The organism is Nocardia altamirensis NBRC 108246 (assembly GCF_001612685.1).
Classification (GTDB): domain Bacteria; phylum Actinomycetota; class Actinomycetes; order Mycobacteriales; family Mycobacteriaceae; genus Nocardia; species Nocardia altamirensis.
Genome location: NZ_BDAY01000090.1, coordinates 1 through 48,218, shown reverse-complemented (window position 1 = coordinate 48,218; position 48,218 = coordinate 1). Strand labels below are relative to the sequence as shown.

Annotated in this window: 40 protein-coding genes and 1 pseudogene; 12 read left to right on the top strand and 29 right to left on the bottom strand. The window is 67.2% G+C overall.

What is annotated here, in order from left to right:
• Positions 1-417: 417 nt before the first annotated feature.
• From NA11_RS36275 to NA11_RS36260, 4 genes are read right to left on the bottom strand one after another with little or no spacing between them, the layout of a single operon-like run.
• Positions 418-1,890: a GntP family permease gene (locus tag NA11_RS36275; RefSeq protein ID WP_069166593.1), complete on the bottom strand. Its 1,473-nt coding sequence runs from the start codon at positions 1,888-1,890 to the stop codon at positions 418-420.
• Between the two features lie 8 nt (positions 1,891-1,898).
• Positions 1,899-2,519, bottom strand: a complete 621-nt coding sequence (locus NA11_RS36270; protein ID WP_069166592.1) for a bifunctional 4-hydroxy-2-oxoglutarate aldolase/2-dehydro-3-deoxy-phosphogluconate aldolase — start codon at positions 2,517-2,519, stop codon at positions 1,899-1,901.
• Positions 2,519-4,132 (bottom strand): N-acyl-D-amino-acid deacylase family protein, encoded by a 1,614-nt coding sequence (locus NA11_RS36265; RefSeq protein ID WP_069166604.1) that lies wholly within the window; start codon positions 4,130-4,132, stop codon positions 2,519-2,521. The genes NA11_RS36270 and NA11_RS36265 overlap by 1 nt, the downstream gene beginning before the upstream one ends.
• A gap of 14 nt (positions 4,133-4,146) precedes the next feature.
• Positions 4,147-5,439, bottom strand: coding sequence for a type III PLP-dependent enzyme domain-containing protein (locus NA11_RS36260; protein WP_439957136.1), 1,293 nt, complete (start codon positions 5,437-5,439; stop codon positions 4,147-4,149).
• A gap of 139 nt (positions 5,440-5,578) precedes the next feature.
• On the opposite strand from NA11_RS36260, the gene NA11_RS36255 reads away from it, so the two are divergent.
• Genes NA11_RS36255 through NA11_RS36245 form a run of 3 tightly spaced genes read left to right on the top strand, consistent with a single transcriptional unit; the run spans position 5,579 to position 7,879 of the window.
• Positions 5,579-6,622: a sugar kinase gene (locus NA11_RS36255; RefSeq protein ID WP_069166603.1), complete on the top strand. Its 1,044-nt coding sequence runs from the start codon at positions 5,579-5,581 to the stop codon at positions 6,620-6,622.
• A 40-nt stretch (positions 6,623-6,662) separates the two neighbouring features.
• Complete coding sequence (locus tag NA11_RS36250; protein WP_069166590.1) at positions 6,663-7,418, top strand: IclR family transcriptional regulator; 756 nt, start codon at positions 6,663-6,665, stop codon at positions 7,416-7,418.
• A gap of 53 nt (positions 7,419-7,471) precedes the next feature.
• A complete protein-coding gene (locus tag NA11_RS36245) occupies positions 7,472-7,879 on the top strand; it encodes a RidA family protein (RefSeq protein WP_069166589.1) in 408 nt (135 codons plus the stop codon).
• Between the two features lie 1,320 nt (positions 7,880-9,199).
• Here NA11_RS36245 and NA11_RS46435 read toward each other — a convergent pair.
• The 6 genes and pseudogenes from NA11_RS46435 to NA11_RS36215 all read right to left on the bottom strand — a co-directional run.
• Positions 9,200-10,810 (bottom strand): annotated as a pseudogene (locus NA11_RS46435) (dipeptide ABC transporter ATP-binding protein); the annotation flags it as partial.
• Between the two features lie 14 nt (positions 10,811-10,824).
• Positions 10,825-11,709 carry an ABC transporter permease gene (locus NA11_RS36235; protein ID WP_069166588.1) on the bottom strand — a complete coding sequence of 295 codons (885 nt, stop codon included), beginning with the start codon at positions 11,707-11,709 and terminating at the stop codon, positions 10,825-10,827.
• Positions 11,706-12,662 (bottom strand): ABC transporter permease, encoded by a 957-nt coding sequence (locus NA11_RS36230; RefSeq protein ID WP_069166587.1) that lies wholly within the window; start codon positions 12,660-12,662, stop codon positions 11,706-11,708. The genes NA11_RS36235 and NA11_RS36230 overlap by 4 nt, the downstream gene beginning before the upstream one ends.
• Before the next feature lie 9 nt (positions 12,663-12,671).
• Positions 12,672-14,303 carry an ABC transporter substrate-binding protein gene (locus NA11_RS36225; protein ID WP_069166602.1) on the bottom strand — a complete coding sequence of 544 codons (1,632 nt, stop codon included), beginning with the start codon at positions 14,301-14,303 and terminating at the stop codon, positions 12,672-12,674.
• 211 nt (positions 14,304-14,514) lie between these two features.
• Positions 14,515-16,146, bottom strand: a complete 1,632-nt coding sequence (locus tag NA11_RS36220; RefSeq protein WP_069166586.1) for an ABC transporter substrate-binding protein — start codon at positions 16,144-16,146, stop codon at positions 14,515-14,517.
• Positions 16,147-16,344: 198 nt separating this feature from the next.
• Positions 16,345-18,126 (bottom strand): gamma-glutamyltransferase family protein, encoded by a 1,782-nt coding sequence (locus NA11_RS36215; protein ID WP_069166585.1) that lies wholly within the window; start codon positions 18,124-18,126, stop codon positions 16,345-16,347.
• Between the two features lie 71 nt (positions 18,127-18,197).
• Here NA11_RS36215 and NA11_RS36210 point away from each other — a divergent pair, with 71 nt between their 5' ends.
• A complete protein-coding gene (locus NA11_RS36210) occupies positions 18,198-19,100 on the top strand; it encodes a LysR family transcriptional regulator (protein ID WP_069166584.1) in 903 nt (300 codons plus the stop codon).
• 32 nt (positions 19,101-19,132) lie between these two features.
• Here the strand turns inward: NA11_RS36210 and ppc are convergent, their stop codons facing one another.
• Positions 19,133-21,904 carry a phosphoenolpyruvate carboxylase gene (gene ppc / locus NA11_RS36205; RefSeq protein WP_069166583.1) on the bottom strand — a complete coding sequence of 924 codons (2,772 nt, stop codon included), beginning with the start codon at positions 21,902-21,904 and terminating at the stop codon, positions 19,133-19,135.
• Between the two features lie 120 nt (positions 21,905-22,024).
• Between ppc and NA11_RS36200 the strand changes: the two genes are divergently transcribed.
• The gene (locus NA11_RS36200) at positions 22,025-22,525 is read left to right on the top strand and encodes a nitroreductase family deazaflavin-dependent oxidoreductase (protein WP_167837803.1); all 501 of its coding nucleotides are present in this window, start codon (positions 22,025-22,027) and stop codon (positions 22,523-22,525) included.
• A 97-nt stretch (positions 22,526-22,622) separates the two neighbouring features.
• On the opposite strand, the gene NA11_RS36195 is transcribed toward NA11_RS36200, so the two are convergent.
• The 11 genes from NA11_RS36195 to NA11_RS36145 form a co-directional block, all read right to left on the bottom strand.
• On the bottom strand, positions 22,623-23,216 hold the full coding sequence (locus NA11_RS36195; protein WP_069166582.1) for a sugar O-acetyltransferase: 594 nt from the start codon (positions 23,214-23,216) through the stop codon (positions 22,623-22,625).
• Positions 23,217-23,330: 114 nt separating this feature from the next.
• Complete coding sequence (locus tag NA11_RS36190) at positions 23,331-23,894, bottom strand: GTP-binding protein (RefSeq protein WP_069166600.1); 564 nt, start codon at positions 23,892-23,894, stop codon at positions 23,331-23,333.
• Between the two features lie 31 nt (positions 23,895-23,925).
• Positions 23,926-24,324 (bottom strand): DUF742 domain-containing protein, encoded by a 399-nt coding sequence (locus NA11_RS36185; RefSeq protein ID WP_245746456.1) that lies wholly within the window; start codon positions 24,322-24,324, stop codon positions 23,926-23,928.
• A 44-nt stretch (positions 24,325-24,368) separates the two neighbouring features.
• Positions 24,369-24,752, bottom strand: a complete 384-nt coding sequence (locus NA11_RS36180; RefSeq protein WP_069166598.1) for a roadblock/LC7 domain-containing protein — start codon at positions 24,750-24,752, stop codon at positions 24,369-24,371.
• Between the two features lie 41 nt (positions 24,753-24,793).
• On the bottom strand, positions 24,794-27,529 hold the full coding sequence (locus NA11_RS36175; RefSeq protein WP_245746455.1) for a nitrate- and nitrite sensing domain-containing protein: 2,736 nt from the start codon (positions 27,527-27,529) through the stop codon (positions 24,794-24,796).
• A gap of 476 nt (positions 27,530-28,005) precedes the next feature.
• Positions 28,006-29,028, bottom strand: a complete 1,023-nt coding sequence (locus NA11_RS36170; RefSeq protein WP_069166580.1) for a hypothetical protein — start codon at positions 29,026-29,028, stop codon at positions 28,006-28,008.
• A gap of 45 nt (positions 29,029-29,073) precedes the next feature.
• Entirely contained in the window at positions 29,074-29,592 is a 519-nt protein-coding gene (locus NA11_RS46195) for a PspA/IM30 family protein (protein ID WP_174567783.1), read from the bottom strand.
• Between the two features lie 45 nt (positions 29,593-29,637).
• A complete protein-coding gene (locus NA11_RS36160; RefSeq protein WP_069166596.1) occupies positions 29,638-30,405 on the bottom strand; it encodes an alpha/beta hydrolase in 768 nt (255 codons plus the stop codon).
• A gap of 239 nt (positions 30,406-30,644) precedes the next feature.
• Positions 30,645-33,149: a phenylalanine--tRNA ligase subunit beta gene (gene pheT, locus NA11_RS36155; protein WP_069166579.1), complete on the bottom strand. Its 2,505-nt coding sequence runs from the start codon at positions 33,147-33,149 to the stop codon at positions 30,645-30,647.
• Positions 33,150-33,183: 34 nt separating this feature from the next.
• Positions 33,184-34,245, bottom strand: coding sequence for a phenylalanine--tRNA ligase subunit alpha (gene pheS / locus NA11_RS36150; protein ID WP_069166578.1), 1,062 nt, complete (start codon positions 34,243-34,245; stop codon positions 33,184-33,186).
• A 316-nt stretch (positions 34,246-34,561) separates the two neighbouring features.
• Positions 34,562-35,983, bottom strand: a complete 1,422-nt coding sequence (locus NA11_RS36145; protein ID WP_069166577.1) for an MFS transporter — start codon at positions 35,981-35,983, stop codon at positions 34,562-34,564.
• A gap of 106 nt (positions 35,984-36,089) precedes the next feature.
• Between NA11_RS36145 and NA11_RS36140 the strand changes: the two genes are divergently transcribed.
• Positions 36,090-36,668 carry a TetR/AcrR family transcriptional regulator gene (locus NA11_RS36140; RefSeq protein WP_069166595.1) on the top strand — a complete coding sequence of 193 codons (579 nt, stop codon included), beginning with the start codon at positions 36,090-36,092 and terminating at the stop codon, positions 36,666-36,668.
• Positions 36,669-36,850: 182 nt separating this feature from the next.
• Here NA11_RS36140 and NA11_RS36135 read toward each other — a convergent pair whose 3' ends face one another.
• The gene (locus NA11_RS36135; RefSeq protein ID WP_069166576.1) at positions 36,851-37,675 is read right to left on the bottom strand and encodes a TrmH family RNA methyltransferase; all 825 of its coding nucleotides are present in this window, start codon (positions 37,673-37,675) and stop codon (positions 36,851-36,853) included.
• Between the two features lie 143 nt (positions 37,676-37,818).
• On the opposite strand from NA11_RS36135, the gene NA11_RS36130 reads away from it, so the two are divergent.
• Complete coding sequence (locus tag NA11_RS36130) at positions 37,819-38,442, top strand: hypothetical protein (protein ID WP_069166575.1); 624 nt, start codon at positions 37,819-37,821, stop codon at positions 38,440-38,442.
• Between the two features lie 102 nt (positions 38,443-38,544).
• Here the strand turns inward: NA11_RS36130 and rplT are convergent, their stop codons facing one another.
• The 3 genes from rplT to infC form a co-directional block, all read right to left on the bottom strand.
• Positions 38,545-38,925, bottom strand: coding sequence for a 50S ribosomal protein L20 (gene rplT / locus NA11_RS36125; protein WP_014983432.1), 381 nt, complete (start codon positions 38,923-38,925; stop codon positions 38,545-38,547).
• A 196-nt stretch (positions 38,926-39,121) separates the two neighbouring features.
• Positions 39,122-39,316: a 50S ribosomal protein L35 gene (gene rpmI / locus NA11_RS36120; RefSeq protein WP_014983431.1), complete on the bottom strand. Its 195-nt coding sequence runs from the start codon at positions 39,314-39,316 to the stop codon at positions 39,122-39,124.
• Between the two features lie 59 nt (positions 39,317-39,375).
• Positions 39,376-40,065 carry a translation initiation factor IF-3 gene (gene infC, locus NA11_RS36115; RefSeq protein ID WP_069166574.1) on the bottom strand — a complete coding sequence of 230 codons (690 nt, stop codon included), beginning with the start codon at positions 40,063-40,065 and terminating at the stop codon, positions 39,376-39,378.
• Positions 40,066-40,427: 362 nt separating this feature from the next.
• On the opposite strand from infC, the gene NA11_RS36110 reads away from it, so the two are divergent.
• Positions 40,428-40,955, top strand: coding sequence for a DinB family protein (locus NA11_RS36110; RefSeq protein WP_069166573.1), 528 nt, complete (start codon positions 40,428-40,430; stop codon positions 40,953-40,955).
• Between the two features lie 5 nt (positions 40,956-40,960).
• Positions 40,961-41,302 (top strand): DUF1844 domain-containing protein, encoded by a 342-nt coding sequence (locus tag NA11_RS36105; RefSeq protein ID WP_069166572.1) that lies wholly within the window; start codon positions 40,961-40,963, stop codon positions 41,300-41,302.
• Between the two features lie 36 nt (positions 41,303-41,338).
• Here the strand turns inward: NA11_RS36105 and NA11_RS36100 are convergent, their stop codons facing one another.
• On the bottom strand, positions 41,339-42,253 hold the full coding sequence (locus NA11_RS36100; RefSeq protein ID WP_245746454.1) for an alpha/beta fold hydrolase: 915 nt from the start codon (positions 42,251-42,253) through the stop codon (positions 41,339-41,341).
• Positions 42,250-42,681: a helix-turn-helix domain-containing protein gene (locus tag NA11_RS36095; RefSeq protein WP_069166571.1), complete on the bottom strand. Its 432-nt coding sequence runs from the start codon at positions 42,679-42,681 to the stop codon at positions 42,250-42,252. The genes NA11_RS36100 and NA11_RS36095 overlap by 4 nt, the downstream gene beginning before the upstream one ends.
• Positions 42,682-42,806: 125 nt before the next feature.
• Here NA11_RS36095 and NA11_RS36090 point away from each other — a divergent pair, with 125 nt between their 5' ends.
• A complete protein-coding gene (locus tag NA11_RS36090; protein ID WP_069166570.1) occupies positions 42,807-43,517 on the top strand; it encodes an alpha/beta fold hydrolase in 711 nt (236 codons plus the stop codon).
• 57 nt (positions 43,518-43,574) lie between these two features.
• Here NA11_RS36090 and NA11_RS36085 read toward each other — a convergent pair whose 3' ends face one another.
• Positions 43,575-44,192 carry a lysophospholipid acyltransferase family protein gene (locus NA11_RS36085; protein ID WP_245746453.1) on the bottom strand — a complete coding sequence of 206 codons (618 nt, stop codon included), beginning with the start codon at positions 44,190-44,192 and terminating at the stop codon, positions 43,575-43,577.
• Positions 44,193-45,028: 836 nt separating this feature from the next.
• Here NA11_RS36085 and secY point away from each other — a divergent pair.
• Positions 45,029-46,345, top strand: coding sequence for a preprotein translocase subunit SecY (gene secY / locus NA11_RS36080; protein WP_069166568.1), 1,317 nt, complete (start codon positions 45,029-45,031; stop codon positions 46,343-46,345).
• 84 nt (positions 46,346-46,429) lie between these two features.
• Entirely contained in the window at positions 46,430-47,386 is a 957-nt protein-coding gene (locus tag NA11_RS36075) for a LuxR C-terminal-related transcriptional regulator (RefSeq protein ID WP_245746450.1), read from the top strand.
• Positions 47,387-48,218: the final 832 nt, after the last annotated feature.

The window sequence follows — 48,218 nt, the reverse complement described above, 5'->3', positions numbered from 1 at the left end:
TCCGCTCAACAGGGCAGCAACCATTTCTCTCCGCTCAACAGGTCAACAACCATTTCTCTCCCGTCGATGAAGCTCGGCAACCACTTCTCTCACGCCGATGCGAAGCCCGTGGCCGCAGAGTGGTTTGGGCGCGAGAGTTGGTGCAGCCATGTCCCGTTCGCACGGGTAGAGGGTCACGAGCGGTACATGGTCGAGGCGTTTACGGCGTGTCGCCTCAACCATGTACCACTCGCGAGAGTGCTTCTCGCCGAACGGGCCATGGCGGTGGTTGGGGCCTCTTCGGCGATGACGGCTCGCCGGAAAATCCGATGCGGGGCCGGACGAGGTGGGGCTCCGCGTCGACTCGCTCGACGGATGGTGCTCCACCAGTTGTCCGGCCCCGCATGGGCCTTCGGTATTCGGGGCAGTGAGCGTTGCTCAGCTCACGATGGCGAACAGGACCGCCGCCACCGCGAAACTCACTACGGAGAGGATGGTTTCCAGGACGGTCCAGGTTTGCAGGGTCTGCTTCACCGTGAGGTTGAAGAACTTCGCGATGATCCAGAAGCCGCCGTCGTTGACGTGGCTGAGGATGATCGAGCCTGCCGCGATCGCCATGGCGATCAGGGCGATCGCGATCTGTGAGTAGCCGTGATCGGCGACCAGCGGCGCGACGATTCCGCCGGTGGTGACGATGGCGACGGTCGCCGAGCCCTGTGCGATGCGCAGGCCGCAGCTGATGATGTAGGCGAGCACGATCACCGGCAGTCCGGCGGCCGACATGGTGTCGGCGAGTGCCGTGCCGATTCCGGTGGCGGAGATGACCTTTCCGAAGAAGGCGCCCGCACCGACGACCAGCAGCAGCATGCCGACCGGCCGCAGCGACTCCGCGGTGAGCGTGCTGAGTTCCTGCACGGTCGACCCGCGCCGCACACCGAGCACGTAGAACGCGACGAGCACGGCGATGAGCAGCGCCACCGCGGGTGTGCCGAAGAACGTCAGCACCTGCAGCAGGCGAGAGTCCTTGTCCAACAGCTGAGTACCGAAAGTCGCGCCGAGAATCAGCACCAGCGGGATCGCGATGATCGCGCCGATCAGGCCGACCGACGGCGGGGTCGCCGTGACCGTCTTGGTGGCGACGCCGCCGCCCGAGCCTGTCGCGCCCGCATCGTCGGAAACCCGCTCTCCCCCATCGAGAGCGGCTTCCCCTTCCTTGCGCACCAGGAACTCGTCCGGCACCTCGACGTGAATCCGCTTACCGATGTAGGTGCCCCACACGATGCCTGCCGCGACGAAACCGGGAAGGCCGCAGACGAATCCCATCAGGATCAACCAGCCGAGGCTCACGCCGAGCAGTCCACCGAGGGCAACCGGTCCCGGGTGCGGCGGCAGGAACGCGTGCGTCATGGACAATCCGGCCAGCATCGGCATCGCGTACAGCACCAGCGAACGTCCACCGCGCTTGGCCGCCACATAGATCAGCGGTGCGAGCACGAAGATGCCGATGTCGAAGAACACCGGGATGCCGAAGATGAGCCCGAGCAGGCCCATCGCGAACGGGGCGCCCTTCTCGCCGAACAGATTCAGCAGCTTGCCGGTCAACACATCGGCGCCACCGGATCGTTCGAGGATCGCGCCGAGCACCGTGCCGAGGCCGATGATGACGGCGATATGCCCGAGGATGCCGCCGAACCCGGTCTCCAGCAACGAATCACCGGCTTTGATCGCCGTTCCGACGATCTTCGACACCGGCAGCCCGGCGGCGAGAGCGAGCGCAAGGCCGGTGAGCAGCAGCGCGATGAACGGCTCGAGCTTGACCTTGATGATGGCGAACAGCAATACGGCGATCGCGAGCCCGCAGAGCACGAGCAGCCCTGGGGTGGTGGTGCGCAGCCAATCGACAGCACCCATGGAGTTCCTCAATTCATGGATCGAACGAACGACGCCGCGCGGCTGGCGATCTCGGACCACCGGCCCGCCGCGACATCGGAAGGGGCAACGACATCGGTGCCCGCCGTGACGGCGACTGCGCCCGCGGCAAGGAATTCGGCTGCGTTACCAGCATTGACGCCACCGGAAGGGATGAGCGCCAGGTCAGGGAACGGACCACGCAGGTCCTTCAGATATCCCGGCCCGAGTGCACGAGCGGGGAAGATTTTCACGGCGGCCGCACCGAGGTCGAGCGCGGTGAGCACCTCGCTCGGCGTGAACGCGCCCATCACGACCGGGATGCCGTGCTGCGCAGCCACTTCCGCCACGTCCGCGCGCAACCCCGGGGTGACCAGGAAGCGTGCGCCGCTGTCGATGGCGGCCTTGGCCTGCTCGCCGGTGAGCACGGTGCCGACACCGACGACCGCACCCTCGGCCTGCGCGGCCGCGGCGAGGTAGCCGAGCACGCCTGGCGTGGTGAAGGTGAGTTCCAACGCCCGAATGCCGGACGAGGCAAGCGCTTCCGCCAGCGCGACCGGATCGGGGATCTCCGGCGCACGGACCACGCTGAGCACCCTGTCGGCGCGGATCACCGTCATGGCCGAGGTCATCAGTAGGTCTCCTTTCGCGAGACGTCCATCCGCAACGCGCGCCCGGCAAGCACACCGGTCGGTGCGCCGTTGTCGATGGCGAATTCGCCGTTGACGAGCACGTGGCGGATGCCGTGCGCCTGCTGTTTCGGGTTGTCGAAGGTCGCGGTGTCGGCGACGGTCGCCGGGTCGAACACGACGAGATCGGCGGCGTACCCGGTGAATACGAGGCCGCGGTCGCGCAGCCGCAGCCGGTCGGCGGGCCTGCCGGTCAGGTGATGCACGCAGTCCTCCAGCTCGAGCACGCCGAGCTCGCGGACGTAGTGGCCCAGGTAGCGCGGGAAGGTGCCCCAGGCCCGCGGGTGCGGGCGGGCCGGGGCGAGCAGCGCGTCGCTGCCGCCCATGTGCCCGGGGTGCACCATGATGGCGCGCACGTTCTCCTCGTGCCCGACGTGCTGCAGGATGCTGGTCGCCAGCTGGTCGCGGCGCAGCAGATCGAAGAACACCTCGACCGGCGCCATCGCGCGGTCCGCGGCGATCTCGTCGAGCCGCTTGCCGACGTACTGGTCGAGTTCCGCGTTGGCGACGCCGCTGATTTGAATGGTGTCCCATTCGATGGTGACGCCGTGGCAGCCGTCGGACCCGTGCACCGTCACGTCTTCGGTGATGCGCGACAAGGCCTCGGGGTCGTCGAGACGGGCGAGCGCGGCGTCCGGCCCGCCGGACATCGCCCAGCTGGGTAGCAGCGCCGAAAGGGTCGTCGCCCCTGGCAGATACGGGTAGGTGTCCAGCGTGATATCGCAGCCGTCCGCGCGCGCGGCGTCGATGAGCGCCAGGAATTCCGGTGCGCGACCGCGGTTCACGTGGAAGTTCATGGTGGCGTGTGTGAGATGCAGCGCACATCCGGTGCGGCGAGCCAGCTCGATCATCTCCGCGTACGCCTCGAGCGCACCGGCGCCGTAGGAGCGGGTGTGCGGCGCATAGAACCCGCCGAACTCGGCCACCACCTCACACAACGCCGCCAATTCGCCGGTGTCGGCGTACATTCCGGGCGTGTAGGTGAGCCCACTCGACATGCCGACCGCGCCCTCGCGCAGTCCCTGCGCCAGCAGTTCCCGCATCTGGTCGATCTCGGCGGTGGTCGCCGGACGCTTGTCCGCGCCGACCACGAGCAGCCGCAGCGTGCCCTGCGGCACGAGATAGGCGGCGTTGGGCGTGATCCCGCGATCGAGCCGATCCAGGTACTCCCCCACGGTGCGCCAGGAGAAATCCAGGTCGGTGGGATTGCCGTTCCACCCGGCGATCTGGCGTCGCACCACGGCGAGGGTGGCGTCGTCGATCGGCGCGTAGGAAATCCCGTCCTGCCCGACCACTTCGGTGGTGATCCCCTGGCTGACCTTCGGGAAGTGGCCGGGTTCGGTCAGCAGATGCAGGTCCGAATGGGCGTGCATGTCGATGAAGCCGGGGCACAGCACCGCGCCGGGCCCCGCGTCCACGATCCGCCCGGCCTCGGCGATGCTGCCGGGATCGGTGATCCGGGTGATCCGGCCGCGCTCGACGAGCACGTCGGCGCGGAAGCGGGGCGCGCCCGTCCCGTCGATGACGTCGATGTCACGAAAAAGCAAGTCCGTCATGGCTTTCCGGCTCATCAGAAGAAGGTGTGCAGGAAGTCGACGACCCGCGGCGACGCGGCGTCGGCGTCGTCGATCACCGGGACCAGCCGCCACTTGTCGAAGGCCGTGCATGGATGCGACAGGCCGAGCCGAAGCACGGTGCCGATCGGCAGCTCGGCGCCTGCGGGCAAGCGCAGGAAGGCGTGCTGGTCGTTGAGTGCGGAGACCGTCGCGGCCGGGTCGAGCGATGAAACTTCCGATCCCGCAATGCGTTGCGGGACCGGAAGCCCCTCATCGAACGGCAAGTCACGCTTGCCGGCGTCCAGCAGCGCCAGTTCGGGCTCCGGACGAGATATGGTGCGTGCCCAGCCGTGCATCGCCGAACGCAGCGGCTTCTCGCTGCGCGGCGCGGCCAACGGCGAGATGCCCGCATAGAAGCCGTCGTCGTGAATGATGTACGCCCCGGACCGGAGCACGACCGCCGTCGAAACACCCACCGCGCCTTGCTCATCGGCCAGGCCGGCCAGGCGTTCGACGACCAGGTCCTGGTACGCGCTACCGCCCGCGGTCACGATGGCACTCCCGGAATAGCGTCCGGCAGCGGCGAGTTCGCGGTGCAGGCGGGCCATCTCGTCGAGGAAATGCCGAACCGCATCGACGCCGTCCGCCGAGCGATCGTGGGCGAGCGCGCCCTCGTACCCACCGACACCGGCCAGCGCCAGCCGCTCGGCCGCGCCGATCGCCGCCGCGATGGCGTGCGCCTGCTCCATCGTGCGTGCACCGGTACGCCCATGCGGCCCACCGAGTTCGACGAGCACGCGCACCTTGGCCGCGCCAGGCGCCGAGCGCAGGTGCGCGTCCATCAGCGCGACCGTCTCGACGCTGTCGGCCCAGCAGACGAACTCGAAGGCCGGGTCGTTCGCCAATTCCTCGGCCACCCAGTGCAATCCGACCGGATCGACCAGCGCGTTGGCCAGCAGCACGCGGCCGACGCCGAAGGAGCGCGCCACCTGGACCTGCCAGATGGTCGCCAGCGTGATGCCCCAGCAGCCGGCGGCCAGCTGCTGCGCCCACAACTGGGGCGCCATCGTGGTCTTGCCGTGCGGTGCGAGCTGCACACTGGCCGCGCTCGCCCAGTCGGCCATGACGGCGACGTTCGACTCGACCGCCGACCGGTCGATGGTCAGCAGCGGCGTCTCGAACTGGTCGAGAGTCGGTGCGGTGGCGAGGAATTCACGCGCGGTGCGCCCCCAGGCGGCGGGCGGCAGCCCTTTGTGCTCGGGACCGAGTTTCCGGTCTCCGAGTCCTGCTACGACATCATCGTCGATCGCCACGGCGTTCCTTCCCGCACAGTCATCGCATAGCTTCTCGCTATTGCATAATTTGCAATGCTTGTTGCGCATCGTGTTTCGTGTGGTTATTCTGCACGGGATGGCCGATGGCCGCAAGCACAGGAAGGAGAACGGTGTGACGTGGCCTACGTCGACCCGCCCACGGGCGGTAACTGTCGGCGAGGGACTTGCCGTGCTGGTTGCCCAGCCGGGTCCACTGGAGGAGTCGGAAACCTTCGAGCGAACCGCGGGCGGCGCCGAGGCAAACGTGGCGACCGTGCTGCCCCAGCTCGGGGTCGAGACCGCCTGGCTGTCCAGGGTCGGTGACGACGGATTCGGCCGCTACCTGGTGGCCCACCTGGCCGAACGCGGCGTCGATGTGTCCGCTGTCGTCGTCGATCCCACCAGGCCGACGGCGGTATACGTCAAGGAGCGCGGCGGCGGCTCCGGCCGGGCCACCGATCTCGACGAGCGGGCCAGCCGCATGCTCTACTACCGCACCGGCTCCGCGGCCAGCGCACTGTCGGCCGCCGATCTCGCCGCGCCCGCGGCGGCCGCGCTGCTCGCAGGCTGCGGCCTGGTCCACATCACGGGGATCACCACGGCGCTCTCCGCGTCCACGACCGAACTCACCGAGGCGCTGCTCGCGCTCCCCCGCAACGGCAGGCTGGTGAGCTTCGACCTGAACTTCCGGCCCGCGCTGTGGGCCGGACGGCTCGATTCGGCCGCCGAGATCCTCGCCAGCCACGTCCGCGGCGCCGACGTGGTCTTCCTCGGCGCCGACGAGGCGGCCGTGGTGTTCGGCACCGACGACGCCGACGCGCTGCGCGCGCTGTTCCCCGAACCCGCGCAGCTGATCGTCAAGAACGACGCGCACACGGTCACCGGATTCGCCGGGGACGAGCGCGTCGAGGTGCCTGCCCTCGGGCTCGAGGTCACCGAACGGATCGGCGCAGGCGACGCCTTCGCAGGCGGCTACCTTGCGGCGCTGCTGCACGGCCGTCCGGCGGCCCAGCGGCTGCGGTTCGGGCACCTGTGTGCCGCAGCGGCTTTGACCGGCACCGGCGACGGGGCCGAGCTGCCGCCGCCCGCCGTGTTGGAGCGACTGGCCGGTGTGGACGAAAAAGCCTGGGCCGAAATGCATTACAACGACACCATCATCCAGAATGTGGCTTCATGAGCTCAGCCATGAGTCACCAACGAGTCAGCGAGTCGTCATCATGAGTCAGAGTTTGTCGCGCGCGTTGACCATTCTCGTTGCGCTCGGCGAGGATTCGCGCTCCCTCGACCAGCTGGCCACCCAGCTCGGCGTGCACAAGTCGACGGTGCTCCGGCTGCTGCAGACGATGGAGGCCAAGCGCTTCGTCACGCACGACAGCCAGCACCGCTACATGCTGGGATCGCGGCTGTTCGAGCTGGCCAACCGCACCCTGGAGCAGCGCGACGTGCGCACCCTGGCCCGGCCGCACCTCACCGCGCTGAACGCCGACACCAAGCAGACGATCCACCTCGCCACCTACGAGTCCGGTGAGGTGATCTACATCGACAAGCTCGATGCCACCCAGAGCGTGCGCATGTACTCCAGGGTCGGGCGGCCTGCGCCGCTGCACTGCACCGCTGTCGGCAAGGTGCTCATCTCCGCGCTGCCGCGGTCGGAGTGGCGGATCATCGCCGAGAAGATCGACTTCCACCCGTTCACCGAGCGCACCATCCGCAATCCGGAGCGCTACCTGATCGAGCTGGAAAAGGTTGCGGCCCTTGGCTATGCGGAAGATCATGAGGAGCACGAGAGCTTCGTCAACTGCATCGGCGTCCCGGTGCGCAACGGCACCGGCGCGGTCGTCGCCGCGGTCTCCATGTCGGTGCCGGACATGCTGCTCGACCACGACCAGGTACTGGCCCAACTGCCGCGGGTCCGCGCCGCCGCCGACGCCATCTCCGCCGAACTCGGCTGGATCCCCGCCCGAACCACCTGAACTCACCCACCCCGCCGGCGCCGCCGGCTGCTGTCCCCCACGAAAGGCTGACCATGAGTGACAAGATCGCTGTCCGCACCACCGACGCGCCAGCACCCGCGCACACGTTCTCCCAAGGAGTGCGCAAGGGGCCGTTCGTCCAGGTCTCTGGACAGGGTCCGGTGGACCCGATAACAAACCAGTACCTCTTCCCCGGTGACGTTGCGGCACAGACGATCCGGACGCTGCAGAATGTGAAGGCGATCGTCGACGCGAGCGGGGCGACGTTCGACGATGTGGTGATGCTTCGCGTCTACCTGACCACCCGCGACGACTTCGCGGCAATGAACGAGGCATACGGCGAGTTCGTCAACGCGAACACCACCGGTGACGTATTGCCGAGCCGCACCACGGTATTCACCGGTCTGCCGCGCGCCGAGATGCTGGTGGAGATCGACGCGATCGCGATCGTCACCGAGTAGACCGCGCCGGGCGCCTGCGACAAACAGACCGCCCTTCAGTTCCACTCACCGCGGTGGGTGGAACTGAAGGGCGGTCATGTTGTCTCCGGGGCCGAAACCCTAGACCTCGGCGGCCAATCCGCTGTCGGTCGCCGCGGTCCCCGTCGAACCACCGGCTCCGTTCTCGCCGTCCTTGGCCGTCGCCTGCTTGGGTGCAGTTTTCTTCGCCGCTGCCGTCGTCTTCGCGGCAGTGCCGGTCTCCGCCGCATCCGCAGCCTTGGCCGGGGCCGCCTTCCTGACGCCCTTCTTCGCAGGCACCTTCTTGGCCGCCGTCTTCCGCGGAGTCGCCGCCTTCTTCGCCGCGGTCTTGCGCGGAGCCGCCTTCTTTGCGGGCGCCTTCGCCGGAACAGCCTCGGTGGCAGCAACTGCGACCGCCGTCGAAACCTCTTCCGTCGGAGCGGACTTCACCGGCTCGACCTCAGCAGCGCCCTTGTCAGCAGCAGCGTCGTCGGCAACAACCTTCGCCGAATCCACCTCTGCCGAAGCGGACTTCACCGGCTCGCCCTCGACAGCCGCGTCGTCCGCAGCAACCTCAGGAGCAACGACCTCCGCCGTCACAGCGGCATCCTGCGCCACTGTCTCCGTCTCAGCGAGCTCCGGCGCGGCGGCATCCTGCACCGCAGTTTCCGTCTCAGCGAGCTCCGCCGGAGCGGCCTCCGTCGAGGCGACCTCGGCAGCAACAGTCTCGGTAGCAGCGGCCTTCTCGACAGCGTCGTCGGTATCGACCGCCGCCGTCACCACGTCAGCCGAAACCGGCTCGGACTCCGCCGGAGCAGCTTCCACGAGATCAATGGGCTTGGCCTCATCCGATTCGACCACGACGTCAGTCGCAGCAGCCTCGGCGGGCACAGCCTCCGCCGCAACGGTTTCAGCGACAGCGTCCTCGGCGGAAGCCTCCACGGCCGGCGTCACGGTAACCGGAACGGCGGCGACTTCCTCGATCTCCGCCGCCACAGCGGCGACGTCCTCGGTCGCGGAATCCTTGACTTCGATCTCGCCGAAAGCAGCCTCGACCTTGGCCAACGCCGCCTCGACTGCGGGACCGTTCTCGGTGCCGGCGACGGGCTTCGAGGAAGCCTCCTCGTCGAGTCCGATCTCCTCCGAAACAGCTTCCGCCGGAGCATCTTCCGTCACGGCGACCGCGGCAGCGACGGGCTCCTCCGAAGCCTCCTCGGTCTCCTCGACAACTGCCTTCTCGATGTCGACCGTGCTCGTCTTCGACTCCGCCGCTTCGAAGTCCACCTCGAGCACGTCCGGCACACCGCCACCGAGCACCCCGATGCCGGGGATCGCGGCGAGCAGCTGCCGGGTGTACTGGTCGGTGGGCGCGGTGAGGACCTCGGCGACCGGCCCCTGTTCGACCACCCGACCGTTGCGCATCACCAGCACGTCGTGGGCGATCGCGCGGACGACGGCGAGGTCGTGCGAGATGAACAGGTAGCTGATGCCGAGCTGCTCCTGCAGCGACGACAGCAGCGTCAAGATCTGGTCCTGCACAAGCACATCGAGCGCCGACACCGCTTCGTCGCAGACGACGAGCGGCGGGTCGACGGCCAGTGCGCGGGCGATGGCGACCCGCTGGCGCTGACCACCGGACAACTCGTTCGGGTACCGCTGTGCCAGCGAGGCGGACAGCGCGACCTGGTCGAGCAGTTCGGCCACCCGGGCACGGCGGGATGCGCGGTCGCCGACGCCGAAGGCGCGCAGCGGCTCGGTGATCAGCCGTTCGACGGTCCACATGGGATCCAGCGACGCGTACGGATCCTGGAACACGGGCTGCATCGCCCGCCGGGCCGCGCGCAGCCGCTCGCCTTGCAGGCCGACCATGTCGGCGCCGTCCAGCTTGACGCTGCCGGAGGTGGGGTTGATCAGACCGAGCACGATCCGCGCGGTCGTCGTCTTACCCGAACCCGACTCGCCGACGATCGCCGTGGTGCGTCCGCGACCGATCGTGAACGACACGTCGTCGACGGCCTTGAGCAGGCCGCCGCGGCCGCGGATCTTGTATTCCTTGGTGATGTTCGCGACCTGCAGGATCGGCGTCCGCTCGACGGCCTTGTCCTCGGCCGCCTTGTCTTCGGCTGCCTTGTCGGCCTTGACGTTTCGCCGCGGCGTCACCAACGCCGGTGCGGCGGCGACCAATCGCTGGGTGTACTCCTCCTGCGGATCGGTCAGCACCTGCCGCGCCGGGCCGGTCTCGACGATCCGGCCGTCGGACATCACCACGACCCGGTCGGCCCGCTCGGCGGCGAGGCCGAGATCGTGGGTCACCAGCAGCAGCGCGGTGCCCAGTTCCTGGGTCAGCTTCTCCAGGTGGTCGAGGATCTGCCGCTGCACGGTCACGTCCAGCGCCGAGGTCGGCTCGTCCGCGATCAGCAGGTCCGGCCTGCAGGCCAGGCCGATGGCGATCAGCACGCGCTGGCGCATACCGCCGGAGAACTCGTGCGGGTACTGCCGTGCCCGACGGCCGGGTTCGGGCAGACCGGCTTGGCCGAGCAACTCGACGGCCTGTTCCTTGGCCGCCCGTCGCGTGCAGATCCGGTGCGCCACCAGGGTTTCCGACACCTGCCGACCGACCCGGGACACCGGGTTCAGGTTCGACATCGGATCCTGGGGCACCAGCCCGATTTCCTTGCCGCGCAGGCTGCGCAGCCGCTTCTCGTCGGCGTGCGTGATGTCCTCGCCGCGCCAGCGCACCGCGCCACCCGCCACTCGGCCCGAGCCGGGCAGCAGGCCCATGATCGCATGCGCCAGTGTCGATTTGCCCGACCCGGAGGCGCCGACGATCGCGACCCGTTCGCCAGGCTGGATGGTGAGGTCCGCGCTGTGCACGGCTGTCACGTCGCCGAAGGAGACCCGCAGATCGCTGATCTCCAACAGTGGTTCTGTCATTTGCAGCATTTCCTTCAGCGACTGGTCTTCGGGTCGAGCGCATCCCGAAGGGCGTCGCCGAAGAGGTTGAATCCCAAGCAGATGATCGCCAGCGCGACACCGGGGAAGATGCCGGGCCATGCGGTGCGGAGCAGGTACTGCTGAGCGTCGGACAGCATGATGCCGAGGCTCGGCGCAGGCGGCAGGATGCCGAGCCCGAGGAACGACAGGATGGCTTCACCGATCACTGCGGTCGGCATGATGACCGTGGCCTGCACGATGATCGGCGCCAGCGAGTTCGGCAGGATGTGTTCGCGCAGGATGCGGAACGAGCCGACGTGCATCGCATTGGCGGCGAGCACATAGTCGGATTCCTTGAGCCGCAACGTTTCCGCGCGCACCACGCGCATCATGATCGGCACCTGGGCGATGCCGAGGGCGACCGCGGCATTGCCGAGCCCGCCGCCGTTGATCGCCGCGAGCCCGACCGCGAGCACGATGAACGGGAACGCGAGCAGCAGATCCGACAGCCGCGACAGCAGCACGTCCAGCGCCCGCCAGTACCCGGCGAGCAGGCCGAGCGGCACGCCGACGAACACGGCGAGCAGCACCGACAGCGCGCCGACCTCGAGCGAGGCACGGGTGCCGTAGAGCACCCGCGAGAAGATGTCGCGGCCCAGATCGTCGGTGCCCAAAAGGAATCCGACGGTGCCCGGCTTCTGGAACGGAGTCGCGAAGTGCACTTCGGACGGCGAGTACGGCGCAAGCAGCGGCGCGAAGATGCCGACGAAGAGCACGATCAGGATCAGCACCGCGCCGACCATGCCGAGCGGGTTGCGCAGCAACTGCCGCAACACGCGACCGCGCGCCGCTGCCAGCGGCGGCGTTGCGACGACTGTGGGGTTCTCGATGACTGTCATTGCGCCTTCCCGGACACTCGCACGCGCGGGTCGATCACCGTGTACAGCACGTCGACCAGCAGATTGATCACGATGTAGGACGCGGTGATCACCAGCACGACCGCCTGGATCACCGGGTAGTCGCGGGAGAAGACCGAGTCGAGGGTCAGCTTGCCCATGCCGGGCAGGCTGAAGATGCGCTCGGTGACCACCGCGCCAGCGATGAGCCCGCCCAGCTGCAGGCCGACGATCGTGGTGACCACGATCAGGCTGTTGCGCAACCCGAATCGGAAGATGACCGCGCCGCGGCCGAGCCCCTTCGCCCGCGCGGTGCGCACGAAGTCGGCGGTCAGCGTCTCCACCATCGACGACCTGGTCTGCCGCTGCACCACCGCCGCGTGCGTGATGCCGAGGATGATCGCGGGCAACGTCAGGAAGTACAGGCCACGCAGCGGTTCCTCGAACGGCGAGACATAGCCCGAGGCGGGGAACCAGTTCAGCTGCACCGACAGATAGAGCACGGCGAGGATGCCGAGCCAGAAGGTCGGCACCGACAGCGCGACCAGCGAGAACCCGTTGGCGGCCCACTCGGGCCAGCGACCGCGATACACCGCGGCGATCACGCCGCCGATCACGCCGACCAGCACCGCGACGAGCATCGCGTACACCGAAAGCTGCACGGTCACCGGGAGGGTGGTGCCGATCATGTCGATCACCGGGGTGCCGGTGCGGATCGACTTGCCGAAATCACCGGTGAGCGCGTGCCAGACGAACTCCAGGTACTGAACCGGCAGCGCCTTGTCCAGTCCCAGTTCTTCGCGCACCGCGGCGATGGCCGCCGGGTCGGCCTGCTCACCCGCCATCACGGTCGCGGGATCGCCGGGCAGCGCGCGGACACCGATGAAGACCACGATCGAGGCCAACACCAGCGTGACGGCAGACTGCCACAAGCGGTGGAAAACGTACTGCAGCATGGGGTTCGTTCAGCCCTTTCGATCCGCGACGTAGGCGGCTTTGCCCAACCGCACTGCGCCGTCGGCGTACACCTCGATGCCCGTCACCCAGGTCGAGTGCACGGTCAGGTTACGTAGCCGGTAGGTGTAGATATATGGGTTCTCGCGCTGGATGACGCGCACTGCCTGCTCGTACAGCGCACCGCGTTGCGCGGCGCTTGTGCTGTGCGCGGCCCAGCCGAGCAGGTCATCCAGGACGGGTGAGTTGATTCCGCTGTAGTTACCGGACGAGCCGGTGGTGAGGAATCGAGAGGTGTTGCCGTCCGGGTCGATACGGCCGGACCAGCCGAGCAGCAGGGTCTCGTAACTGCCCTTCTTCTGCGCGTCGAGCATTCCCGAGTATTCGGCGGGCACGATCTTCAGGTCGAAACCGCCCTGGGCGACGCTGTCGCGCAACGCCTGCGCGTAGTCCAGCTGGTCCTTCACGTTCATCACCTGCATCGTCACCGGGTACGGCGTCGGAACGCCTGCCTCGGCGAGCAGCTGTTTGGACCGTTCGGGATTGAACTGCGGGCAGGTGGTGCTTGCCCTGGTCGCATACGAGGTGCGCGGCGCGATCGGGGTGCAGGCAGGCTCGTACCAGTTGTTGAAGACCTTGCGTACCAAGCCCTGCCGGTCGGTTGCCAGCGAGAACGCCTGCCTGACCTTCGGATCCTTGGCGATCGGGCTGTTGATCGGCTTGATGGGCTTACCGGCGCCGTCGACGTTGCCGAGGTTGATATAGAGCCCCTGGAAGCCGAACGATCCCGACTGCAGCAATTTCAGCTGGGGCAGCTTCTCCAGCGCTTCGACGTCCGACGGCGACATCGTGTCGGCCGCCTGGATATCGCCGGACCGCAACGCCTGCGCTCGCGACTTGGCGTCGGGCATGATGCGGTAGGTGATGCTGTCGAGGTGCACCTTCGCGGCGTCGTAGTACAGCGGATCGCGGGCGACCGTGATCGAGGTGTTCGCGACGCGTTTGACGAATTTGAACGGTCCGACGCACACCGGGCTCTCGCCGAAGGTCTTTTCCTTCTCCTTCAGCGCGGCGGGCGACATGATCATGCCCGCTCGGTCCGCGAGCGCTGCGGTGATCGGCGCGAACGGCTGGTTGTAATGGATCGCCACGTGGGTCGAGTCGACGGTCTCGATCTCCTTGATCGGTCCCATCTCACCGGTGCGCTGCGAGCCCTCCATCGAGAAGTGCCGTTTCAGGCTGGTCTCGACCGCGGCGGCGTTGAACGGTGTGCCGTCGGCGAATTCGACACCGGTGCGCACCGGGATGGTGACCGTCAGACCGTCGGCGGAGACGGTGGGCAGCGCGGTGGCCAACTGGGGAACCAAAGCACCGGACGGGTCGTTGTCATAGAGCTTCTCGCAGATCGTGCTCATGACGTAGCGCATGTACAGCGAGCTGGAGGTGGTCGGGTCGAGCTTGTCGGGTTCGTTCGACAGGCCCATCACCAGATCGCCGCCCTCGCGCACCGGCTGCGTGCCGACGGGCGTGCCGTAGTCGTCGGTATGGGTTGCCGGCACCTCTGCGTGCTGTACCGACGTGCAGGATGCGAGCGCGGCGACGACCACGCCTAGTACCAGCATCCGAGTGGAGCGAACTAGCATGCGGTACAACATACTTCAATGGCCATCACTTTTCTCGCCCACTATTCCGTTTAGTGCGTTGTTTTCGTACTTTGTTCGTCATTTGGACATCGCCTGAAATGCCGAGGGCCGGAAATAGGCACGAAAAATAGCGATCCGGCGAATCCGGACCGCCATTTTCGTGCCGCGTCAACTTATGAAGCAGCGGTAAACACTACCGCAGCAGGACTAATCAGCCCTTGTCCTCGACGAAGGCGGCCTTACCGAGGCGGACGACACCGTCGGCATACACCTCGACACCAGTCACCTTCGTGGTGTGCACGGTGAGCAGGCGCAGTCGGTAGGTGTAGACGTAGGGGGTGTCCTTGGCCATCGCCTGGTTCGCTTGTCCGTACAGCTCGGCCCGCTGCGCGGTATCGGTGCTCTGGGCAGCCTTTTGGAGCAGCTCGTCCACCTTCGGCGAGCTGTACCCGACGTAATTGCCCGGCGACTTCGTGCCGAAGAACCGCGTGATGTTCGCGTCCGGGTCGAGACGGCCCGACCAGCCGAGCATCAACGCCTCGAAGGTGCCCTTCTTCTGCACGTCCAACAGCGTGGAGTATTCGACAGGCACGATCTTCAGGTCGAAGCCGCCTTCAGCGACGTTGGCCTGCAACGCCTGTGCCATCCGGAGCTGATCCTGGGTGGTCGTCACCTGCAGCGTGATCGGATACGGGATCTGCGCGCCCGCTTCCTTGAGCAGCTCCCGCGACTTCTTCGGATCGTAAGCAGGGCAATCGGTTCCGGCAGGCGTGGCGAAGGTGCTTTTCGGCACGATCGCCGAGCAAGCCGGCTCGAACCAGTTGTTGAAGACGGTGTCGACCAGGGTGTTCCGGTCGATGCTCAGCGACAGCGCCTGCCTGATCCTGGCGTCCTTCGCGATCGGGGTGTCGATCTGCTTGGTTGGCTTACCCACGCCGTCGACATTGCCGATGTTGATGTAGATGCCTTGAAAGCCAAGCGATCCCGACTGCACCAGCTTCAGGTCAGGGTTCTTGGCCAGTGCGTCCACGTCCTGCGGGGAGATGGTGTCCGCGACCTGAATATCACCGGAGCGCAGATTCGACGCGCGAATGTTCGCGTCGATCATGATCCGATAAGTGATCTTGTCGAGATGCACCTTCTTGGCGTCGTAGTACAGCGGATCGCGTTCCACGATGATCGAGGTCTGCGGCACCCGCTTGACGAACTTGAACGCCCCGACACACACCGGGTTGTCGCCGAAGTTCTTTCCCTCGTCCTTCGCGAGCGCGGCGGGCGACAGGATCATCCCGGCCCGGTCGGCGAGCGCGGCGGTGATCGGCGCGAACGGCTTCTTGTACCGGATCACCACATTCGACGAATCGGCGACCTCGATGCTCGCGACCGGCCCCATTTCGCTGGTTCGCTGCGAGCCTTTCATGCTGAAGTGTCGATCGAGGCTGGTTTTCACCGCGGTGGCATCGAACGCGGCGCCGTCGGCGAACTTGATGTCGTTGCGCACCGGAATGGTGACGGTCAACCCCTCATCGGTGACCGTCGGCATTCCGGTGGCGAGCTGCGGCACCAAGTTGCCGGAAGCGTCGTTGTCGTAGAGCTTTTCGCAGATCGAGCCCATGACGTAGCGCGTGTAGAGCGAGCTGGAGGTGGTCGGATCGAGCTTGTCCGGTTCAGCGGAAAGACCCATCACCAGCTCGCCGCCCTTGCGCACCTGTCGGGTGCCGACCGGCGTGCCGAAATCATCTGTGTGCGTTGCGGTCCCGTCGGGGTGTTGGACCGGTGCGCAGGACGCGAGCGCGACGACGGCAACGCCGAGCACCACCATCCGTGAGAAGCGAGCAAGCATGCGCTACAAGATACTTCACGCTGTTCCACATTTCGCGCCGGGTAAACCTTTTTGCAAATTGTTCACTTTGGCTACAAAGCACGCCGTGAAAAGGGCACGAAAAATAGCGATCCGGCTGCTGCAGGACCGCTATCTTCGACGCTGTATGAAGTTATCGCTGAACGTGATCGTGCGGTTATCGGTTGATGATGTGTACAGTTATCGTCCGGTCGCGTAGCCCTGCATCCCACGGGGATTCGCGCCAGCCGAAAGTACACCGTTGTCCCGGTCGCGAGCCACTGCGCACATCCGGCCCTCGGACCACGGTCCGCCGACGGTGACGCGATGCCCGCGACGTTCGAGATCCTCGATGACCTCCGTGCCGATCCGCGATTCCACGATGACCGAACCCGGACTCATCACCCGTGGATAGAACGAGCCGGGGAAACTTTCCTGATGCCAGTTCGGCGCGTCGATGGCGCCCTGCAGATCGAGGCCGCCACGCACCTTGTCCCGCAACGCGACCGCCAGGAAGAAATGCAGGCTCCACTGATCCTGCTGATCGCCACCCGGGGTGCCGAACGCCATCACCGCCTCGCCGTCGCGCAATGCCAGCGACGGACTGAGCGTTGTCCGCGGCCGCTTGCCCGGCGCCAGCGAGTTGGGCAGGCCCGGCTCCAGCCAATTCATCTGTAGTCGAGTGCCGAGCGGGAAACCGAGCTCGGGCACCACCGGATTGGATTGCAGCCAGCCACCACTCGGCGTCGCCGCGACCATATTGCCCCAGCGGTCGACCACGTCGACCTGACAGGTGTCGCCGCGGGTGGCACCGCTGGTTGCCACCGTCGGCTCGCCAGCACCGAGCGGAATCTCCAACTCGCACAAGGAATTTGCCTGGGCGTACCGGCTCAGCCGTGGCTGCTGCCCGTCCGGGCTGCCCGGCCGCAGTTCATAGGAGGCACTCGGCTCGATCAGCGCGCTGCGCTGCGCGTTGTACCAGGAGGACAGCAGCGTATCGAGCGACACCTGCGTGCTGTCGCCGTACCAGGCCTCACGGTCGGCGAACGCGAGCTTCGAGACCTCGATGAGCGTGTGGTAGTACTCCGGCGTTCCGTATTCCAGCCGTTCCGGCAGCAACGCGAGCTGCTGCAGGAACACCGGGCCCTGGCTCCACAGGCCCGCCTTCGCGATGGTCCAGCCGTTCCAGGTGTAGGTGGCCGGATTCTCGTACGTAGCAGTGAAATTCACCAGGTCATCGCCGGTCATCGTGCCGGAGTGCCGCTCGCCCGAGGTGTCCATGGTCGGCCGCGACGAGTAGTTCACCAGCGCCTCGCCGATGAACCCTTCGCGCCAGACCTTGCGGGCCGCCTCGATCTGCGCTTCCCGATCGCTGCTCGCGGCCTCCGCCTCGGCGATCAGCCTGCGCCAGGTATCGGCCAGTGCCGGGTTGCGCAGCAATGCGCCTGCGGCAGGGGCCTTTCCGTCGCGCAAGTAGAGCTCCGCCGAGCTCTGCCATTCGTTTTCGAACAACTCGGCGACCGTCTCCACGGTCTCGCCGATCCGCTCGACCGCGGGGTGGCCGCGCTCGGCGTTCCAGATGGCGTAGGACAGCACCTCGGCGAGTCGCTTGGTTCCGTGATCGCGCAGCAGCACCATCCAGGCATCGAACGCGCCTGGTACAGCTGCTGCCAAGGGGCCGGTGCCTGGCACCAGATCCAGACCCAGCGACCGGTAGTGGTCGATGGTCGCACCGGCAGGCGCCGGCCCCTGGCCGCACAGCACGCGAGGGGGCAGCCCCGCGGGTGCGAGAATGATCGGGGCGTCGCCGCCCGGACCATTCAGGTGTGGCTCGACCACGTGCAGCACGAACGCCGCGGCGACCGCCGCGTCGAACGCATTGCCGTCGTCCTCGAGCACCGCCATCGCGGCGGCCGAGGCGAGCCAATGGGTAGACGACACCATCCCGAAGGTGCCCTGCAGGGTAGGACGCGTGGTGAACACCTGCTGAGTATCTCCCTATATCGGTACGTACGTCCAAGACATCTAAAGCACTAAACCGATAGCCTGTGGTTATGGAACGTCGGCAACTCGAGTACTTCGTCGCCATCGTGGAACACGGCGGATTCACCCACGCGGCACGCGCGCTCCAAGTTGCCCAGCCGTCGCTGTCCAGGGCGATCGGCAAGCTCGAGAAGGAGCTCGGCGTCCCGCTGTTCCACCGCATCGGGCGCAACGCAGTGCTCAGCAACGCCGGAGAGTTCATGGCCGACCGGGCGCGGCAGGTGCTGCGCGATCTGGACGCGTTGCGCGCGGCCGCCCAGGCCGTCGGCGCGGGCGTGGTCGGCCGCGTCGACGTGGCGGCTACCTCGTCCTCCACGTTGGAACCGGTGATCGGCACCATCGCGGCGCTGCGTGAGCATCATCCCGGTGTGACGGTCGGCACCTGGTCGGCGCCGTCGGCCGCCGAAGTGGTCGCCACCGTGCTGCGCGGGAGCTGCGAGGTCGGCGTGTGCGGCAGCGCGGAACGTCCCGCCGGACAGGGACTGGTCGCGATCCATCTGCGCGACGAACAGTTCCTGCTCGTCGCCCCGCCCGGCACCGTGATCGGCGTCGACGGCACGGTGACACCGGCGGACCTGCGCGGGCTGAGTTTCGTGATCACCCAGCCTGCGACCGCGGTGCGGGCGCGCTTCGATCGGCTCGCCGCCACCGTCGGCGACCTGCACATCGCCGCCGAGGTCGGCGACCGCAGCGTGGTGCTACCGATGGTGTTGCGCGGCATCGGCTGTGGCCTGATGCCCGACGGCTGGTACGACCTGGCCTGCCGGGCAGGCGCCGAGGTCTACCGGTTCTCCCCGCCCGAACAGCTGCCGCAGTGGCTGGTGTACCGGACCGGGCCGCTCACCGCCGCGGCGCGGGCGTTCATCCAGACAACACTGGACCAGTCCGCGGCCGCGGCCGTCGAGTCCGAGTAGCCGATCAGTCGCCGCACCGGGTGGCGCAGCGGTTATCCCGAGTTACGCAGCGCGGTGGCAAGGCCGTTCATGGTCAGCAGAATGCCGCGGCGGACCAGTTCGGAGTCGTCGCCGGCCCGGAGCCTGCGCAGCAATTCCACCTGCATCTGGTTCAACGGCTCCAGGTACGGGAACCGGTTGTGGATCGATTCGGACAGTGACGGGTTGTCCGCGAGCAGGTGCTCGTTGCCGGTGATCGCGATGTACATGCGGATGGTCTTGGCATGCTCCTCGCGGATCATGCCGAAGATCTGCTCCCGCAACGTCACGTTCTCGACGAGTTCGGCGTAGCGGGCGGCGATATCGAGGTCGCTCTTGGCCATCACCTGCGCCAGGTTCGACAGCACGGTCCGCAGGAACGGCCAGCGGCGATACAGATCGGTCAGCCGCGCGAGCCGGTCCGGGTCGCCACCGACCCACTCCTCCAACGCGGTACCGGTGCCGTACCAGCCGGGCAGCATCACCCGCGCCTGGCTCCACGACATCACCCACGGGATGGCGCGCAGATCTGACACCGAGTTGGTCGGCTTGCGTGATGCGGGCCTGCTGCCGATGTTCAAATCGCCGACCTCGGCGACCGGGGTGGACTGGCGGAAATACTCGACGAATCCGGGTGTTTCGTGCACCAGCCGCGAGTAGGCGGCGCGGGCGCGGGCGGCCAACTCGTCCATCACCTCGTAGGACGGCTCGGCATCGGCGCCGAGGCCCTCGACGTCGAGCAGCGTCGACTCCAGCGTGCCCGCGATCAGCGACTCCAGATTGCGGTGGGCCGCACCGGGTTCGGCGTACTTGGCGGCGATCACTTCGCCCTGCTCGGTCAGCCGCAGCGAACCGCGCACGGCACCGGCGGGCTGGGCGAGGATGGCGTCGTAGCTGCGGCCGCCGCCACGGCCGACGGTGCCGCCGCGACCGTGGAACAGCCGCAACCGAATTCCGGTCTTCCGCGCCACCTCGACCAGCTCCAACTCGGCCCGGTACAGCGCCCAGTTCGCGGCGAGATACCCGCCGTCCTTGTTCGAATCGGAGTAGCCGAGCATCACCTCCTGCCGCATCCCGCGCGCGGCGACCAGCTCGTGATAGGCCGGGACATCCAGTGCCGCGGACAATGTCGCCGCACCCGCGGCGAGGTCCTCGATCGTCTCGAACAGCGGAACGATGCCGACCGAACAGCTCGGCGGCGCGTCCGGCGCGCCGGGATCGAGCAGGCCGCCCTCCTTCAGCAGCAGGGCCGCCTCCAGCATGTCGCTGACCGAGGTGCACATGCTGATGATGTAGTTGGGCACCGCCTCCACCCCGAAGGTGTCCACCACATCCTTTGCCGCGCAGACGATGTCGATCTCCTTGCGGGCCAGCTCGCTCAGCCTGGCGTGCGGGCCGAGCAGCGGTCGCCTGGTGCGCAGCTCGGCCTCGAGCAGCTCGACCCGCCGCGACTCGGGCAGACTTGCGTAGTCGGGATGCACACCGGCCCAGGCGAGTAGCTCGGCGACGACCTGCTCGTGGATCTCCGAGTTCTGCCGCATGTCCAGGCCCTGCAGGTGGAAGCCGAAGGTCTCGATCGCGTGCCGCAGCGCGGCGAGGCGGTCGTCGGCCAGCAGATCGTCCCTGCTCGCGCGCAGTGAGGCGTCGATGGCGTCCAGATCGTCGAGCACCGCCTGTGGCGTCGGGTACGGCGCTGCCCCCACGTCGAGTCCGGTCGCGGGGATGGTGCCGAGGGTGCGGGCGGCAGTGGCGGTCAGTCGGCCCCGGATGGTGTGCAGCGCACGGCGATACGGCTCGTCGGCGTGGGCGGCCGGGTCCGGATATCCGGCCTCTGCCAATGCGGCGACCTCGGGGGTCACCGACACCAGACGCGCCGAAAGCGCCAGCGACTTCTCCAGCTCCACGAGCTCACCCAGGTACCGGGTGAAGGCGACCGTCGCGGCCTGCTGCCCGGCCTGCCGCACGACCTCCGCTGTGACATAGGGGTTTCCGTCGCGGTCGCCGCCGATCCATGACCCGGGCCGCAACATCGGGCGCGGCAACAGTTCGACACCGGGAAAGCGCGAGCGCAGCGCCGCCCGCACCTCGGCGTTGATCGCCGGGATCACGTCGAACAGGGTGATGTCGTAGTAGCGCAGGCCGACCGAGATCTCGTCCTGGATCCGCAAGCGCGCCAACCTGATCAGCGCGGTGCGCCACAGGCTGAGCACCTGGCGGCGGATCTGGTGCTCCAAATCGGCACGGGCACGCTCGGTTTCGGGGTAGCGCTGGCGCAGCCGCATCAACTCGGTGATCCGCGTCTGCGCGTCGAAGACGGTGCGGCGGCGGGTCTCGGTGGGGTGCGCGGTGATCACCGGCGAGACCAGCGCGTCGGCGAGCAGATCGGCCACCTCGGCGCCGTCCAGTGCCGCCGCGTCGAGCTTGCGATAGGTGGCCGCGAGCGACGAATCCTGCGGCGGCTCACCGGCCGCCTCGTGCGCGGTGCGCCTGCGGTCGCGCTGGATGTCCTCGGCCAGGTTGGCCAGCAGTACGAAGTAGCTGAACGCGCGGATCAGCGGCAATGCCACCGTGATCTCGACACCGTCGAGCATCTCCGCGACCGCGCTGCGCTCCACCTCGGCGCGCCGCACCCGGAAGGCCTCGATCCGCACCCGCTCGATGAGGTCGAACACCTCGGGACCCTCGTGGTCCCGGATGGTGTCGCCGAGCACGCCGCCGAGGAAGCGGATGTCGTCCCGTAGCGGCCGGATGGCGTCCTGTTGCGTCTCGCTCGTCGATTCGCCCATGATCAGACAGTATTGCCGTCGGCCGAGTGTTGGTATGCGACGGAGCCCACATCGTGGCGCGCGGGGCGCCGGTACGGTGGTGTCACGCGCTCTAGAAATCACCGCATTGCAAGGATGCCCATGGTCGAGAACGCCCCTGACGAATCCGTTTCCCTCACCCGCACCGGCCGATTCGCACACTTCGGCAGCACCAGGTTGAACGCGATCACTCGATTCCAGAGCCGCCTGCACAACCGGCTCTACCAGCGGTTCGACGGCACGGCCTTCGGAAAGTACCTGGGCCGTCCGATCTTCCAGCTGACCGTGACCGGGCGCAAGTCCGGCGAGCCGCGTCCGGTGGTGCTGATGCTGGTCCGCGACGGCGAGGACCTGCTGGTCGTCGGGTCGTTCGGGGGCAATCCGAAGCCGCCGGCGTGGTGGCTCAACCTGGTCGCGGCGGGCGGTGGGCAGGTGCGCGTCGGCAAGGAGAGTTGGCCGGTGACCGCCAGGGTCGTCACCGACCAGGCCGAATACGCCGCCAAGTGGCGCACACTGACGGCCGCGTATCCAGACTTCGACACCTATCAGGCGCTGACGTCACGCAAGCTGCCGATCGCGGTGCTGACGCGCGCCGCGGGGTGACACAAACCGCCGGCCGCACGCAGCGTGTCGTCCGGATTCATCGCGGGCACCTCGAGCAGGAACTCGATGCTGGGCTGCGCGGCAGGGCCGACGCGACTCACTGTCGGTCGGCGCCGTCGCTGGGCACGGTCTGGTCGAGCGGGCGAATCACACGCGCGGGATTGCCCGCCGCGAACACGTGCGACGGCAGGTCGCGGGTGACCACGCTGCCCGCGCCGACCACGGTGTTGTCGCCGACGGTGACGCCTGGACACACGATGACACCGCCACCGAACCACACGTTGTCGCCGATCCGGATCGGCGCCGCCGACTCCCACCGCTGCCTGCGCAGCTCGTGATCGTCCACCGGATGCAGCGCGGTCAGCAGCTGGCACCGCGGCCCGATGGACACGTCGTCACCGATGCTGATCGGCGCGCAATCCAGCAGGATCGCATCGTAATTCAGGAAACTGTTGGTCCCGATCTCGATGAGATACCCGTAGTCGCACTGGAATCGGGGCATGATCCATGACCCCTCCCCCAGCTTGCCGAGCAGCGCACGCAGGAGGGCGTCCCGCTGTTCGGTGTCGTCGGCGCCGGTGCGATTGAACTCGTCGCACAGGCCCTGCGCGCGGCGTCGTTCCGCGACCAGTTCCTCGTCGTTGTCCCGGTACAGATCCCCGCGGAGCATTCGCTCCTTCTGCTCACCCATGCCGCCCACCCTTCCCTACTCCCGTGCAGGCCGCCCACACCCCTGCAGAGACGCCGAACGGGACATGGCAGACGGCGTAACACCGTGCCATATCCCGTTCGAAGGCAAATCCGCTTACGCGGGCATCCCCTGCGCCGACAGGCGGTGGAACAACACCTGCTCCAGCAGCGCGACGAGCACTTCCTTCACCGATTCCCGGTCGCGCGCATCGCATTCCAGCACCGGGATCCAGTCGTCGAGCTCCAGCGCCTCGCGCACCTCGCCGAGATCGAAGAAGGTGCCGTTGTCGAAGCGGTTGACCACCACCACGAACGGCGTCTGCTTCTCCTCGAAGTAGTCCAGCACCGGATAGCAGTCGTCGACCCGGCCGGTGTCGACCACGATCACCGCGCCGAGCGCACCGTCGACCAGGTCGTCCCACAGGAAGACGAACCGGTCCTGGCCCGGCGTGCCGAACAGGTACAGAATCAGCGAGCGGTCCAACGTGATGCGGCCGAAGTCGAGCGCGACCGTGGTCTGCGTCTTCTCCGCACGGCGGCCCGGATCGTCGATGCCGATCGCGACCTCGGTCATCGCCGCCTCGGTCACCAGCGGCTCGATCTCGGAGATCGCGCCGATGAATGTTGTTTTGCCGACGCCGAATCCGCCACTGATGACGATCTTGACCGACGACGGCATCGTCGGGCCGGGCGGTGGCGGTGTACTCACGTCAGAGTGCCCGTACAAGGTCCCTGATCCTCTCGATGGCAGCGGTGGACAGTTGATCGGATTCGCGCACCGACACGTAGCCCGCGGCGGCGAGATCGCTGACGACGACCTTCGCGACACCGACCGGAACGCGCAGCGCGGTACCGATCTCGGCGATGGAGTGCGGCTGCTGACACAGCTCGACCACGGTCCGCTGTTCGAAACGCAGCGGTGCCGACAGCGCCGAAGGCGGCGCCTGCACCAGGGTTTCGATCCGCAGACCGTCCATCAACGGCGTAGTGCGCCCCGCGGTGACGACAAAGGGACGCACAAACTGTTCATCACTGTCGACAACATCTTCTTCTGGCGGTGCTTGCTGGCCGGGCCGATCCGGATCGAACCAGCCGAACATATGGTTCATCGGGATCATCCGCGGGTCCGGCAGTCGCGGTCGGTCAGGATCTCTCATCTACGTAACGTCTCTCGCAGTTCGGAAATCAACGTCGGATCAAGGAGCGACCCGGCGCGTTCGGCAAGCACGGCCATTTCATAGCCAACAAGCCCGATATCGCAGTTACCGTCGGCGATCACGCCGAGGCAGCTGCCGTCACCCATGGCCGAGACGAGCAGGAAGCCGCGCTTCATCTCGATCATGATCAGCTTGAGCCCGTCGAACGAATAGCTGCGCGAAGCGCTCTTGGCGAGGCTGGCCAGGCCAGAAACCATGGCGGCCAGCCGGTCGGCCGAGGTGCGGTCGAGCCCCTCCGACATCGCGATGAGCAACCCGTCCGAGGAAACCGCCACTGTGTCGCGTACGCCGTCGGTCTCCCGGACGAAGTTGGCGAGCATCCAGTTGAATGTGTGCGGGTCAGCGCTCGGCAAGTGAGTGGTCACCGGTTCTCCTCTGCGGTGGTCGGGGTGGTCGGCACCTGATCGTCGTTGACGGCTGAATCATGTTCGCGGGCACCGACATACGGCCGCGTGGATGACGGGGCGGGTGGGGCGCCGCGCTCGTGCCCGGCCCGGAACGACGACAACATGCTACGGGTTTCCTCGGGCGAGCGCTCCGGAATCGGCGCACGATCCGGCCGCTGAGTGCCAGTGGCGTCCCGTCGCGATTCAGTGCTCGGCGCGGTGCCCGCGGAACGAGACTTCTTGTTGCGCTTCACAAGTCCGTTGCGCGTGGTGCGCGGGCCTTGGGTCGCACTGTCCGCGCCGTTGTATCCGCGCGGCTGTTCTCCGGTTTCGTAAATGCGCCACATGGTGCCGGTATCGATCGTCGATCGTTCAGTGGTCTCCGCGGGCGGCGGGGACGAGGGCGGTGGGGACGAAAGGAATTGGGCGTACGCACCGGTCGCCGGTCCGGAGTCGGACGGCGCCGCATGCGCGGGGCCCGCCGGCCGCTGTGGCGGCGCGGGGTTGCGCGGCATCTCGTGACGCGGCGAGGTGTAGTCCTGACGCGGCGCGTCCATGCCGCCACGACCGGTCCCGTTGCGATCCGGCGCGTTGTAGTCCGGACCGCCCCGCTGCGGCGACCCGTGTGCGGGGCCGCCGAAGTTGGACGTATTCGGTTCCGGCGCAACAGGTGCCGCCGGACCGCCGAAGACCGCCGACATCGTCTGGCTGGTGGTCTCGGAGGGTGGCGTCTCCCTCGACTCGGAATCGGCGCCCCAGCTCCGCTCGACGCCCCTGTCGGAAATCTTGCCACGGCCGCCACCCTGTGCCCGCTGATCCGGTTCTTGCGCAAGCAATTCCAGCGGCAGCGCGAGCCGTCCGACGATGCCACTGACCGGTGAGACGTTGAGCTCGACCGCGATGCCGAGCCGCTCGGCCAGGCGACCGACCACGTAGTGGCCGAGGTAGCGGGTCGGCGCGACGATGAAGTCCTGCTCACCGCGCAGCCTGGCGTTCGACTGGGCGAGCTGGTCGGGCGGCATGCCGACACCGTGGTCAACGACCGCGAGCAGGTACCCCTGCGGCACCCGGCGACCGTAGATCTCGACCTCGAGATCCGGTGGCGAGAAGGCGAGACCGTTCTCGATCAACTCGGCGAGCATATGCGCGAGCTCACTGACCACCGCGCCGACGATCAGCACATCGTCCACCCGGCGCAGCACCACGCGGCGGTAGTCGTCGACCTCGGACAGACCGGCGCGGATGACGTCGCTCAGCGCGATCGGCTGCGCCCAGCGGCGCGGGCTCGCCTCGCCGACGAGGACGAGCAGGCTTTCGGCGTTGCGGCGCATGCGAGTCGCGAGGTGGTCGAGCTCGAACAGGTTGGACAGACCCTTGGGGTCGAGTTCCTCGCGCTCGAATTCGCTGATCAGGCCGAGCTGGCGGCGCACCAGGTTCTGGTTGCGGCGAGCCAGGTTGGCCATCGACTCCGTGGTGTTGCGGCGGACCAGCGCCTGCTGCGAGGCGAGCTCGAAGGCGGTGGTCTGGACACGGTCCAGCGCGCCCGCCACGGCGGCGATTTCGACACTGGACCCGGCGGGCGGCCGCACCGGCATCGGCGGTTCCGGACGACTGTCGTCGGCGTGCGTCCACGCGTCGATGACCTGGGGTAGTCGGCGCGACGCCACGTCGTCGGCCTCGCCTGCCAGCGCGGCAAGCGGGCGGACGATGGCGCGCACCGAGGTGATCACCAGCACGATCATCGCGACGATGGCGACGGCCGCACCGACGAGGAACGCGATCAGCTTGGTCAACGCGGCGGTGCGCAGATCGTCGGCGCGCGCCTGCACGTCGTCGCCAACCACCTTCTGCACCTCGCCCAGATCGTCGATGGCGCTCGACATCTGCGACCACCAGCCCATCGGGTCCACCTCGCGGACCAGTGGTCCGTCGGCGGAGGCGATCGCGTAGGTCTCCGACGTCTCGGCCTTGGTGGCGTTGTCGCTGTTCAACGCGCCGTTGAGCTTGTCCTGCTGGTTCTTGGTCGCGTAGCGGGAGAACGCGGCGAACGCGGCGAGCTTGGTCGCGCGAATCTCCATGAACTGCACGTATTCACCGCCGTTGAAGCGGCCTGCGACGAAGACGCCGTTGAGGAAGCCTCGCTCCTTGTCGACCTCTTCCTTGGCGGCACCGAGCGCGTACAGCGCCTGCAGTCCGCGCTGGATCTGCGGGTCGCGGGCCTGGTCGAGGCCGAGCGGAAGGCGGTTCAGCGCGGCGACAGCATCGGTGTAGAACTGGAACACCACCTGCCTGCTGATGCGGCCCGAGTCGACCTGGGCGCGGGTGTTGGACAGCAGGTTCAGCTGGCCGAGCGCCGCGCGGACCTGCTCGGCGCCCGGCGCGTCGGCCGCCGCGGCCGCGGTCAGCGTGGCCAGTGCCGAGTCGAGCTTGGCTCGCTGTTCCACCAGCGGCTGCCGCAGCCGGTTTTCACCACCGAGCAGACCGTTGCTCAGACCGAGCTCGCGCTGGATCTGATTGTTCAGCTCCTGCACATTCAGCGCGAGCGAGACGGCCTTCACCGTCTCGTTCGACTCCCGGTAGTCCGCGAACTCACGGAAGACGTTCACGCCGAGCAGCGCGAGCACCAATACCAGGGCGAGGGCAAGAATTCGAGTCAGCTGGCCGCCGATGGTGCGCGGCCGGACAATTGCCGAGATTGTGCCGCTCGACAACTCATTATCAGCACGGGAAACCAGAGGGTTGAGATCCGGTGTGTCCCCGGGCTTTTGTTGCCGTGAACGTGAACGCACCAACCTGCTACTCCTCCGAAAAGCCGGCCGTGACAGCTCTCACGACGAGCGCACGGGAAAGTCTCCGAGCAAAATCCCATACCCCTGGTCCTGCGTCAACTCGAGCACCCCCGTCCCAGCACTTTGTTCATTCTTTTCAACCTCAGCTGAAACCTCTTGCTACCAACCGGCCAGTTTGTGACCGATCGGTTGCGCTACGACTCAATGCATCCCAGCTCAGGCAGGCCATCGCGGAGCACAGCGGCGCACCGGGTATGCACACTCGAAATCTTGGGCCGCAAGCGGTTCCACCCCCCTGGATTTGACACGAGAACGGCCCGCCCACTCTTGCGAGCGAACGGGCCGGACAACAATCAGCAACCGAATGGCGACCGATCAGCTAGTAGTTTTGTGCACGACTACACATCACCGAGGATCGCGAGTACCTGCTCCGAGGTGTAGAACGGTTCCAGCCGCTCCCGAATCAGCTTGGCCAGCACGCCATTCCGCTTCGCGCCCTCGATCACGGCCGGACCGTAGCGCAGAATCTCGGTGGTGATATCGGCGGCGTTCAGTCCGAGCTCGGGCAGCATGGCGCCCAACGTGTAATCGCCGTACTTGGTGAAGAACACCTCGACGCATTCGGCGACGAGCAGGCCGAAATATTCCTTCTCCCTGGTGGTGATCGCGATTTCGTAGCAGATCAGCACCAACTCGTTCAGGTCCTTCTGCGACAGGTAATCGCGCAGGCCGCTGACGGGCTCGTCGGCATGCAGGTCCCAGAATTCCATCGCGGCGTCGTGCACCGGGGCGTCGCGCAGCATCTCGCGGATCGCGTTGTTGGTGCGCTTGAGCGCGAAAACCGCACCCTTGCCTGCCATGTCGCCGATGAAGGTGCTCTCGGTCGCCTTCTTGGCGGTCTTGGCCGCCGACTGACCCATGGAAATCAGCGAGGAGACGCCGGGGATCTTTCCGGCGATCTGCTTGTTCGCCTCCATGAAATCGGAGATCAACTTGTCGACGAACTTCGACGCGACGGTCGCGACCAGCGGGCTCTCGGTGAGCCGGTCCAGGATGCGCTCCTGGGCCTGATGCATGCCGAAGATCTTCTCCAACAACGCTTCTACCGGTTCCCGGTCGACCACCTGACCGAGCGTGTAGTCGTTGTTGGCCGCGATGTTGTCGTAGATCGAATCGGCGAAGACCCCGACCATGTCGGCGATCACCGGGCTGCCGCCGATCTGATCGATGATCGTCGCGACGGTCTGCTTGGCCTGATCGATCTCGACGATGTCGCGGAAGATCAGCGTGTCGGCGACGCCGAGCACCGATTCGACGTCGCGGGCCACCACCTCCGCGAAGCGGTCACCGGTGACCTCGGCCAGTACGAATTCCACCTGAGCATCGAGTAGTCGTTCGGCAATCTCACGCGGCTCGGTCATCGCCGGTTCCACCCTCACAGTCGTAGTACGGTGCGCCCGGCCGGGTTACGGCCCGCTTGTCTCGGAGTCGTTGCCGTGCATCGACTTCCGTATCCGATCCAGGCGCTCACGCGCGGCCTTCTCGCGCGCGTCCCATTGCTCGTCGACGCTGCGGCCCGCCGGGGTCTGCTTGTCGAGCTCGCCCATACCCTGTGCGGTGCCGAAGCGCTGCTCGACCTTATCGCGAACTGACCCCCAAGTAGGGACTCCGGACGGTGAATATCCGGCTGTCTCAGTCGGTGCGGGGATACCGGTCGGAGGTACCGGTACCGCCGGTACCGGAGAAACCCCTCCGACCTGCCCGGATACGTCATGCACCGGGGCGGCGTCATGCACCGACGTCGGCATCGTGGCAGGAGTCACACCCGGCGGACCTCCCGCATCAGCTGCCTCGGCGACCCCGAGCAGGGCCGCGTGCACAGTCTCGAATCCAGGCCGCCCCGCGGTCGCCACCAGCAGCACGCCGACCAGTTCGCGGTCCGCCAGCGCCGCCAATCGCGCCGCGATCTCGCTGTTTTCCGTCATACCGCCAGGCTACGCAGCGGCAGGCGGCGTGGGAGCCGCTCCGCGTTACGGCTGGACGACCGCGCGCGCCCAGTCACGCACCAGCTCGAACCAGGCCGCCCCGCCGACGATGATCAGATCGTTGTGCCCGCCGCCGGGGAACACCTTCAGCTGCTTCGGTTCTCGCGCGGCGGCATACAGGCGCTCGGCCTGCCGCAACGGCAGGAGTTCGTCCTGATCGCCGTGCATGATCAAGATCGGGACCCGCAGGGTGCGGATCCGGCGCTCGTTCGGATAGGCATCGGGGACGAACGGGCGCGGCAGGAACGGGTAGACCGCACGCGCGGCGTCGCGCAGGCCGGAGAACGTGGACATCAACATGAGTCCGGCGGGCGGATGGACCGTCGCGAGCTCCGTCATGACACCGCCGCCGAGCGACTTCCCCAGGTACAGCACGTGATTCGGATCGACGCCTGGTTGTTCGAGCAGCGCGCGCCGCGCCGCCCTGGCATCGAGGTAGGTGCCGTGTTCGGTGGGTCGTCCGGTGCTGCGGCCGTAGCCGCGGTAGTCGAACGCGAGCACATCGAAACCCGCCTCGATCAGCAGCGCGAACAGCCCGATCCGATCGCCGATATTGCCCGCGTTGCCGTGCGCGAACAGGATGTGCCCGACCGAGTTCGGCGCGGGCAGCCACCACGCGTGCAGCGTCTCACCGTCGGCCGTGCTGATCGACAGGTCCGTGTAGGCCAAGCCGAGCAGGTCAGGCGTCTGCACGACCTGCCGGTCCGGCATGTAGGTCAGCGCGTTGAGGATCGGGTGCGCGGGGTGTCGCATGTACATGTTCATACTCGCTTCGCTGCCACCTGGTCACCCGACCCGGCCGACAGCGAGTCCACCGGGTACAGCAGCGCTACCTGTTGTGGGCTATGCGCGGCACGGTGGCCGGCCTAGCCGTGCAAGATGGCGCCCACTGGTACCGCGGCCGCTCGGCGCCACCAGATGTCCGCACGCCCCACGCCAGCTCTGACTGCCGTGGGGCGCATGGACTCGGTCTGGTTCAGCGCGGCGGTGTACTAGCCGCGCAGAACTGCGCCCACCGCGTCCGCTGCCGCGGCTACGGCGGCGTCCCGGGCAGCGCTCGCCTCGTCCTCGGTCAGCGTGCGATCCGTCGCACGGAAGCGCAGCGCGTAGGTCAGGGACTTGCGGCCCTCGCCTGCCTGAGCGCCCTCGTAGACGTCGAACAGCGCGATGTCCTCGAGCAGTTCGCCGCCGCCGGTGCGCAGCGCCGACTCGACGGACGCGGCAGGAGTGGCCTTCTCGACGCTGACCGAGACGTCCTGCAGCACCGCGGGGAACGGGGAAATCGTTGGGGCAGGAAGGGATTCACGCAACGGCAGCGCATCCAGGTCGAGCTCGACGGCGCAGGTGCGCGGCGGCAGCCCTGACCGTTCCAGCACGGCGGGGTGCAGTTCGCCCGCGTAGCCGACGACCGTGCCGTCCACCACGAGCTCGGCGCAGCGACCCGGATGCCAGGGCAGGTGCGCGACCGGGCGGCGCTCGATGGTGACGCCCGCCGCGTCGGCCACCACATCGGCGAGGGCGAACGCGTCGGCGGCCTCGGCCACCCGGCCCTGACCCCACGGCCCACGCGGTTCGCGACGACCGGTGAGCACCGCGGCCACGTGCACCGGCTGAGCGGGCAGCGAGTCGAGCAGCTCGGCGATCTGGTCATCGGTGGGCCGACGATCGACCGGAAGTGCCTCGACCGGGCGCACGTTCGCGCCGGGCAGCACCACCTGTGCGATGCCGTAGATGGTCAGGTCGCGCGCACCGCGAGAGATGTTGCGGGCGGCCACTTCCAGCAGCCCTGGCAGCAGCGTGGTGGCCAGCTCGGCCCGCTCGACGTCGAGCGGGTTCAGCACCCGGGTGGTGGTCCGGCGCGGATCGTCGGCCTCCAGGCCCCAGGTGTCGAAGACACCGGCGGGCAGGAAGACCGGCGCGGGCACCTCGACGGCGCCGACGAAGGCCAGCGCCCGGCTCACCGCACGGCGGCGGCGCTGGGTCGCGGTGAGACCGCGGCCGGCAGGCGCGGTGGGCAGGACGGACGGGATCTGCTCCAGTCCTTCCAGCCGCAGCACCTCTTCGACCAGATCCGCGGGCTGCGCCAGGTCGGGACGCCAGCTCGGCGGGGTGACCACCAGCTGGCCGTGCCCGGTGCTCTCGTCGACGGCGACCTCGACGGTGCAGCCGATCTGCGCGAGCCTGCGTGCGGACGTACCGGTCGGGTAGACCACGCCTGCGACGCGGTCGGCGAGGTCGATGTCCATCCGGATCGGCGCAACGGGCGGCACCGGGACTCGGACGTCGGAGAGTGCGGATTCGACGGTGCCACCGGTAATTTCGGCAAGCAGGGCGGCGGCACGATCCAGCCCGATCACGTTGATCTCCGGATCGACCACCCGCTCGTAGCGCTTGCCCGCCTCGGACACCAGTTTGTGCCTGCGCGAGGTGCGGTAGACGAGCAGCGGGTTCCAGGTGGCCGCCTCCAGCAGGATGTCGGTCGACTCCGGGCTGACCTCGGTGCTCGCGCCACCCATCACACCGGCCAGCGAGATGACACCCGAATCATCGGCGATCACCACATCTTCGGCGTCGAGGGTGCGCTCGACCTCGTCGAGGGTGCGCAGTGTCTCGCCCTTGTTGGCGGCGCGAACCACCAAGCCGCCGTTCACTTTCGCGGCGTCGAAGGCGTGCAGCGGCTGGCCGAGCTCGAGCATCACGTAGTTGGTGACGTCGACGGCGGGCGAGATCGGGCGCACGCCCGACAGCAGCAGCCTGCGCTGCAACCACCAGGGGCTCACCGCATTCGGGTCGATACCGGTGACGCGGCGGGCCGCGAAACGGGTGCACTTCGACTCGGGTTCCAGGCGGATCGACCAGGCGTCCTGCTCGGCATCCGGCAGGGTGCGCACGGCGGGATCGGCGTAGTCCAGGTCGAAGCCGCAGGCGAGTTCGCGGCCGAGGCCGCGCACCGAGAAGCAGTAGCCGCGGTCGGGGGTGATGTTGAGCTCGATGACCGTATCGTCCAGGCCGAGCAGCTCATTGGCGTCGGTGCCCGGTTCGGCGGTGCCCGGCTCGAGCACCAGGATGCCCGAATGGTCCTTGCCGATACCGAGTTCGGCGACCGAGCAGATCATGCCGTTGGAGACATGGCCGTAGGTCTTGCGCGAGGTAATGGTGAAACCACCGGGCAGCACACCACCGGGCAGCACGACGACCACCAGGTCGCCGACCGCGAAATTGGTGGCGCCACAGACGATTTCCTGCAGCTCGGGGTTGCCGACGTCGACCTTGCAGAAGCGGATCGGCTTCTTGAACTCGGTCAGCTCGGTGATCTCGGCGACACGGCCGACGACGAGCGGCTTCTCGATGTCACCGCCCACTGGCTCGAGCTTGTCGACCTCTTCGACCTCGAGCCCGACCCGGACGAACCCCGCGTCGAGCTCCTCCGGCGTCACCGACCAGCCGGGGTTGGTGCGCTGGATGATGTCGGTCAGCCAGGACTGCGCTACTCGCACTTGACGTTTCGCTCTCTCGATCGAAGGGTGGGGGTCAGGACCGGACGCCGAACGGCAACGTGAAACGCACGTCGCCCTCGACGATGTCTCGCATGTCCGGGATGCCGTTGCGGAACTGCAGCGTCCGCTCCAGGCCCATGCCGAACGCGAACCCGCTGTAGACCTCGGGATCGATCCCGCTGGCGATCAGCACCTTCGGGTTCACCATGCCGCAGCCGCCCCACTCGACCCAGCCTGCGCCGCCCTTCTTGCCGGGGAACCAGACGTCGACCTCGGCGGAGGGCTCGGTGAACGGAAAGTAGTTGGGGCGCATCCTGGTTCGCGTATCCGGCCCGAACAGCGCCCGCGCGAACGCGTCCAGCGTGCCGCGCAGGTGCGCCATGGTCAGGCCCTTGTCCACCGCGAGCCCCTCCACCTGGGAGAAGACCGGGGTATGTGTGGCGTCGAGCTCGTCGGTGCGGAAGGTGCGACCGGGGCAGACCACGTAGATCGGCAGGTCCCGCTCCAGCAGCGACCGCACCTGCACCGGGGAGGTGTGCGTGCGCAGCACCTGGCGCGAGCCTTCCGGCGCGATATGGAAGGTGTCCTGCATGGTGCGCGCCGGATGATCGGGCAGGAAGTTCAGCGCGTCGAAGTTGAAGTGTTCGGTCTCGACCTCGGGACCCTCGGCGACCTCCCAGCCCATCGCGACGAACACGTCGGCGACCTGCTCGGAGATGACGGAGATCGGGTGCCTGGCGCCGACCTGGTCGCGGCGGGCGGGCAGCGTCACATCGATCGCCTCGGCGACGAGAACGGCCGCGTCGCGCTCGGCCAGCAGCACCGCGCGGCGCGACTCGAACGCCTCGGACACCCTGGCCCGAGCTACGTTGACGCGCTTGCCCGCGTCGGCCTTCTCCGTCTTCGGGATGCTGCCCAGTGCGCGTTGCGCCAGCGCCAGCGGAGCCTTGCCGCCGAGATGCTCGGTTTTCGCGACCGCGAGCGCGTCCAGGTCGGCGGCAGCGGCAAACGCCTTCTCGGCGGCCGCCGCCGCAGCGGCCAGTGCCTCCTCGGTCAGCGTCGCGTTCTGCTCGACTGCGTCGTTGTCGTCGGCCACGATGGTTCGACTCTCCCCTGGGGATCGGTTCGTGGGCACGGCTCATTCCCTGCCCACATTGCTGCTGGTGGAATCCTATTGGATGCCCGATACCCGGTTCACCCGGATTCCCCGTGCAGCGCCGAACCCATGCTGCCCTGGCATAACGCACGCAGAGTTGCGACGACGGCCACACCTGTCACTGTTTGCGGGATGCGTGCTTGCGCCGTTACGTGACGAATACAGCCCTGCCCGGGATGCGCGATCCGGGCAGGGCTGTCTCGCACCACGGAGCGCTGCCCGGATCCCCACCACCCGGCAGCACCCACCCGCACACTCAGCGCGGCGCTGCGCCGGGCGACGGGAGCAACAGGGCGAGGACGGCACCGACGGCGACGATCGCGGTGCCGACCCAGAGGGCAGGCACCAGCCCGTCGACATAGTGCTGCGGGCTGAGATACGAACCGTGCGCGGCGAATACGGACGCGAGGACCGCCACACCCATCGCGACACCGACCTCCCGCACCGTGCTGTTGGTGCCAGAGGCCATCGCCCGGTCATCCGGCGCGGCACTGGCCAGCACCACGGTGGTCGTGGGCGCGAACGTCAAGCCCATGCCGATTCCGGCGAGCAGGAACGGCGCGACCAACGCGCCGTAGTCGACGTCGATCGTGGTGAGCGCGGCCATCCACCCCAGCCCGACGGCCAGCAGAACCTGCCCGGTTACCAGCAGCGCGCGGGCGCCGACGCGGTCGACGAGCAGGCCGGCGATCGGGGCGGCCACCATCGGCGCCAAGGTCCACGGCATGGTGCGCAGGCCCGCCGCGAGCGGGTCGTCACCGCGCACGACCTGGAAATACTGTGCCAGCAGGAACACCGCACCGTAGACACCCACCGAAAACGTGAAGGTCGTCGCATTACTGACGCTGTAGGCACGCGAACGGAACAGCCGCAGCGGCAACATCGGATCCGGCGTTCGCAGTTCCCACGCGACCAGCCCGGCCAGCAACACCGCGCCGCCGAGCAAACCGCCCAGCACCGTGGCGGACAGCCAGCCGTCCTCCGCGCCGTGGATCACGCCCCACACCACCGCGAGCACACCGCCCGCCGACAACACCAGGCCGAGCGGGTCGAGCCGCTTGCTTCTGCCGTATGACTCCCGCAACACCCTGGCCACGAACGGCAGCACCGCCAGGCCGATCGGCACGTTCAGCCAGAAGATCCACTGCCAGCTCAAGCCTTTCACCACAGCGCCGCCGACGAGCGGGCCTACCGCGACCCCCAATCCTGCTATGCCACTCCAGATTCCGATCGCCGCGTTGCGCAGCCGTTCGGGCACCGCAGTCGACAGCAACGCCACGGACAACGGCATTACGCCCGCGGCGCCGACGCCCTGCACAGCCCTGGCGGTGATCAACATCCACGGCTCGGTGGCCAGTGCGCAGGCTGCCGACGCCACCGTGAACAGCAGGATGCCCGCCAGGTAGACGCGGCGCCGACCGAGCCGGTCACCGAGTGCCGAGACGGTGAGCAGCAACGCGGCGAAGGACAGCGTGTAGGCGTTGATGAACCACTGCAGGTCGGCCAGCGAGGCGCCGAGTTCGGTGCGGATCACGGGGAGTGCGTTGGTCACCACCAGGTTGTCGAGCGTGACCATGAAGGTCGGGATCCCGACGGCGGCGAGCACTGCGGCGATGGCGCGTCCGCCGGTCGATGGCGCGACCGTCGCCGCGGCGGCGGGCTCGAGGGTTTCGGTCATGTCCAGCCTTAGTTGTAATTGACTGATAACTAATGACCGGAAGAGTATGCATCGACTGATAACATGTCAATCCATAGCGAGTTTGTCAGCGAACGGAGTGGCCGAGATGGCGAGTTCGACCAGGGTCAGAATGACCGCGACCGAACGAGGCGAGCAGGTGTTGCACGCGGCCGTCTCCGCCTTCGCCGAATCCGGCTACGTAGCCACCCGCACCGATGAAATCGCCAGGCGCGCAGGCGTTTCCCAGCCCTACGTGATCCGGCTGTTCGGCACCAAGCAGCAGTTGTTCATCGCCGCGGTCCACCGGGTGTGTGATCGGATCGAGGAGATCTTCCGGTCGGCGCGCGCGGAGGCGGCAGCAGACGCGACGCCCGAGGAGGCGCTGCTCGCACTCGGCCGCGGATACAACGTCTTCCTGACCGAACGGGAGCTGCTTCAGGTGTTCCTGCACGGCTTCGCGGCAAGCGCGGACCCGGTGATCGGCAACGAGGTGCGCGACCGATTCGGCCTGGTCTACCAGCTGATCGGCGACCTGACGGGTGCCTCACGGTTAGAGGTTCGGCGCTTTCTCTCCACCGGCATGCTGCTCACGGTGATGAGCGCGATGCAGGTGGCTGGACCGGACGCGGTGCCCGCGCCGTGGGCGACCGAGATCATGGCGGATCTGCAGGCCAACGGCGACTGAGCGACACAGAGTCTTCGATCTTGAAGCGCCCACCCCGCGCGCCTTTCGTGTTCCCGCGCGCGTTCTCGCCCGGTGGATCATGCGCGAGAAACCAAAAGGTGCGCAGCGCAGAGTCTTTGATCTTGAAGCGCCCACCCGACTTGCCGGCGACCCCAACGGCTTAACTGCGAGGCATTTGGGAGTTAATCCGCGCGGGGACCTTTGGCGTGCCGGACGCGTGCGCCCGTGTAGAGGCAGATGGCTGCCGCAGCAGCGAGATTCAGGCTCTCGGCGCGGCCGTGAATGGGGATTCGGATGCGATGGTCGGCGCGCGCCGCAACGGCCGGAGCGAGGCCGTGTGCCTCGTTGCCGAAGAGCCAGGCGACCGGTCCGGTGAACAGCTCGTCGGCGTCGTCGAGGTCCACCTCGCCGTCGGCGGCGGTCGCCAGGATCGTGATGCCTGCGGCAGCAAGGGAATCCAGCGTTTCGGTGATGTCGCGGTGCCGCGCGATGGGCACATGGAACAGGCTGCCCGCACTGGCGCGCACGCATTTGCCGTTGTGCGGGTCGACGGTGTCCCCCGCCAGCACCACGCCGTCGGCGCCGACCGCGTCCGCCACCCGAATGAGGGTGCCCGCGTTGCCCGGTTCGGCGATCTCGACCGGAACGGCCAGCATGCGCGGCTGGCCGGCGAGCACGTCGGCCAGCGGCACGTCGATCAGCCCGCAGACCGCGACGAGCCCTGGTGCGGTGACCGTTTCGCCGAGCTGCTGCGCGGCGCGGTCGCTGACGAGCGTGGTACGCACCCCCATCCCGACAGCGCTCGCGACGAGTTCATGCTCTCTGGTCGCCGCATCCGCGGAGTAGAACAGCTCCTGCACGCGGCCGGTATCCAACGCGGCGGCAACGGAATTGGCACCCTCGGCGAGGAAGAGCCCGGTCTTGCGACGCTGTGCGCCGCGATGCAGCTTGACAGCCGAAACGACCCGCGGATTGCGGTAGTCGATGATTTCCGGGGTCGATGCCATGCCAGTGAAGCTACACGTCTGCGGGTGCCGAGAATCCTTCGCCTCGGATCAGCATTGCGAAAGCCTTCCCGGCAGTGGAACTACGGTCTCGAAACGAGAGTCGCCAATTGTTAGGCTACCGACAAGGAGGGGAAGCCTGCGAGATGAAATACACCCACGCAATCAGCGAGGCACTCCGAGCAGCACGTGACAAGCTGGCCAAGCTGACCGCCGAGGTACCCGATGTGTCAGAATCGAAACGAGAAGGAATTCGCGCTGCCGCCGGCGCATTCGACCATGACGATGTCATCCGAAATATGGTGCGCACCGATTCGATTGCCACCAAGCCTCTGAACGACACACAGGCCGATGCGTCGCCAACACCACACAACAGCGCACCGACCACTCCCGCGCAGCCCCTGGACCCGCAGGTGGACCTGTACCACCGCGTACTCGCGAACGTGACACCCGACAGCGTGCTGTTTGTCGAAAAGCTACTCGCGGAACTCGGCAAACAGGGGAACAGAGGTCACGTCTCGGCCGAAATACTGCGGGAGCTCACCGGAAAACAAGAACTCAATCGTATGACGAAGAATCTGAACGAGAGATTCAATGCAGAAGCAACACGAGACGAGCTGGCAGAACACCGAGCAGTAAGTGGCGGCTGGAGGCTTATCCTCAGCCACCAATTCGACGCAGGCCACAAGCGAGTAACAGACTACTCGCTGGCTAACGGGGCATTCGATCCACTCACGGCCGCGCTAGCCATGTTCAAAGGGTCCGGCTGAGTCGCTGGCAATACCGACAATACGGAAAATAGAACGACCCGCGGAGTGCGCTCGGCGAGCGCGTCCACGGGTCGTTCCGAAAGGTGTTCGTCAGTCACACGATCAGGCAGCCGGAGCGTTGACATCCTGCGGCAGCGCGGCCTTGGCGACCGCGACGAGACCCGCGAACGCCTCGGCGTCGGAGACGGCGAGCTCGGCGAGGATCTTGCGGTCCACCTCGACACCCGCGGCCTTCAGGCCCTGGATGAAACGGTTGTAGGTGATGTCGTTCAGACGCGCCGCGGCGTTGATGCGGGCGATCCAGAGCTTGCGGAAGTCACCCTTGCGCGCCCGGCGGTCCCGGTAGGCGTAGGTGAGCGAGTGCAGCTGCTGTTCCTTGGCCTTGCGGTACAGCCGCGAACGCTGGCCGCGGTAGCCCTTGGAGGCCTCGAGGATGGAACGACGCTTCTTCTGAGCGTTGACGGCCCTTTTGACGCGTGCCATGGGTCAGTCCTGTCGATCTAGGGGGCGCATGCGGGCACCCGGGGGTTGGTCGGTTGGTCGGCGTCCGGAATCCGGATCGCGGTTGCTTACTCGTGGCGAATGACGCAGGGTCATCGGCACTTTCGAGCGACTGGTGCGCAGTCGCTGCTGACCGTTTCGAGCGACCTGCAAGCAGTCGCTACGGTTGAAAGGTCTCTCAGAGACCGAGCAGCCTCTTCACGCGTGGGACGTCGACGGACGCGACGGCCTCCGTGCCATCCAGACGACGAGTCCGGCGGGTGGACTTGTGCTCGAGCAGGTGGCGACGGTTCGCCTGCTGACGCAGCAGCTTTCCTTTACCGGACACCTTGAATCGCTTCGAGGCGCCGCTGTGGCTCTTCATCTTCGGCATGGATTCCTCTAATCTGTCTCGTCCCGGCGGTCCTTACGGACCGCCGGCTCTGATCGGTATTACTGCGGCGGGGCGGCCTGCTCGGCCGGAGCCGCAGCGGGCGCGGTGTCTGCAGGCTCGGCGCTCTGCTGCGCAGCGGGCTGCTGCGGCCGCGGAGCCGAGGACTCCTGCTGAGCTTTCACCCGCGTCTTCGCACCCTTGTGTGGTGCGAGGACCATGGTCATATTGCGACCGTCCTGCTTGGCCGAGGTTTCGACGAACCCCAGGTCTGCGACGTCGGCGGCGAGCCGCTGCAGCAGCCGGTAACCCAGTTCGGGCCTCGACTGCTCACGTCCACGGAACATGATGGTCACTTTGACCTTCGAGCCTGCCTCGAGGAAGCGCATCACATGGCCCCTCTTGGTGGCGTAGTCGTGGTCGTCGATCTTGGGGCGGAGCTTCTGCTCCTTGATCACGGTCTGCACCTGGTTCTTCCGAGACTCACGCGCCTTCTGCGCCGTCTCGTACTTGAACTTGCCGTAGTCCATGATCTTGCAGACCGGCGGACGTGCATCCGGAGCGACCTCGACGAGATCGAGATCCGCCTCCATGGCGACGCGTAGTGCATCTTCAACACGCACGATCCCAACCTGCTCGCCGCTGGGTCCGATGAGTCGGACCTCGGGAACACGGATGCGATCGTTGATGCGGGTCTCAGTGCTGATGGGGCCTCCTAGGTCAAGCGGTGTCGTCAAGACGACCGCACGCAATAACTGCGAACCCCTGTTCAACACAAAAGCCCCGCAGCGGTATTCCGCTTCGGGGCCCGATGTCGACCGGTCAGCGCACGCGAAAGCTCACGCACGATCTTGCTCGCGCGATCCTCGTGAGAGAACCACGGCACAAGAAACCCGCCTCCGCAGAGGCGGGTGACCGGACCGTTTGACCTATACGATTGCTCGTCGGCAACGGTGGGAGTCGGGCTCCACTTATCAGCCCCAGGCTCGAAATCTTGGTAGAAGACACAACCAGGGGCGGTCGTCAGCGGAAAGTCTAACATTGCGCTTCGGCTATTACCGAATCCACCCTCGCCCGAGTTGCCGCGACACCCCGTGCCTGCCAGGCTCCAGCCATGCCCACTTCACGTCTCGACCTGCTGCGATGGCAATTCGACCTCACCTGGTCGCTCACCGAGCTGCACCTCGACGCGCTGCGTGTCGACGACTTCCTCTGGGCGCCCACCGACTCCTATTGGACGGTGCGCCTCTACGCCGACGGAGCGTGGCGGCCGGACTGGGCGGACATCGAGCCCGATCCGATTCCGCTGCCGACCATCGGCTGGTTGAGCTGGCATATCGGCTGGTGGTGGAGCGCGGCGATCGATCAGCTCGCGGGCCGGGCACCACGGGACCGCGCCGACGTGCACTGGCCCGGCGACGGTAGAGCCGCCGTGGCATGGCTGCGCGGGTTGCGCGACGGCTGGATTCGCACACTCGACGGGCTGACCGAGTCCGGCCTCGACAAGCCGTCGAGCTTTCCCTGGCCCGCCGACGCCAAGCTGACCGTGGCGCATCTGGTGAGCTGGGTGAACTCGGAGCTGATGAAGAACGTCGCGGAGATCGGCCAGCTGCGGCTGCTTCGTGGCGCCTCGCTAGCCTGACAGGCATGACTGAAGAGCTCGACAACTCCGTGCGCGAACTGGCCGACATCCCGGCGGTGGAGGTGATCAGCCGGGCCGCGGTGATGCTGATGAGCTCGGCTGCGGAGAAGCTCGGGCTCGCGGACGAGGATCCGGAGTCGAGTGCGAGGCGCGATTTGGACGAGGCGCGTCGGGTGATCACCGCGCTCGCCGGGCTGGTCACGGCGTCGGTCGAGTACCTCGGTCCGCATGCAGGACCGATCCGCGAGGGATTGCAGTCGTTGCAGCGGGCGTTCCGCGAGGCATCGGCGCACCCGGATGAGCCGGGCAAGGGGCCCGGTGAGAAGTACACCGGGCCCGTCTACTGATCAGGATTCGCTACCGAGAACGGTTGGGCGCGTTCGTCAATCGCGGAGGAAAGCGAGGACGGTGTCGGTTTGGCCGAGGATGGCGTGGCCGACTTCGGGGAGCACATGGACCGTGGCGCTGGGGACGCAGCGGCGGACACGCTCGGCGGTTTCTGCGGAGTCGAGCATGATGTCCTTGGCGCCGACGATGACCAGAACGGGCATGGTCAGGACGCGCAGCTTGTCGTCGGAGAAGATCGGGAGCCGCTCGGTGCGCGGCTTGTAGGTGGTGAAAGTCAGGACTATGTCGTCCAGCGCGGCCTTGGTCAGCGGGGTGTTCAGGCCCGTCACCATGCGCGCCGTGTGCCGTACGCCGCGACGCCCGAACATCCTCAGGAACAAGGCTTTCGGCAGCCAACCCATCGTCTGTTTGCCGATGCCGCTCGGGCACTGCAGGGCAAGCTTGGTCACCCGGCTCGGCCTGCGGGTCGCATAGTCCAGCGCCATCCAGCCGCCGAGCGAGCTGGCCACGATCGAAACATCGTCGAGGTCAAGAGCTTCCAGCACGTCGTCGAGCCACAGCGCGTATGCGTCGGAATCCAACGGCGGGCGCGACGGTGCGCTGCCGCCGGGCTCGCCGATGATGTCGACCATATACGTGCGGAAATGTGTTGCCCACGAGGCGATGTCGCCGCGCCAGTTGGCCGCGTTCCCACCCGAGCCGTGCAGGAGTACCACCGGCGGCGCGTCCTGCGGACCGCAGGCCAGGACGAAAGTTTCGCCCTCGCGAGTCGGCACCCGCACCCGTTCGGCGGGGATCGTCCAGGCGTCCAACAACTTTCGATAGTGCTGCTGGACCGCGTTCGCGCCCTGCTCAGACTTGTAGAGCGTGCGCATAGCGTTATCCCACGGTTGCGCGGCAATCGTGTCCGGTTGTGCTGCGCTCATCGTTGGCTCGCGACGGTCGTTCATGATGCGAGCACCCCTTCCAGGTAGTCGAACAGCCGAGCCGTATCGGCAAGGCCGCCAAGGACAATGACTTTCATGCGAGCCCGCTCCGCGTCGTAGACCGTCTGGATGCGCAACGGATCGTCGCCGGCCGACCGATTCGCCGCCGCGCCCATCAGCAAGCTGGTTACCCGATCCGCCATCTCGGGGGAGATCGCCTCGATCTGCACGATGCTCGACACCTCGCTGTGCCGCCGCCTCTCGACCGCTTCCCGCACGGGTGCAGGCACCGGCCGACCCGTGAAGGCCTCCAGGTCCTCATGCGCGATCCGGTACTGCTTCCCGATCCGGACCGCGTTGAGCCGCCCGTCGCGCACGTAGTTGCGAATCGTGCGCACGTGCAGCCCGAGGCGTTCGGCCACCTGTTCCACGGAGTAGAGGCGTTCGGTCATGAAGCTACCTTAAACTTCCCTATACGTCGATGCAATAGGGTTGTTTGTGGATAAATGAGGTATAGCGTGACGCGGGCAGCGAGCTAGCTCTGAACATGTCGGTCCGATACGGCAAGGTAAGACCCATGGCTACACGGATGGTTTTGGTTCCCGGTTTCTGGCTCGGCGCATGGGCCTGGGACGAGGTCGCAGACAACCTGCGCGCACGCGGCAACGAGGTACAGGCACTGACCCTCCCCGGCCTGGATCCGGCTGACCCCGACCGACTTTCGGCCACCTTGGCGGCTCAGGCCCAAGCCATCATCGACGCCGTCCCCGCAGGCGAAACCGCCGTGCTCGTCGCCCATTCCGGTGGCGCAGCCCCCGCCTACCTCGCCACCGACCGCGCACCGGACCGCTTCCACCGTGCGATCTACGTCGACTCCGCCCCGATCCCCAACGGCTACATCATCGACGCCACCCGCGCCGACGCAGGCCCCGAATGGCCGCTACCCGACTGGCCAGAACTCGAAGCCGCAGGCAACAGCCTCGTCGGCTTGGACGAGGCCGCTCTCGCCCGCTTCCGCGAACGCGCCGTCAGCGAACCGACCACCATCGCGTCCGGCCCCCTCGAACTCAGCGACTCCCCCGCCCGCTGGTCCATCCCCACCACCGTCATCTGCAACAGCATCACCACCGAAGAGGTCGAAAAGCTCCGCGACAGCGGCCAAGTCCCCGCCTTCACCGAACTCACCCACCTCACCGCCGACTACCTCGACCTCCCCACCGGCCACTGGCCCATGTGGTCCGAGCCCAACCAACTCGCCGACCTCCTCCACACCCTCACCAACCCCTGACCCGACCACCACCGCGCGCCGACGTTGACATCGGTTCCAACGACTGGCTGGCTGGTGTCAGTTCGTGCTGCGGAGATCCTCGATCCGCTGGCGGAGGTGGTCGAGGAGCTTGTCGGGGTCGTCGAAGTCGGCGGGGTCGATGGGCGCACCGAAATGGATGGTCACCTGTTGGTGGCGGTCGAAGGCGGGACCGTCGCCGCGGGTGCGTCGCATGGGTAGGACTCGATCGGTGCCGGTGGTGCCGACCGGAATGATCGGAACGCCAGTCGCCAGAGCCAGTTTCGCTACTCCCGGCTTGTACGGTTCCGATTCGCCCGGCGCAACCAGCCGCCCTTCCGGATAGATCAGCAGCACGCCGCCGTGCCGGAGGATCTGCTCAGCCTTCGAAAGCGCGGTCAGCCCCGACTCGCTGTCACGGCGCACCACCGGAATATGCCCGAGCCGCCGCACCAGCCACCCCACCACCGGCCAAGACCACAGCTCCGCCATCGCAATAGCAATAGCCCTGCGCCGCAACGCTCCCCACAGAAATACCGCGTCCAGCATCGAGATGTGGTTGCTCGCCACGATCACCGCCCCCGACTTCGGCACCTCCGCCCGCCCGAGCACGGTAACCCGCACAACCTTCGACCAAGCAAGCCCACGCAATACCCGACGCACCAGCTTCGTCGTCACCCACGCGCGCTTCCCAAGCCCCCTCGGCCGCCCCGATCCCTCGTCCATCGAACCCTCCCGCCGGCCCGAAACCAACCTCACCCCAACCCTACCCGCGCCCCACCCAGGTCCCCCCGCCCCAAACCCCCTCGACCCCACCCGATCTCCCATCCGGACCTCCCGCACCCGTCAACCCAGCCCACCCCGATCCCCACAACACCACAAGAGCCTTTCGACGCCACCCAATCCGCCCATCTCGCACCTTCCAGCACCCGTCAACACATCCCCGCTGGTGCGGAATCGAAACGTGCTCGCAGGTACCGACGGTGCACGGATCGCGGTTGGTTTCGTCGAGACGTGGGCGCGGATCACGGCGTGTGGCGTCGAAAGTCGCTCGGGGGCACGCCGGTGTGCGGTTCGCGATGAGCTGCACCGGAAGGCGTCCGCAGGCGAGGGCCACGCGGTGCGCGATGAGCAGCGCCGGAAAGCGTCCACAGGCGAGGGCCACCCGGTGCGCGATGAGCAACGCCGGAAAGCGTCCACAGGCGAGGGCCACCCGGTGCGCGATGAGCAACGCCGGAAAGCGTTCGGGGGCGAGGGCAGTGTGGATTGCGATGGGGTTGTGTCGAATCGCGTTCGGGGGTGCGGGCGGCGGATCGGGTGGTCGATAGGCGCCTTTGGCGTTGTTGGTGTGGGGATCGCGGCGGGCGGGGTTCCCCCAACTGAGGGAGGCGGAATTCCGACTCGCGGGCGACGTGGAGGGAGCGGTTGCTCCGTACCGTCAAAGGCGCTGGCAGGTCGCCTGCGTACCGCCAGCGGAATCCGATGTCCGACAACGTTATTCATCAGGAGGACTCGTGCTTTCCGCCTTTGTACCGGCTCTCCGGACCCCGGATCTGCGGCGGAAGATCCTCGGCACGCTTGGACTGCTCGTGCTGTATCGCCTCGGTGCGGCACTGCCGTCACCGGGAGTCGACTACCCGGCTGTGCGCACCTGCGTCGCGATTGCTTCCGGTGGCGAGTCGGCGGGCATCTATCAGCTCATCAATCTGTTCTCCGGCGGTGCGATGCTGCACCTTTCGGTGTTCGCGATCGGCATCACGCCCTACATCACAGCGGGCATCATCATTCAACTGCTGACCGTGGTGATCCCGCGGTTCGAGGAACTGCGCAAAGAAGGCCAGACCGGGCAGACCAAGATCACCCAGTACACCCGCTATCTGACGATGGCGTTGGCCGTCCTGCAGGGCTCGACGCTGGTGGCGTTGGCCGCGCGTCGACAACTGCTGCCCGGCTGTCCCGAGAGCATCCTCGCCGACACCTCCCTGTTCGGCATGATCGTACTGGTGCTGGTATTGACCGCAGGGGCGGCGCTGGTCATGTGGTTCGGCGAGCTGATCACCGAGCGTGGCATCGGAAATGGCATGTCGCTGTTGATTTTCGCCGGTATCGCCGCGCAGGCGCCGACTCAGGGCAAAGCGCTCCTGGACAGGAACGCGCTCCTGTTCGCGGGGGTGTGCGTCGCGGTGTTCGCGGTAATCGTCGGCGTGGTCTTCGTCGAGCAGGGGCAGCGGCGGATTCCGGTGCAGTACGCCAAGCGTGTGGTCGGGCGGAAGATGTACGGCGGTTCCTCGACGTACCTGCCGCTGAAGGTCAACCAGGCGGGCGTGATTCCGGTGATCTTCGCATCGTCGTTGCTGTACCTGCCGAACCTGCTCGCCCAGCTGACTCAACGCGATCCCGGACATCAGACCAGGTGGCAGGCGTGGATCCACCAATACCTGGTCAGCCCGACCAGCCCCGTGTACGTCACGATCTATTTCACCCTGATCGTGTTCTTCACCTACTTCTACGTCGCGATCACCGTCAACCCGCAGGAGCGCGCAGACGAGATGCGGAAGTTCGGCGGCTTCATCCCCGGCTACCGGCCAGGCAAACCCACCGCGGACTACCTGAATTATGTGCTCAGCCGGATCACCCTGCCCGGCGCCCTCTACCTCGGCGCGGTCGTGGTGCTGCCGAACTTGTTCCTCGGTGCGGGCACAGGCGGTGTCGCGCCGGGTCTCGCGTTCGGCGGGACCTCCGTGCTGATCGTGGTGAGCGTCGCCCTGGACACAGTCAAACAGCTCGAAAGCCAAGTGATGAACCGGAACTACGAAGGGTTCCTGCGCTGAACACCGCACGTCGCCGGTCCGCCTGCCCAGCGTCTGCCCTGGTGCCGGCGCGCGCAGCCTGCCGATAACGCTACCGTCGAACCTATGGCCAGGAACTCCTCCGCCCGCCCGTTGCTCCGAGTGGCGTCGTCCCTCGTGCTCGCCGTCACCGCCGCGACCTTGTCGATGAGCGGTGTGGCCAACGCGGCGACGCCGACCAGCGGCACCGTCGAAAAGCACCAGCCGCTGAACCATGCGGGCTCCCCGCCTGTTGGAGTCGAGAATCCTTCGGGCTCAACGATTTCCGTACTGCTCGCCGACGACCGAGTGGTCTTCCGCTCCGGCCTGCGTGCCGCCATCGCGACCCAGTCGGATCTCGAATGCGTGGCGGAGGTCGACCACGGTGCCGCCGCGATCCGGGAAATCGAACGGTTGCGTCCCGACGTCGCGCTGCTCGACCTCGACCTGCCCGGCCTAGACCGCCCAGCCGCCATCGACACCATCGCGGCGCTCGGCGGCGCCACCCGCATCCTCACCCTCACCTCCTCCGACACCGACGAAAACCTCTACCGCGCACTGTGTCTCGGCGCGTCGGGATTCCTCACCACCGCACTGCCGTCCGACGGCCTGATCTCAGCCATCCGCATGGCGGCCCGCGGCGACGCACTGATCGACCCGACCCTGACCCGCCGTCTCGTCACGCGGCTGACCACCGGGATCGACCCGTTCCCCACCGCACCGGAGGTGGCAACCCTCACCACCCGAGAACACCAGGTCCTGCTGCTGATCGCCAAGGCGTACACCAACCCGGAGATCGCAGACACGCTCGGCGTCGGCGAACAAACCGTCAAAACACACGTCTCCAACGTGCTCGCCAAACTCGGCGTCCGCGACCGAGTACACGCGGCGGTCTACGCCCACACCCGACGAATCGTCCCCCACACCCCCCACATCCTCCCGCCCCACACCATCACCGCACTACCAGCCACCCACCACGTCGACCCACTCCTCCGAATCAACCACGTCCCAGTCGACATCCACCCCAACCGCACCGAGGTCTAACCTCCACCGCACTCCCGCACTCCCGCACCCGCGCACCCGGTCACTCCCGCACACCCTGCGCCCGCGCACTGCCACACTCCCGCACCCGCGCACTCCCGCACCCTGCGCCCGCGCACACCTGCGCTCCGTTCACTCCGCACCCGTTCACTCCGCACCCGTTCACTCCGCACCCGCGCACTCCCGCACCCGCGCACACCCGCGCCCCGTTCACTCCGCACCCACTCACTCCCGCACCCGCGCACACCCGCACTGCCGTACTCCCGCACCCGCGCACCCTGCGCCCGCGCCCGCCGCACCCGCGCACCCCTGCGCCCCGTTCACTCCGGTACCCGCGCACCGCGACGCCCGAAGCCAACACTGATGAGCACAATGCTCCACCGAACTAACCCCGGCCCCTGAATCCGCACCCCTTCCGTGGATCCGCACCAGCTCTGGAGTTGGTCAGCTGATCACGGGGCACTGACGGCGGCATCACCCGAGAAGCCCCGCCACCAGTGCCCCCTCAGCACGAAACCACCACTTCTGATCCCACATACCGGGATCGCGGGACTACCCGAGACCAGCAACAGCGGGCTAGGCATGCCTCAGCACCGAAATCCACGCCCCTACTGCGCATCCGCACCGGTTCTGGAGTTGGCCGGTTGATCACGGGGCACTGGTGGCGGCATCACCCCGAGAAGCCCCCGCCACCAGTGCCCCCTCGACCATCAGCCGCGCCGTTGTGCTCCCAGATGCCGGGATCAGAGGTCTCCCCTAGGCCGGCACCCGCGGCGAGCCGTGCCTCAACACCGAAATCCGCACCCCTACTGCGCATTCCGCACCGGTTGTCGAG

Coding starts and splice junctions, on each gene's coding strand:
- NA11_RS36275 (WP_069166593.1), bottom strand. CDS start 1,890: ATGGGTGCTGTCGATTGGCTGCGCACCACCACCCCAGGGCTGCTCGTG.
- NA11_RS36270 (WP_069166592.1), bottom strand. CDS start 2,519: ATGACCTCGGCCATGACGGTGATCCGCGCCGACAGGGTGCTCAGCGTG.
- NA11_RS36265 (WP_069166604.1), bottom strand. CDS start 4,132: ATGACGGACTTGCTTTTTCGTGACATCGACGTCATCGACGGGACGGGC.
- NA11_RS36250 (WP_069166590.1), top strand. CDS start 6,663: ATGAGTCAGAGTTTGTCGCGCGCGTTGACCATTCTCGTTGCGCTCGGC.
- NA11_RS36245 (WP_069166589.1), top strand. CDS start 7,472: ATGAGTGACAAGATCGCTGTCCGCACCACCGACGCGCCAGCACCCGCG.
- NA11_RS36235 (WP_069166588.1), bottom strand. CDS start 11,709: ATGACAGTCATCGAGAACCCCACAGTCGTCGCAACGCCGCCGCTGGCA.
- NA11_RS36230 (WP_069166587.1), bottom strand. CDS start 12,662: ATGCTGCAGTACGTTTTCCACCGCTTGTGGCAGTCTGCCGTCACGCTG.
- NA11_RS36225 (WP_069166602.1), bottom strand. CDS start 14,303: ATGCTAGTTCGCTCCACTCGGATGCTGGTACTAGGCGTGGTCGTCGCC.
- NA11_RS36220 (WP_069166586.1), bottom strand. CDS start 16,146: ATGCTTGCTCGCTTCTCACGGATGGTGGTGCTCGGCGTTGCCGTCGTC.
- NA11_RS36210 (WP_069166584.1), top strand. CDS start 18,198: ATGGAACGTCGGCAACTCGAGTACTTCGTCGCCATCGTGGAACACGGC.
- ppc (WP_069166583.1), bottom strand. CDS start 21,904: ATGGGCGAATCGACGAGCGAGACGCAACAGGACGCCATCCGGCCGCTA.
- NA11_RS36200 (WP_167837803.1), top strand. CDS start 22,025: ATGGTCGAGAACGCCCCTGACGAATCCGTTTCCCTCACCCGCACCGGC.
- NA11_RS36195 (WP_069166582.1), bottom strand. CDS start 23,216: ATGGGTGAGCAGAAGGAGCGAATGCTCCGCGGGGATCTGTACCGGGAC.
- NA11_RS36190 (WP_069166600.1), bottom strand. CDS start 23,894: ATGCCGTCGTCGGTCAAGATCGTCATCAGTGGCGGATTCGGCGTCGGC.
- NA11_RS36185 (WP_245746456.1), bottom strand. CDS start 24,324: ATGAACCATATGTTCGGCTGGTTCGATCCGGATCGGCCCGGCCAGCAA.
- NA11_RS36180 (WP_069166598.1), bottom strand. CDS start 24,752: ATGCTCGCCAACTTCGTCCGGGAGACCGACGGCGTACGCGACACAGTG.
- NA11_RS36170 (WP_069166580.1), bottom strand. CDS start 29,028: ATGACCGAGCCGCGTGAGATTGCCGAACGACTACTCGATGCTCAGGTG.
- NA11_RS46195 (WP_174567783.1), bottom strand. CDS start 29,592: ATGACGGAAAACAGCGAGATCGCGGCGCGATTGGCGGCGCTGGCGGAC.
- NA11_RS36160 (WP_069166596.1), bottom strand. CDS start 30,405: ATGCGACACCCCGCGCACCCGATCCTCAACGCGCTGACCTACATGCCG.
- NA11_RS36145 (WP_069166577.1), bottom strand. CDS start 35,983: ATGACCGAAACCCTCGAGCCCGCCGCCGCGGCGACGGTCGCGCCATCG.
- NA11_RS36140 (WP_069166595.1), top strand. CDS start 36,090: ATGGCGAGTTCGACCAGGGTCAGAATGACCGCGACCGAACGAGGCGAG.
- NA11_RS36135 (WP_069166576.1), bottom strand. CDS start 37,675: ATGGCATCGACCCCGGAAATCATCGACTACCGCAATCCGCGGGTCGTT.
- NA11_RS36130 (WP_069166575.1), top strand. CDS start 37,819: ATGAAATACACCCACGCAATCAGCGAGGCACTCCGAGCAGCACGTGAC.
- rplT (WP_014983432.1), bottom strand. CDS start 38,925: ATGGCACGCGTCAAAAGGGCCGTCAACGCTCAGAAGAAGCGTCGTTCC.
- rpmI (WP_014983431.1), bottom strand. CDS start 39,316: ATGCCGAAGATGAAGAGCCACAGCGGCGCCTCGAAGCGATTCAAGGTG.
- NA11_RS36110 (WP_069166573.1), top strand. CDS start 40,428: ATGCCCACTTCACGTCTCGACCTGCTGCGATGGCAATTCGACCTCACC.
- NA11_RS36105 (WP_069166572.1), top strand. CDS start 40,961: ATGACTGAAGAGCTCGACAACTCCGTGCGCGAACTGGCCGACATCCCG.
- NA11_RS36100 (WP_245746454.1), bottom strand. CDS start 42,253: ATGAACGACCGTCGCGAGCCAACGATGAGCGCAGCACAACCGGACACG.
- NA11_RS36095 (WP_069166571.1), bottom strand. CDS start 42,681: ATGACCGAACGCCTCTACTCCGTGGAACAGGTGGCCGAACGCCTCGGG.
- NA11_RS36090 (WP_069166570.1), top strand. CDS start 42,807: ATGGCTACACGGATGGTTTTGGTTCCCGGTTTCTGGCTCGGCGCATGG.
- NA11_RS36075 (WP_245746450.1), top strand. CDS start 46,430: ATGGCCAGGAACTCCTCCGCCCGCCCGTTGCTCCGAGTGGCGTCGTCC.